The sequence below is a fragment of the bacterium genome (assembly GCA_021372615.1).
Lineage (GTDB): Bacteria > Armatimonadota > Zipacnadia > Zipacnadales > UBA11051 > JAJFUB01.
In genome coordinates, this window is record JAJFUB010000018.1 from 1 (window position 1) to 57671 (window position 57671).

50 protein-coding genes and 1 pseudogene (1 of these 51 running past the window's edge) are annotated in these 57671 nt (G+C 68.3%); 43 read left to right on the forward strand and 8 right to left on the reverse strand.

The features are described from left to right. Window positions 1-51 precede the first annotated feature (51 nt). The gene (locus LLH23_02255; protein ID MCE5237295.1) at window positions 52-675 is read right to left on the reverse strand and encodes a hypothetical protein; all 624 of its coding nucleotides are present in this window, start codon (window positions 673-675) and stop codon (window positions 52-54) included. Window positions 676-849: 174 nt separating this feature from the next. On the opposite strand from LLH23_02255, the gene LLH23_02260 reads away from it, so the two are divergent. Next, complete coding sequence (locus tag LLH23_02260) at window positions 850-1410, forward strand: hypothetical protein (GenBank protein ID MCE5237296.1); 561 nt, start codon at window positions 850-852, stop codon at window positions 1408-1410. A 100-nt stretch (window positions 1411-1510) separates the two neighbouring features. Here the strand turns inward: LLH23_02260 and LLH23_02265 are convergent, their stop codons facing one another. Continuing rightward, on the reverse strand, window positions 1511-2935 hold the full coding sequence (locus tag LLH23_02265; protein MCE5237297.1) for a neutral/alkaline non-lysosomal ceramidase N-terminal domain-containing protein: 1425 nt from the start codon (window positions 2933-2935) through the stop codon (window positions 1511-1513). Between the two features lie 1275 nt (window positions 2936-4210). Here LLH23_02265 and LLH23_02270 point away from each other — a divergent pair. The 36 genes and pseudogenes from LLH23_02270 (at window position 4211) to LLH23_02445 (ending at window position 41760) form a co-directional block, all read left to right on the forward strand. Continuing rightward, complete coding sequence (locus LLH23_02270) at window positions 4211-4981, forward strand: hypothetical protein (GenBank protein MCE5237298.1); 771 nt, start codon at window positions 4211-4213, stop codon at window positions 4979-4981. A 229-nt stretch (window positions 4982-5210) separates the two neighbouring features. Next, window positions 5211-6392 carry a Gfo/Idh/MocA family oxidoreductase gene (locus tag LLH23_02275; protein MCE5237299.1) on the forward strand — a complete coding sequence of 394 codons (1182 nt, stop codon included), beginning with the start codon at window positions 5211-5213 and terminating at the stop codon, window positions 6390-6392. 140 nt (window positions 6393-6532) lie between these two features. Then, window positions 6533-7516, forward strand: coding sequence for a sugar phosphate isomerase/epimerase (locus LLH23_02280; protein ID MCE5237300.1), 984 nt, complete (start codon window positions 6533-6535; stop codon window positions 7514-7516). 127 nt (window positions 7517-7643) lie between these two features. Next, complete coding sequence (locus LLH23_02285; GenBank protein MCE5237301.1) at window positions 7644-8000, forward strand: hypothetical protein; 357 nt, start codon at window positions 7644-7646, stop codon at window positions 7998-8000. A gap of 76 nt (window positions 8001-8076) precedes the next feature. Further along, window positions 8077-8502: an ATP-binding protein gene (locus tag LLH23_02290; protein ID MCE5237302.1), complete on the forward strand. Its 426-nt coding sequence runs from the start codon at window positions 8077-8079 to the stop codon at window positions 8500-8502. After that, window positions 8499-8840 carry a serine kinase gene (locus LLH23_02295; protein ID MCE5237303.1) on the forward strand — a complete coding sequence of 114 codons (342 nt, stop codon included), beginning with the start codon at window positions 8499-8501 and terminating at the stop codon, window positions 8838-8840. Before LLH23_02290 ends, LLH23_02295 begins: the two co-directional genes overlap by 4 nt. A 191-nt stretch (window positions 8841-9031) precedes the next feature. After that, window positions 9032-9247: pseudogene (locus LLH23_02300) on the forward strand (PHP domain-containing protein). A 643-nt stretch (window positions 9248-9890) separates the two neighbouring features. Next, a complete protein-coding gene (locus tag LLH23_02305) occupies window positions 9891-10436 on the forward strand; it encodes an ATP-binding protein (protein MCE5237304.1) in 546 nt (181 codons plus the stop codon). A 182-nt stretch (window positions 10437-10618) separates the two neighbouring features. Then, on the forward strand, window positions 10619-10993 hold the full coding sequence (locus tag LLH23_02310) for a (2Fe-2S) ferredoxin domain-containing protein (GenBank protein MCE5237305.1): 375 nt from the start codon (window positions 10619-10621) through the stop codon (window positions 10991-10993). Beyond that, entirely contained in the window at window positions 10994-11473 is a 480-nt protein-coding gene (locus LLH23_02315; GenBank protein MCE5237306.1) for an NAD(P)H-dependent oxidoreductase subunit E, read from the forward strand. 64 nt (window positions 11474-11537) lie between these two features. Beyond that, a complete protein-coding gene (nuoF, locus tag LLH23_02320; GenBank protein MCE5237307.1) occupies window positions 11538-14579 on the forward strand; it encodes an NADH-quinone oxidoreductase subunit NuoF in 3042 nt (1013 codons plus the stop codon). Window positions 14580-14759: 180 nt separating this feature from the next. After that, window positions 14760-16496: a [FeFe] hydrogenase, group A gene (locus LLH23_02325; GenBank protein ID MCE5237308.1), complete on the forward strand. Its 1737-nt coding sequence runs from the start codon at window positions 14760-14762 to the stop codon at window positions 16494-16496. A gap of 204 nt (window positions 16497-16700) precedes the next feature. Continuing rightward, on the forward strand, window positions 16701-17372 hold the full coding sequence (locus tag LLH23_02330; GenBank protein MCE5237309.1) for a DUF1559 domain-containing protein: 672 nt from the start codon (window positions 16701-16703) through the stop codon (window positions 17370-17372). A 447-nt stretch (window positions 17373-17819) separates the two neighbouring features. Beyond that, on the forward strand, window positions 17820-19505 hold the full coding sequence (locus LLH23_02335) for a hypothetical protein (protein ID MCE5237310.1): 1686 nt from the start codon (window positions 17820-17822) through the stop codon (window positions 19503-19505). Window positions 19506-19911: 406 nt separating this feature from the next. Then, window positions 19912-21282, forward strand: a complete 1371-nt coding sequence (locus tag LLH23_02340) for a phage portal protein (protein MCE5237311.1) — start codon at window positions 19912-19914, stop codon at window positions 21280-21282. A 258-nt stretch (window positions 21283-21540) separates the two neighbouring features. After that, window positions 21541-21993: an HK97 family phage prohead protease gene (locus tag LLH23_02345; GenBank protein MCE5237312.1), complete on the forward strand. Its 453-nt coding sequence runs from the start codon at window positions 21541-21543 to the stop codon at window positions 21991-21993. Beyond that, a complete protein-coding gene (locus LLH23_02350) occupies window positions 21990-22409 on the forward strand; it encodes a hypothetical protein (protein MCE5237313.1) in 420 nt (139 codons plus the stop codon). The genes LLH23_02345 and LLH23_02350 overlap by 4 nt, the downstream gene beginning before the upstream one ends. Next, window positions 22410-23351 (forward strand): phage major capsid protein, encoded by a 942-nt coding sequence (locus LLH23_02355; protein ID MCE5237314.1) that lies wholly within the window; start codon window positions 22410-22412, stop codon window positions 23349-23351. A 186-nt stretch (window positions 23352-23537) separates the two neighbouring features. Continuing rightward, window positions 23538-23921 (forward strand): hypothetical protein, encoded by a 384-nt coding sequence (locus LLH23_02360; GenBank protein ID MCE5237315.1) that lies wholly within the window; start codon window positions 23538-23540, stop codon window positions 23919-23921. Window positions 23922-24150: 229 nt separating this feature from the next. Further along, window positions 24151-27561: a LamG domain-containing protein gene (locus tag LLH23_02365; GenBank protein MCE5237316.1), complete on the forward strand. Its 3411-nt coding sequence runs from the start codon at window positions 24151-24153 to the stop codon at window positions 27559-27561. Continuing rightward, on the forward strand, window positions 27555-28208 hold the full coding sequence (locus LLH23_02370) for a hypothetical protein (protein MCE5237317.1): 654 nt from the start codon (window positions 27555-27557) through the stop codon (window positions 28206-28208). Before LLH23_02365 ends, LLH23_02370 begins: the two co-directional genes overlap by 7 nt. A 184-nt stretch (window positions 28209-28392) precedes the next feature. Beyond that, window positions 28393-28740 carry a hypothetical protein gene (locus LLH23_02375; protein ID MCE5237318.1) on the forward strand — a complete coding sequence of 116 codons (348 nt, stop codon included), beginning with the start codon at window positions 28393-28395 and terminating at the stop codon, window positions 28738-28740. Between the two features lie 281 nt (window positions 28741-29021). Next, window positions 29022-29705, forward strand: a complete 684-nt coding sequence (locus tag LLH23_02380; GenBank protein MCE5237319.1) for a hypothetical protein — start codon at window positions 29022-29024, stop codon at window positions 29703-29705. A 146-nt stretch (window positions 29706-29851) separates the two neighbouring features. Continuing rightward, window positions 29852-30754 carry a hypothetical protein gene (locus LLH23_02385; GenBank protein MCE5237320.1) on the forward strand — a complete coding sequence of 301 codons (903 nt, stop codon included), beginning with the start codon at window positions 29852-29854 and terminating at the stop codon, window positions 30752-30754. Window positions 30755-30929: 175 nt separating this feature from the next. Further along, on the forward strand, window positions 30930-31388 hold the full coding sequence (locus LLH23_02390; protein MCE5237321.1) for a hypothetical protein: 459 nt from the start codon (window positions 30930-30932) through the stop codon (window positions 31386-31388). Window positions 31389-31426: 38 nt separating this feature from the next. Beyond that, window positions 31427-31711, forward strand: a complete 285-nt coding sequence (locus LLH23_02395; protein MCE5237322.1) for a hypothetical protein — start codon at window positions 31427-31429, stop codon at window positions 31709-31711. Then, a complete protein-coding gene (locus LLH23_02400) occupies window positions 31708-32379 on the forward strand; it encodes a hypothetical protein (GenBank protein ID MCE5237323.1) in 672 nt (223 codons plus the stop codon). Before LLH23_02395 ends, LLH23_02400 begins: the two co-directional genes overlap by 4 nt. Window positions 32380-32671: 292 nt before the next feature. Continuing rightward, window positions 32672-35521 carry a hypothetical protein gene (locus LLH23_02405; GenBank protein MCE5237324.1) on the forward strand — a complete coding sequence of 950 codons (2850 nt, stop codon included), beginning with the start codon at window positions 32672-32674 and terminating at the stop codon, window positions 35519-35521. A 2-nt stretch (window positions 35522-35523) separates the two neighbouring features. Beyond that, window positions 35524-35832: a glycoside hydrolase gene (locus tag LLH23_02410; protein ID MCE5237325.1), complete on the forward strand. Its 309-nt coding sequence runs from the start codon at window positions 35524-35526 to the stop codon at window positions 35830-35832. Window positions 35833-36349: 517 nt separating this feature from the next. After that, complete coding sequence (locus tag LLH23_02415) at window positions 36350-38641, forward strand: hypothetical protein (GenBank protein ID MCE5237326.1); 2292 nt, start codon at window positions 36350-36352, stop codon at window positions 38639-38641. Between the two features lie 35 nt (window positions 38642-38676). Then, entirely contained in the window at window positions 38677-38904 is a 228-nt protein-coding gene (locus LLH23_02420) for a hypothetical protein (protein MCE5237327.1), read from the forward strand. A 116-nt stretch (window positions 38905-39020) separates the two neighbouring features. After that, window positions 39021-39722 (forward strand): hypothetical protein, encoded by a 702-nt coding sequence (locus LLH23_02425; GenBank protein ID MCE5237328.1) that lies wholly within the window; start codon window positions 39021-39023, stop codon window positions 39720-39722. Between the two features lie 98 nt (window positions 39723-39820). After that, entirely contained in the window at window positions 39821-40156 is a 336-nt protein-coding gene (locus tag LLH23_02430; GenBank protein MCE5237329.1) for a hypothetical protein, read from the forward strand. Next, on the forward strand, window positions 40146-40484 hold the full coding sequence (locus LLH23_02435) for a hypothetical protein (protein ID MCE5237330.1): 339 nt from the start codon (window positions 40146-40148) through the stop codon (window positions 40482-40484). Before LLH23_02430 ends, LLH23_02435 begins: the two co-directional genes overlap by 11 nt. 4 nt (window positions 40485-40488) lie before the next feature. Next, a complete protein-coding gene (locus tag LLH23_02440; GenBank protein ID MCE5237331.1) occupies window positions 40489-40782 on the forward strand; it encodes a hypothetical protein in 294 nt (97 codons plus the stop codon). A gap of 84 nt (window positions 40783-40866) precedes the next feature. Continuing rightward, a complete protein-coding gene (locus LLH23_02445) occupies window positions 40867-41760 on the forward strand; it encodes a peptidoglycan-binding protein (GenBank protein MCE5237332.1) in 894 nt (297 codons plus the stop codon). A gap of 123 nt (window positions 41761-41883) precedes the next feature. On the opposite strand, the gene LLH23_02450 is transcribed toward LLH23_02445, so the two are convergent. Further along, on the reverse strand, window positions 41884-42927 hold the full coding sequence (locus LLH23_02450) for a Gfo/Idh/MocA family oxidoreductase (GenBank protein MCE5237333.1): 1044 nt from the start codon (window positions 42925-42927) through the stop codon (window positions 41884-41886). Between the two features lie 199 nt (window positions 42928-43126). Here LLH23_02450 and LLH23_02455 point away from each other — a divergent pair, with 199 nt between their 5' ends. The 5 genes from LLH23_02455 (at window position 43127) to LLH23_02475 (ending at window position 50776) form a co-directional block, all read left to right on the forward strand. Continuing rightward, a complete protein-coding gene (locus LLH23_02455; protein ID MCE5237334.1) occupies window positions 43127-43900 on the forward strand; it encodes a class II aldolase/adducin family protein in 774 nt (257 codons plus the stop codon). Window positions 43901-44108: 208 nt separating this feature from the next. Beyond that, window positions 44109-45824: a zinc-binding dehydrogenase gene (locus LLH23_02460; protein MCE5237335.1), complete on the forward strand. Its 1716-nt coding sequence runs from the start codon at window positions 44109-44111 to the stop codon at window positions 45822-45824. A 166-nt stretch (window positions 45825-45990) separates the two neighbouring features. Next, a complete protein-coding gene (srlD, locus tag LLH23_02465; GenBank protein ID MCE5237336.1) occupies window positions 45991-46785 on the forward strand; it encodes a sorbitol-6-phosphate dehydrogenase in 795 nt (264 codons plus the stop codon). 261 nt (window positions 46786-47046) lie between these two features. After that, on the forward strand, window positions 47047-50253 hold the full coding sequence (locus tag LLH23_02470) for a hypothetical protein (protein ID MCE5237337.1): 3207 nt from the start codon (window positions 47047-47049) through the stop codon (window positions 50251-50253). 76 nt (window positions 50254-50329) lie between these two features. Further along, window positions 50330-50776: a copper amine oxidase N-terminal domain-containing protein gene (locus LLH23_02475; GenBank protein MCE5237338.1), complete on the forward strand. Its 447-nt coding sequence runs from the start codon at window positions 50330-50332 to the stop codon at window positions 50774-50776. 71 nt (window positions 50777-50847) lie between these two features. Here LLH23_02475 and LLH23_02480 read toward each other — a convergent pair whose 3' ends face one another. From LLH23_02480 to LLH23_02490, 3 genes are all read right to left on the reverse strand, one after another. Further along, entirely contained in the window at window positions 50848-51297 is a 450-nt protein-coding gene (locus LLH23_02480) for a hypothetical protein (protein ID MCE5237339.1), read from the reverse strand. Window positions 51298-51325: 28 nt separating this feature from the next. Further along, window positions 51326-52588 (reverse strand): hypothetical protein, encoded by a 1263-nt coding sequence (locus LLH23_02485; GenBank protein MCE5237340.1) that lies wholly within the window; start codon window positions 52586-52588, stop codon window positions 51326-51328. Window positions 52589-52769: 181 nt separating this feature from the next. After that, window positions 52770-53885, reverse strand: a complete 1116-nt coding sequence (locus LLH23_02490) for a hypothetical protein (GenBank protein MCE5237341.1) — start codon at window positions 53883-53885, stop codon at window positions 52770-52772. Window positions 53886-54073: 188 nt separating this feature from the next. Between LLH23_02490 and LLH23_02495 the strand changes: the two genes are divergently transcribed. Beyond that, on the forward strand, window positions 54074-55492 hold the full coding sequence (locus LLH23_02495) for a hypothetical protein (GenBank protein MCE5237342.1): 1419 nt from the start codon (window positions 54074-54076) through the stop codon (window positions 55490-55492). Between the two features lie 15 nt (window positions 55493-55507). Here LLH23_02495 and LLH23_02500 read toward each other — a convergent pair whose 3' ends face one another. After that, a complete protein-coding gene (locus tag LLH23_02500; GenBank protein ID MCE5237343.1) occupies window positions 55508-56890 on the reverse strand; it encodes a hypothetical protein in 1383 nt (460 codons plus the stop codon). 92 nt (window positions 56891-56982) lie between these two features. After that, window positions 56983-57671, reverse strand: partial view of a sugar transferase gene (locus tag LLH23_02505; GenBank protein MCE5237344.1) — the 3' portion only. Its footprint extends 703 nt past the window's final position; the window shows 689 of its 1392 coding nt (coding positions 704-1392); the start codon falls outside the window, past its right edge — the gene reads right to left on this strand; the stop codon is at window positions 56983-56985.

The following is a 57671-nucleotide window of genomic DNA, read 5'->3' on the forward strand; positions in this document are numbered from 1 at the left end:
TCCGCTTCTCGGCAACGTTCTACGAACGCTCGCCGACCGCGACCATGGGCCCTACTTATTGCCTTTGCCTTTGCCCTTGCCCAGGCCGAGCAGGCCGGTGGCGCTGGTGGCGCGGCCGCCCGCCTCGATCTGCGCCTGGCAGTTCGGACAGGTGCAGCGGCCTGTGTCGCCCGGGCCCGCGCACAAGTCCACGCCGCAGCGGCCGCATACCAGGATGGCGTGGCTGCCGCAGAAGGGACAGGCGTAGTCCTTGGCGGTCTGGAAGGCGCCCTGGACCTCGCCGACCGGGGCCGGCGGGACGCCGGCACTGGAGGCGGAGGTGGCGCCTGTGGAGGCGGAGGTGGCGCCGGTCGCGAGGGCGGCGTTTGCGGCGGCTCCGGCGTCCTTGTCGGGCACGGTCACGTCGCGGGTGACGAACAGGCCCGGCTTGTCCTCCACGTAGCGGACCAGGAAGGGACGGCCGGTGGAGGAGCAGAGGGTGCGGATCGTGATGCTGCTCTGCCCGGCGAGGAGCTGGTCGGCCGTGAGCGCCGGGAAGGCGCCGGCGGCGGGATCGTCGGCGACGTCGTCGAGCGTGAGCTCCAGCACCGGGGCGGTGTCGGGCGGCACCGGCGGCAGGGGCTCGTCGGCCAGATCCTCGGCGCTGATCTCCAGGATGTCGTCATCGTCGGGCACGGTCAGAGACTCCTCATGGCGCGTCCGGGGTGTCCGGGCCCCCGCCTGTTGCACCTGTGAGCATTATAGCACGGGGGCCACCGTCGGGACGGGAAGAAATGCTTGACATAGAGGCACATATACTATAGTACGTAGTACATATTGCTTGGCATAGTGAGATCTGAGGTGTATGGCATGAAGGTTCGCGCGCGCATGGTGTCCATGGCGGTTCTGGTCGGCCTGTCTGTTCTGGTGGCAGGCTGCGGCGGGTCGGGGGTATACGACGGCGGCGACGGCGGCCTGGTGGAGATCGGCCTGACGATGATCCTGCGCGTGCAGGATGCGGACGGCAACCCCATCGGCGATGCCCGCGTCTACGTGGATGGCGACCGGGACGACCTGTACACCGACCCCGAGTTCTGGGCGCTGGATGAGGCTTTCCCCGCGGCGTGGCAGGGCTTTGAGGCCAACTGGTTCAGCGACCGCTGGGCGCTCTATGGCGACGACACCACCCCCCGCGGCGGGCGCATCGAGCTCGTGGTGCGCAAGTTCGGCTGGACGGACGGCCTGACGATCGCAGTCATCCCCGACAGCCCCGACGAGCACTTCTGGGTGCGCGACACGATCACGTTGTACCCGTCGGGCAGCGGCGACGCAGACCCAACCCCGCAGTATGCCGAGGTTCTGGCCGCGCCACCGATGGAGACGGCGAGCACGAGCGAGACCAAGCGACAAATCCTGTTGCCCGGACAGTAGCTGTGGCCCGCCGCCGCGCAGTACCGTGGCGACAGTGCGCGGGCTGGAAAGCCCGCGGTCCATGCCGCGAGACGGCGCTGGAGGACCGCGGTCCATGCGGCTACAGCAGTGCCTCCAACGCCAGGAAGGCCGTCACCAGCTCCTCATGGATGTTGGCGTACGGCAACATGCCGATCATGAGGGGGACCATCTCCGCGGCGTAGCCGCCCCGGGCAGCACAGTCGCGGTCGGGGGCGTACCCGAGACCGTCGTTGGTCAGACCCATCACCAGAGGCAGCGGCGACTTCGCCCGCTGCCTCACGTCGTTCTTGATGGCCTGGAACATCTCAAACGGAGAGCCCAGCAGGGCCAGCGGCCCCAGGCGCAGGCCCTGAAGCTGGGTGGGCGGCTGGAGGCTCTCGCCGCGGTCCATGGCCGCCAGCAGCTTGCGGTAGGCCAGGGCGAAGACGCCGGCCATGCGGACTTGGCCGTCCTCGTCCGAGGCGCCGGGGGCGTGCAGGATGGCGTCTTGCTCGGCCAGGCGCGCGGCGATGTCGTCGCGAGTGAGGGCGCGGCGACTGAAGGTGACATCATGGAGCGCATAGCTCATGTCGCTGATGTCCAGCGGCTGCGCCTGGCGGAGGCCCTCCCGCACCGCGCGGGCGAAACGGGCGGCGATGACGTCCAGGGCCAGCAGGGACTCCTGCTCGGGCTTGTGGACGACGCAGGAGTTCACATCGCCCTGCGCGCCCTGCAGGAACAGACCCACGCTGCCGGCGTGCTCGCGCTCGAGGAGGTTCATCGCCACGCCGGCATAGTCGCCGTGGATGTAGCGCGTAGCGGCGCAGCAGACGACAGGGTGGCAGCCGAAGTAGGCGGCGAAGCCTAGCGGCGGCCCACCCCCCGACCCCCTCCCCGCGGGGGAGGGGGAGCACGACGACGGCGGCCTACCCCCGGCGCTACGCGCCGACCCCTCCCTGCAGGGAGGGGTAACGGCATCTGCCACCAGAACATGGCAGGTGGTGTCGGTCAGCTCGGGCTTGGCCGGCCGCCAGTCATCGCGGAGGACATCTTCCAGTGGCGGGGCGTCCTGGTCGTACTCGCGGTTCAGGCTCATGCCCTCGCAGGGCACCTCGGCGTGGGATAGCGTGGCCTCCTGCAGGTTCGCCAACGCCGCGATCCCGGCGGCGGCGATGCGCTGGGGCAGGACCTCGACGTACGGCACATCCAGCACGCCCCAGCCCTGCAGCCGCGCCGAGGTGTTCGGGCCGCTGTGGGTGTGGGTGGAGTGCACCATGATCGCCTCGGGCGGCAGGCCGGTCGCCTCGCCGATCAGCTCGCGGATGCGAGCGGTCGTGTCCTGCTCGACCAGGCACAGGTCGTTGCTGATGACAACGGCCCGCTTCTCCCCCACCTCCACGGCCATCGCGCGCGCCCAGAGGCGGTCACGGACGGCGATTGAGTGGCGGTTGATGAACGGGCCGAAGCCACAGAGTTCGACACCAACACGGGGCGTGAGGTCTGATTTGGCAAAGCCGAGGCGCATGGGAAGCTCCTGGGGGAGTGATGAGTGCGGAGTGACGGATGACGAATGGCAAGGCGACGGCGCTACCGCTCGCGGGGCTGCTTCGGCAGGCCAGGAGAGAGGACCTTTGTGCCCGGGCATGCGGATGTGCGGAAAGGCTGGATGCTTCGACGTGTTTGCTCTTGCAGTATATCGGTCATCGTGATACTATTTCCCAAACATTCTCCAAGGGGGGAGCATATGTCGAATCCACCGTCTGACCCACGCCCGTTGACCCCGCCGACAGAACCCGCTGAGCCACCACCTGACGTGCCGTCCATGGGTGCGCAGTTGCAGGCGCTTGCGTTGCGCTTTCTCGCGGTAGTGACTGGAGGCACCGCAGGCATCGCCACGTTGGCGGCCGGCTCCGGCTTCCTTGCGCACCAGGCACACCTGCAGATGTTGGGCGTCACGCCGTTTGCATTGTCCGCGAGAGGCTACTCGTGGATAGCCTTCAACTTCCTGACTGACTCGCTCTGGCTGGCTCTCGAGTCACTGAGGTCGCTGATGCCCCTGGTGCTGCTGGGCCTCGCTGTCGCGCTGCTCGCGATGGTGGTTCCCCACATCGTGCATACCGCATCTTCGTCCGGTCCCCGTGTGCTGCACTCGCCCTGGGCGACGCGTGTTCCGTACTTCGCTCTGATGCTGGCTCTGGTGCTGCTGAGTGCCTCCCTGGTGCAGCGGTCAGCGCGTCCGCTGAGTGAGCCAATCCCGACGGCGACCTCCGCCCAGCCTGACACGGACCATGTTCTGACCTGTTCGGACCTCCTCTGCTACATGAGCATATACGGGAAGCCGGGTGATGAGGACGCGCCGGTGCCGTCGTTCTGGCTGAGGGCGAGGGGCCTCGACGCAACGCAGATACGTTGGTGCTTGTTCCGGCGGTCCTCCTTTCTTCCCATCGCGCCGGGCGCAGGTGCTGAACGCACTGAGGTTCCGTCCGGGGCAGCGACGGAGCCAGGAGCACAGGTTGACGCCACCAGTGGCGGCGTACCGGCTACCCCAGCGCCCGTCGTCGCTGGCGGGTCACCGCCAGCTTCTGAGACCGCCGCCCAGGAGCCCCCAGAGGGGAGTGGCAAGCAGGTGACTCTGTGCGGCGGCGACCTTCTCGGAAGGCACTATGGTGACCTGGTCCTGGCCAATGTCCTTCTCCTGGGCGCCTTGGTGGGAGCACGCCGATGGCGGAAGGGCCTCGTTGGACAGCCAGCACCCAATGCCAGGAACTGGACCTATCACCTGTGTGACGTGGTCTTTGAGATGCCGGTACTGGTCATGCTGGTTCTGTCCCTGATCCTGCTGCCCCAGAACTACGGGGCCCTTGTCATGCCGCCCAGCTACACCATGCTTGAGATACCGGACGATCCGACGCTCCGGGGTGAGATCGGCGACAACGTGTATGAGGCATATCTGCTGTCCATCTCCCCGCAGGACGCCGATGAGTTGGTGCTCCTCAGTTTCCCGGTGACGCAGAACCCTCGATACGAAATGATCTGGATGATCCAGCGAGTCCCGGCCGAGAAGTTCCGCAACTTGAGGACCGTTGGGCGTAGTGACATCCTGGCGGAGGACCTCCCGGTGCAGCAACTCACTACCCGACTGGATGTCGCCAAAGCGTTGGCACGGCACTGCGTGGGGCGCTTTGGGGGGAAGCTGGCGGGGAGTACATATGAGGACGCCGTGACGTACCTGGCAGAGCAGATGGTGATAGCGCCAGCGGAAGTGCCGGGTTTCATGAGCGGACAGGACGTCCAGGTCACGGCTGCTGAGCTGCTCAGGTGGACGATCGTGGCGTCAGTGGCGGAGCCCAAGCGCGAGGAACTGCAGTCACTGATGGCCGAGAATGAGCCCAAAGCACTGCGCGATGCCCTCGAGCGCTTTGGCTGCAAGTACAACCTCTTTGCGAACTACCCGGAGGACAACGTGAAGGCCAGATTGCCTCTGGAGCGGCGCACAGCCTATCTCATGATGCGGCGCGTTGGGGCCATCCCCCAAGAGAGGCTCATCGCGGACATGGTGGCGGCGCTCTGAGCAGCTATCGGCACCGTATCAGGGCGAAGACACCGAACCGCAGCAGGAAGGCTGCGGTTCGATGTTTTGTGGGGGGCTCCGGCACACGAGCGGGGAAGAAGGGTATGGCGCCGGAGAAGGAGAAGGTGCCGTGTGAGGCCAATATGCCGTAGCAGGATAGGCGACGGCTGATGGCACAGCTCAATCCGAGCGTCGTGACGGCAGGGACTACACGAGGAGGGCACCCTCGATGGCAAAGCAGCTTCGTGTCGCACTGGTCGGGTACAACTTCATGGGCCGGGCGCATTCGAATGCCTGGCGGCAGGTCAAGTTCTACTTCCCCGAACTCAAGCTCGAACCCGTCATGGTCGCCCTGTGCGGGCGCAACAAGGCCAAGGTGGATGATGTCCGCGAGCGCTTCGGGTGGGCCGAGTCCGTCTATGACTATGATGAGCTGCTCGCGCGCGATGACATTGACCTCGTGGATGTCACCCCGCCCAACAACCAGCATGTCGAGATGATCGTCAAGGCCGCGGCCGCCGGGAAGCACATCCTGTGCGAAAAGCCCCTGGCCACCAACCTCGCCGACGCCAGGAAGGCCGTGGCGGCCGTCAAGAAGGCCGGCGTCACCCACATGCTCATGCACAACTACCGGCGGGCCCCGGCCATCGCGCTGGCCAAGGAGATGATCGCCGCCGGGGAACTGGGCGAGATCTACCACTGGCGGGCGCTGTATCTGCAGGACTGGCTGATGAGCCCCGACGTGCCCATGATGTGGCGGGTGCAGAAGAAGATCGCGGGCTCCGGCTCGCTGGGCGACCTCATGGCCCACAGCATTGACCTGGCCAACTGGCTGGTCGGCGACATTGACAGCGTGGCCTGCACGATGAAGACCTTCATCAAGAAGCGGCCGCAACTGGCCGATGTGGACGCGGGCCTGGGCGGCAAGGCCGACAAGGGCGCCAAGATGGGCACCGTGGACGTGGATGACGGCGTCATCACCCTGGCGCGGTTCAAGAACGGGGCGCTGGGCACCTTCGAGGCCACGCGCTTCGCGGCCGGGCGCAAGAACTACAACTGCTTCGAGGTCAACGGCTCCAAGGGGTCGCTGGTGTTCAACCTGGAGCGGATGAATGAGCTGGAGTACTACAACTGCGGCGACCCGGCCAAGGCCCAGGGCTTCCGCACCATCCAGGCGACGGCCGATGTCCATCCGTTCATGAGCTTCGGCAACGGCCCGCGGTACTGGCCGGTCGCGCACATCATCGGCTACGAGCACACCTTCATGAACGCGGTGTTCGACCTGGTGCAGGCGGTCGCGGCCAAGAAGCAGGTCACGCCGAACTTCGAGGACGGCCTGAAGACGCAGGCGGTGCTGGAGGCGTGTGAGGACGCGAGCAAGAAGGACGCGTGGGTGAAGGTGCCGAAGTAGAGGCGGGAGGCGGGGTACGGCGGTCGCGGTCGGTGACCGCTCCCACAGGATCCCGCTCCGTACGGCGGTCGCGGTCGGTGACCGCTCCCACGATGCCAGATGCCAGCAACTAACGCTCCTCTGAGAGGGAGGCTTGTGAGATGAAGATTGGTTCGCTTTCAGCCGCATGGAGTGCCCAGCCGCTCGAGGAAGTACTGGACTTCTTTGCCGGGGCCGGACTGCAGGCCATTGAGATCGGCTCGGGGGCGTATCCGGGTAACGCGCACTGCGACCCGGTCAAGCTCAATGCCGACCCCAAGGCGCTCAAGGCCTTCGTCAAGGCCATCGAGAGCCGCGGGCTGGTGCTGTCGGCGCTGAGCGTGCATGGCAACCCGCTGCACCCGAGCCAGAAGATCCAGCGCGAGCACCGCAAGGCGTTCCGCGAGACGGTCAAGCTGGCCGGGAGCATCGGGTGCAAGTGCGTCAACGGCTTCTCGGGCCTGCCCGGGGGCTGCGCCGAGGACAAGGTGCCCAACTGGGTCGTGGCGCCGTGGCCGGAAGACCACTTGAACGCCCTGACGTACCAGTGGGACTTGGCCGCGAAGTACTGGGCGAACGAGGCGAAGCTGCTGGAGAAGAACGACGTGTGCTTCTGCATCGAGATGCACCCGAACTTCCTGGTGTACAACCCCGAGACGCTCGTGAAGCTGCGCGAGGCAGCCGGCAGCGACCGGATCTGCGCGAACTTCGACCCGAGCCACCTGTTCTGGCAGGGAATCAACCCGTCGGACGCGATCCGGTGGCTGGGCGAGAAGGGCAAGGGCGCCCGCTCGTACTTCCAGCATGTGCATGCCAAGGACTCGCTGGTGTACGAGTGGAACGCGCGGGTCAACGGCGTGCTGGACACCAAGCCCTATGGCGATGAGATCAACCGCGGGTGGATCTTCCGCACGGTCGGCTACGGGCACGATGCCGGCGTGTGGAAGGACATGATCTCCACGTTGCGCATGGTCGGCTACGACGGCGTGTTGTCCATCGAGCACGAGGACAGCCTGATGTCGTCGAACGAGGGCTTCCTGAAGGCCATCGCGTTCCTGAAGGACGCGCTGATCTTCGAGGCGCCGACCGCGATGACGTGGGCGTGACGGCAGGGGTCAGGGATCAGAGGGCAGGAGTCAGGAACGACAACGGCGCACGGCAGACGGCTCGGCGAGGAGCTGCAGCGGGTCCAACCTCGCAAGAGGTCGGCACTCCCAGGCTACGGAGGAGGCTGTGAACCTCGAGAAGACGGTAGAGGTTCTGAAGGCCGAGACGGTCGTCGCTCCGTCGCGTGACGGGGCGGAGGTGGACGGCTGCTTCGCGGCTGACCTCATGAGCGACGTGCTGGCCTTCGCGCAGCCAGATTCCGTCCTGGTGACAGGCCTCACAACTGACCAAGCAGTGCGCACGGCCGCGATCAAGCACTTGATCGCGGTCGTTGTCATTGAGGGCAAGGAGGTGGGGAGCGACATGGTCGAGGCGGCGCGGGAGCAGGAGATGCCGCTGTTCCGCACCCACCTGTCCAAGTACGAGGCGTGCGGCCTACTCCTGCAGGCAGGGCTGCGACCATACCGGAAAGGCAGGGAGTAGGGATCAGGGGTCGGGGCGCCCGTCGCGGGTGTGCCCGCCCCGTTCCCGAGCCGCGGTGAGTGAGGATACGCAGCCTGTGGCGCACTACGAGTTCCCGATCCTGGGCCGCGCGTACTTCCTGGGCGGCCGGGCCTCGACCTCAGTCAAGCAGGCGCTGGTCCGGCACGGGGTCGGCGAGGAGACCGTGCAGCGGGTGTGCGTGGCGTGCTATGAGGCGGAGATGAACGTGGTGCTGCACGCGCGTTCGGGGTATGTGGCCGTGGACCTGTTCCCCGACCGCGTGGTGCTGCAGATCCTGGACCAGGGGCCGGGGATCGAGGACGTGGCGTTGGCGATGACGCCGGGGTGGTCGTCGGCCTCCGAAGAGGCCCGGGCACTCGGGTTCGGCGCGGGCATGGGGCTGCCGAACATCAAGGCGCAGGCGGACGCGATGGAGATCGAGAGCGAGCCAGGGCAGGGCGTGAAGATGCGCCTGGTGTTTGAAATGAGGGCGAACCCGTGAGCGTGACCGTGTCCGCAGTGATCGAGCGGCTGGGCCTGCAGGCGGCGGGGGGCGCCGACAATACCGAGACCGAAGTCACCGGCGCGCAGGTGTGCGACCTGCTGAGCCACGTCATGGCCCAGGGACGCGCGGGGCAAGTCTGGATCACGATCCAGACCCACGCCAACATCATCGCCGTGGCGGCGCTGGCCAAGCTGGCGGCGGTGATCGTGGCCGGCGGTTTCGCGCCCGAGGAAGAGACGATCATGCGGGCCGAGGAGGAGGGCATTGCGCTGCTGCTGTCGCGGGAGAAGGCGTACACGCTGGCGGGGCAGTTGTATGAGATGGGAGTGAGGTGAGGGGCGGGGGTTGGGGATTGGGCATTGGGGATTGGGGACGGCGGAGGCAACGGCTCGGATCTGCCTCACCCCCGGCGGCGGGGCCCGCCGCACACGTGAGACCGCAAGCGGTCTCGGCGGCACCCGCCGCCTGAGTGTTGCCCTACATGCCCGGCCTTCACCAATGCCCAGTACCCAATGCCCAATCCCTAATGCCCAACACCTCCCTAGACCTGCATATCCATTCGGCGCTGTCACCGTGCGCTGACGAGGCGATGCGGCCACCAGCGGTGCTGCTGACAGCGGAGCGGCGGGGGCTGGACGTGGTGGGGATCGTGGACCACTCAACGGGGCGGAACGGGTGGGCGTTTCTGACGGCGGCGGCGGCGTTTGAGGTGCAGGTGCTGGCGGGCCTGGAGATCGAGAGCAGTGAGGGCGTGCACCTGCTGGCGCTGTTCGATGGTCGCGAGGCGTTGGAGGATTTCGACGGGCTGGTGGCGCAACATCTGCCCGGCGGGTTGAACCGGCCGGAGGTGCTGGGGCCGCAACTACTGCTAGATGAGTGGGGCGAAGTGATCGGGGAGGAGCAGCGGCTGCTCATCACGGCGGTGGACCTGGGGCTGGAGCGGCTGGTGGCCATGATCGCCGATCATGGGGGGCTGAGCATCGCTGCTCACGTGGACCGGAATGCGAACGGGCTCCTGCCGACGCTGGGGTTCGTGCCGCCGAAGCTGCAGGTGGACCTACTGGAAGTGTCGTGGCGCATGACGCCGGCGGAGGCGCGGCGGCGGTGGCCGGAACTGGAGGCGTGGCCGCTGATCCGTAGCTCGGATGCGCATGTGCTGGAGGAGATCGGGCAGGGGAGCACGGTGGTGGAGGGGGGAGGCAAAGGCGACGGCTCCTCACCCCTACCCCTCTCCCTCGCGCGCGGTGAGGCTGCGCGCTCCGGAGAGGGGAACGGCAACGGCAAAGGCAACGGCAGCGACAACGGCTTGCCGGCTGGAAGCCGGCGCTCCTACGGCCTGCGGCAGTGGGTAGGGGAACTGGCGGAGGCGGTGCGGGTGAGCGAGGATGCGTGAGCTGGCCCTGCACCTGTTGGATATCGCGCGGAACTCGATCGAGGCCGGGGCGACGGCGCTGGAGCTCGAGGTGTGTGAGGAGCCGGCGGCCGATGAGTTGACATTCCGCGTGCGGGACAATGGGCGGGGGATGGACGCGGAAGCCCTGCGGCGAGCGACCGATCCTTTTTTTTCAACTCGCACGACGAGGAAGCAGGGATTGGGTCTCTCGTTGTTGAAGGAAGCCTGCGAGCGGAGCGAGGGGGGGCTCGAGGTGGAGTCGGCGCCAGGGGTCGGAACTACGGTGCGCGGGCGGATGCGCCTGTCGCATTTGGATCGGCCGCCGCTGGGGAAGATGGGGGGCGTGATCCAGGCGCTGGCATGTGAGGGGGAGCGGGTGAGCTTGCGGTACCGGCACGTGGTGGGGGGCCGGGAGTTCGTGCTGGATACCGAGGCAGTACGCCGGGAGCTAGGCGGGGGGAGGGTGGATGACCCGGCGGTGCTATGCTGGATTGAGCGGAGTGTAGAGGAGGGACTGACCGCGCTACACTCGGTTTGAGACGGCAGGCGGTGGGGTCGGCAACAGGCGTGAAAGTCGTGGATCAGCGACTGTGACCGTGCTCGCAGAAGGGTGTATGCGAGCCGGGAGCAGTCGCTACGGTTGGTGGTGTAGCCACTTGTGACTTTTTTCACAATCTCAATCAGTTTGCATCGCACCGTATCGGAAGGAGGCAGTACCAGGTGAAAACGCGTCAAGACCTGCAGGCTCTGCGTGAGAAAGCCAGAGCGGCCCTGGCTGTCCGAGACAGCCAGGGCGGGGCACGGGTGGTTATCGCCATGGGCACGTGCGGGATCGGGGCCGGGGCCCGAGAGGTGCTGGGAGCGCTGCTGGACGAGCTGTCCTTGCGGGGCCTGAGCGAGGTGACGGTGTCCCAGACAGGCTGCAAGGGGCTGTGCGACCAGGAGCCGCTGGTGGAGGTGCACATGCCGGGGATGCCGTCGGTGAGCTACGGGCGGGTGACGCCGCAGATCATGCGGCGGATCGTGGCCGAGCAGATCGTGAATGGTCAGGTGGTATCGGAGTATGCCATCGCGACCGGAACGGAGGCGGGTTAGATGGCTGCGGCCGAGAACATCTGTTGCGAGACCTTCGGCAAGATTGACGAGATCATCGCCCGCAAGGGGAGCACCCCGGACAGCCTGATCGAGGTGCTGCACGGGGTGCAGGAGGAGCTGGGCTACCTACCCCAGGCGGTGCAGGAGTATGTGGCCGGGAAGCTGGGGCTGGCCGTGGGGGCCGTGGAAGGGGTCATCACCTTCTACAGCTTCTTCACGACCGTGCCGCGCGGGCGGCACAGCATCAAGGTCTGCCAGGGCACGGCCTGCTATGTGCGCGGCGGCAAGCGGGTGCTGGAGGCGGTGGCGAAGCACTGCGGGTGCGGCGTGGGCGAGACCTCCGAGGACATGCGCTACAGCCTGGACGTGGTGCGCTGCGTCGGGGCGTGCGGGCTGTCACCGGTGATGACGGTCGGCGAGGACATCTACGAGCGGGTCAAGCCGACGAAGGTCACGGACATTCTGAACAAGTACGAGTGAGGTGGGGGTTAGGCATTGGGGATTGGGCTTTGGGGCTTTGGGATCGGCAATCAGGAGGATACAGATGCCTGCGTTTAGATCACATGTGCTGGTGTGCGCCGGGGCCGGTTGCGTCTCGTCGGGGTCACAAGCCGTGGCGGACGCGCTGGAACAGGCGATTGTCGAGAGCGGCCTGAGCGGAGAGATCAAGGTCATCCGCACGGGCTGCATGGGATCGTGCGACCTGGGGCCGGTGGCCGTGGTGTATCCCGAGGGCGTCTTCTATCAGAAGCTGACGCCGGACGACTGCGCGGTGCTCGTCGAGGAGCACCTGCTGAAGGGGCGACCGGTGGAGCGGCTGATGTACATGCCGACCGAGGAGTACAAGCCGGCGCTAAGCATGGACGAGATCCCCTTCTTCTCGCTACAGCAGAAGGTCGTGCTGCGCAACTGCGGCGAGATTGACCCGGGGAACATCGAGGAATACATCGCGCGCGACGGCTACGAGGCGCTGGCCAAGGCGCTGACCGAGATGACGCCGCAGCAGGTCATCGAGGAGGTCAAGCAGTCGGGCCTGCGCGGGCGCGGGGGCGGCGGCTTCCCGACGGGGCTGAAGTGGGAGCTGACCGCCAAGAGCGCAGAGACGCCCAAGTACGTGGTGTGCAATGCGGACGAGGGCGACCCGGGCGCGTTCATGGACCGGAGCGTGCTGGAGGGCGACCCGCACAGCGTCATCGAGGCGATGACCATCGCGGGCTACGCCATCGGGGCGAACAAGGGCTATGTGTACGTGCGGGCGGAGTACCCGCTGGCCATCGCGCGGCTGGGCATGGCGCTGGAACAGGCGCGGCAGTTGGGCCTGCTGGGGCAGAACGTCTTCGGGTCGGAGCACAGCTTCGACATCGAGATGCGCATGGGCGCCGGGGCGTTCGTGTGCGGCGAGGAGACGGCGCTGATGGCCTCCATCGAGGGCCGGCGCGGCGAGCCGCGGCCCCGTCCCCCCTTCCCCGCCCAGAAGGGCCTCTACAACAAGCCCACGCTGCTCAACAACGTGGAGACGTACGCGAACATCGCGCCGATCATCCTCCACGGCGGGCAGTGGCTGGCGAGCATCGGCACCGAGAAGAGCAAGGGGACGAAGGTGTTCGCGCTGGCCGGGCATGTGAACAACACGGGCCTGGTGGAGGTGCCCATGGGCACGCCGCTGGGCACGATCATCTACGAGATCGGCGGCGGCATCCGCAACGGGCGGAAGTTCAAGGCGGCGCAGTCGGGCGGGCCGTCGGGCGGGTGCATCCCCAAGGAGCACCTGAACACGCCGGTGGATTACGAGAGCCTCAAGGAGCTGGGCTCGATCATGGGCTCCGGCGGCCTGATCGTGATGGATGACACGACGTGCATGGTGGACCTGGCGCGGTTCTTCCTGGAGTTCGTGCAGGACGAATCGTGCGGCAAGTGCCCGCCGTGCCGCATCGGGACCAAGCGGATGCTGGAGATTCTCGAGCGCATCTGCGCCGGGCAGGGGCGGGAAGGCGACATCGAGCTGCTCATCGAGCTGGGCGAGCAGATCAAGCTGACCAGCCTGTGCGGCCTGGGGCAGACAGCGCCGAACCCGGTGCTGAGCACCATCCGGTACTTCCGCGATGAGTATGAGGAGCACATCCGCGACAAGCACTGCCGCGCGGGAGTGTGCACCGAGATGATGAAGGCGCCGTGCGAACACGCCTGCCCGGCCGGGGTGGATGTGCCGGCGTACGTGGCGCTGATCGCCGAGGGGCGCTTCGACGAGGCCTACGACGTGATCCGCGACACGAACCCCTTCCCGTCGGTGTGCGGGCGGGTGTGCACGGCGTACTGCGAGCTGCAGTGCCGGCGGGGGCAACTGGATGACCCGGTGGCCATCCGGCTGCTGAAGCGGGCAGCGGCGGACCACCACACGCGGCCGTGGCAGCCGCCCCTGGAGCCGCAGCGGCACCAGCGGGTGGCCATCGTGGGAGGAGGCCCGGCGGGGCTGACGGCGGCGGCGGACCTGGTGCGCAAGGGGTACGAGGTGACGGTGTTCGAGAAGGAGGCGCTGCCGGGCGGGATGATGATGCTCGGAATCCCCGAATACCGCCTGCCCCAGGATGTGCTGCAGCAGGAGATCCAGGAGATCGTGAACCTGGGCGTGGAGCTGAAGACCGGGGTGAGCTTCGGACGGGACATCACGCTGCAGAGCCTATCTGACGACGGATACGGGGCGATCCTGCTGGCGGTCGGATGCCAGGAGGGCATGCCCCTGGAGGCGCCCGGCAGCGAGGCTGAGGGCGTCATGGACGCAGTCAAGTTCCTGCGGGACGTGAACCTGCAACGCCCGCCGGCGATCGGCAAGCGGGTGGCGGTGATCGGGGGCGGAGACACGGCCATCGACTCGGCGCGGTCGGCGCTGCGGTTGGGGGCCGACGAAGTGCACCTGGTGTACCGGCGGACCGAGGAGGAGATGCCGGCCCATGCGGCCGAGATCGCCGAGGCGCGGCATGAGGGAGTGCAGTTCCACTTCCTGGCAGCGCCCAAGGAGGTCACGGTCGAGGACGGCAAGGTGGTCGGGATGGTGTGCCAGCAGATGCGGCTGGGCGACTTCGACCGCAGTGGCCGGCGGCGGCCCGAGCCCGTAGAGGGCGCGGACTTCGCGCTGGAGGTGGACACGATCATCCCGGCCATCGGCCAGAAGATCACCACCGACTGCCTGTGCGTGGAGGCGTCGCGCGGGAAGCTGTGCGCCGACCCGCGGACCCTGGTGACCAACCTGCCGCACGTGTTCGCGGCGGGCGACGCGACCGACGGGCCGATGACCGTCGTGGACGCGATCGCGGACGGGCACAAGGCGGCCCGGGCCATCCACAGCTTCCTGTCCGGCGAGCCGCTGCCGGAGCCGAAGCGGCGAGCCAAGACGAAGGTGATGGCCGAGGCGATGGCGGCGCTGGAGGAGGCGACGGAGGAGGAGCCCGCGGCGGAGCCGCAGCGTGTGTCGGATGCCTACCGGCGCTCAGGGTTCTGCGAGGTGGAGCTGGGGTACTCGATGCCGGTGGCGTGCCGAGAGGCGTCGCGGTGCCTGCACTGCGACTTCGTGATGGTGGAGGAGGAGTAGGTGGCAAGTGGGGCGCGACGGTCGCGGTCGGTGACCGACATCTGCCTCACCCCCGGCCCCTCTCCTTCGCGCTCGATACGGCTGAGCGCTCAGGAGAGGGGGGAGCGACGTGGAACGGCCCCGCCCACTGCGGCACCTCAGCCGAGCGCCGGCGGGGAGAAAGGCAAAGGAGACTGATCCATGTCAGGATTGAGCATAACGATCAACGGTCAGGCCGTGCAGGCAGAGCCCGGGATGACCGTGTTGCAGGCAGCCAAGGGCGCCGGGCTGAAGATCCCGACGCTGTGCCACCACCCGGACCTGCCGCCGATGGGGGCGTGCCGGGTGTGCCTGGTCGAGATCGAGGGCGAGCGCGCACTGCAGCCCTCGTGCACGTACCCGGTGCGGGAGGGGATGGTCATTCAGACCCACTCGCCGACGGTGCGGCAGGCGCGGCGTACGGTGGTGGAGCTGCTGCTGTCGGACCACCCGTCGGACTGCACGGCGTGCGCGCGCAACAAGAACTGCGAACTACAGTCGCTGGCGGAGGAGTTGGGGATTCGCGAGGTGCGAGTGAAGGCGCCGGCGCCAGGCCACGCGGTGGATGACTCGAGTCTGGCCGTGGTGCGCGACCCGGACAAGTGCATCCTGTGCCGGCGGTGCCTGCAGACGTGCGACCAGATCCAGGGCGTGTCGGGGCTGCGCATCAAGGGCCGCGGGTATGATAGCGTGGTCGGGGCGCCGTTCGATACGCCGCTGGGCCACGCGCTGTGCGTGAACTGCGGGCAGTGCATCAACCGGTGCCCGACCGGGGCGCTGACAGAGAAGACGCAGATCCCCGAGGTCTGGGCGGCGCTGGAAGACCCGACCACGTTCACCGTGGTGCAGACGGCGCCGGCCGTGCGCATCGCGCTGGGCGAGGCGCTGGGGATGCCGGTGGGCGAGATCGTGACCGGGAAGATGACCTCGGCGCTGCGGCTGCTCGGGTTTGACCGAGTGTTCGACACGGACTTCACGGCCGATCTGACCATTATGGAAGAAGGCTTCGAGCTGATCAAGCGGGTGAAGGAGGGCGGGGTGCTGCCGCAGCTCACCTCGTGCAGCCCGGGCTGGATCAAGTTCATCGAGCACTTCTACCCGGAACTGCTGCCGAACGTGTCGAGCTGCAAGTCGCCGCAGCAGATGTTCGGCGCCCTGGCCAAGACGTATTTCGCCGAGCAGGCGGGTGTGGACGCGGCGAAGATGAAGGTCGTGTCCATCATGCCATGTGTGGCCAAGAAGTTCGAGGCCGCCCGACCGGAGATGTGCGACTCGGGCTACCAGGACGTGGACTATGTGCTGACCACCCGCGAGTTGGCGCAAATGATCAAGGAGAAGGGCATCGAGTTCGCGGCGCTGCCGGAGAGCGACTACGACGACCCGCTGGGCGAGTCCACCGGGGCGGCGGTGATCTTCGGGGCGACCGGGGGCGTGATGGAGGCGGCGCTGCGTACGGCGTACGAGGTGCTCACCGGCGAGAAGCTGGAGGATGTCAACATCGAGGCGGTGCGCGGGATGGAGGGCGTCCGCGAGGCGACGGTGATGGTCGGCGACCTGCCGGTGAAGGCGGCAGTGGCGCACGGGCTGTCCAACGCGGCGCAGGTGCTCGACAAGATCGTGGCGGGTGAAGCGGACTACCACTTCATCGAGATCATGTGCTGCCCGGGCGGGTGCCTGGGCGGGGGCGGGCAGCCGATCCCCACGTCCCCGGAGATCCGGAAGCAACGGGCGGCGGCGATCTACCAGGCGGACCGTGACCTGCCCATCCGGCGCTCGCACGAGAACCCGTCCATCAAGGCGATCTATGAGAAGTTCCTGGGTGAGCCGCTGAGCCACAAGTCGCACCACCTGCTGCACACGGAGTATACGCCGCGGACGCGGGAGGCGGTGCAGGAGTAGAAACCAGGGTTCAGGGGTCAGGGGTCAGGTATCAGAGCAACGGCGAGGATTGGGTGAGGGGGCGCGCTACGCGAGTGGCGCGCCCCCCTTTGTGTGTGCGGGAGCAGGAAAAGCGGATGAGGATAGCGAAAGGCTGCAATAGCAGTGAACCAGACGACCGGTCCAGTGAGGGGTACGCCCCCCACCATCCAAGGAGGAGTTGCCATGAGCAGGCGTGGGTTCACACTGATTGAGTTGCTGGTGGTCATAGCTATCATCGCAATCCTGGCGTCCATCCTCTTCCCAGTGTTCGCGCGGGCGCGGGAGAAGGCGCGGCAGACGGCATGCGTGTCGAACATCAAGCAGCTCGGCATGGCGTGCGCGATGTATACTCAGGACTACGATGAACTGATGCCAACGGAGGACTACGACATCAACAGCAACGGGGACGGCAACGAGGTAGGGATTGACGCGAGCTGGCGCGGCGTGATCATGCCGTACTGCAAGAATGCCCAACTCTTCCAGTGCCCCAGCTACCGGCCCTCGCCCGGGACGTATGGCCTGTTCGACGGCCGCATCAATGACAAGGGGCAGGTCGGCGGCTACGCCATCAATGACGCGCACCAGGACTCGGGCTCGCCAACCCCGCCAGAGGCCCAGGCCCTGGGCTCGGTCGAGGACGCCTCTTCGTGCATCTTCCTGGTAGAGGGCAACGGCAGCGAGGCCGAGATCATGCCGAACGCGAACGAGCATGTGACCCTCAACATTGCGTCGCTGCGGCGACACAACGACGGCGCCAACTACGCCTTCGTGGATGGTCACGCCAAGTGGCTGAAGCAGACGGTCGTGTGCAAGGCGTCCGGGGACTGCCTGCTGAGCATGGAGATCGAGCCGTAAGTAGACAGAGAGACAGGACACGCAGCGCCGGAGGAGAGATCCTCCGGCGCTTTCGTTTCCCGAGGGGGCGGGCGGGGCAACGGCGGCCCACCCCCTGGCCCCCTCCCCGCGGGGGAGGGGGGGAAGGCCAACGGCGACCCACCCCCTGCCCCCTCCGGAGACGCTGCGCGTCTCACGGGGAGGGGGAACGGCAGACGGCACCCGCCGCCTGCCCCCTCCCCGCAGGAGAGGGGAACGGCAACGGCGGACGGCAGTCAGGGAGGTGGAGGATTCTTTGTGAAACTTCGTTCACAAATGCTAGTTCTGGGGTTTTGCTGTACCTGCGATTATGGAGAGACGAATCAACACACACGCCGGGGACCTGTGATGGAGCATGTGGATGAAGCGCGCACCAGAGCTGAACATGGGGGGCGGCACCGGAGGGTCTATGACGAGTGGCCGGTCGGGGTGCGGAGGTTCACGCAGGAGCGGCAGTACCTGGGGCTCGGCGACGAAGTGTACCCCCGCATCCTTGATACGCTGAGCCGCATCTTCCACGGGAAGTATGAGGAAGCAGCGCTGTGCTGGGGGATTGGATCGGGGAAGTCGTTCCTGTGCTCGCTGGCGCTGCTGTACATGGTGTACCGCACGCTGTGTCTGCGGGACCCGCAGCAGTACTACGGCCTGGCCGAGGGGAGCCCGATCCATATCGTGACGGTCGGGCCCACGGCACGCGTGGCCGAGAAGGCGATCTATGGCCAGATCCGCGGCATGGTGTCGCGGTCGCCGTGGTTCGCCGACAAGTACCCGGCCGACACCCGGACACGCCGCGAACTGCACTTCCCCAAGCATGTGGAGGTGCTGCCCGGGAACTCCAGCGACCTGTTCCCGCTGGGGCTCAATGTGCTGTGTGCGACCATGGACGAGGCAGCCTTCTTCGTCGAGACCCAGAGCGGCGGGCAGGAGGCAGCCGAAGAGGTGTACCTCGCACTGCAGCGGCGCATCAAGTCGCGGTTCGGTAGCCGGGGGCTCGTGCTAATCGCGTCCTCCCCACGGCACGGCGAGGACTTCATCATGCAGAAGCTGGCCGAGGCTGAGACGAACCCGACCGTCTTCGCGTCGCGCAAGGCCACCTGGGAAGTCAAGCCCGGCTTCAGCGGAGAGACGTGCGTCGAGGGCGGCCTGGAGGTGCCTGTGGAGCTGGCCGGGGAGTTCCGGCGCAACCCGCAGAAAGCGCGCCGTGACCTGGCCGCCCAGCCCGGAGCGGCGTACCAGCCGTTCTTTGTGGACATGGGGGCGCTGGAGGCGGCGTGCGGTGGGGCGCGGGACGGCGACGGCAACGGCGTCCCACCCCCTGCCCCCTCCGCACGGGGGAGGGGGAACGTCAACGAGAACGTCAACGTCAACGGCGACGGCGTCCTCACCCCTACCCCTCTCCCTCGCCCGCCTTCGCCCTCCGGGCTACGGCAGGCTCCGGAGAGGGGAACGGCTGACGACAACGGCGGCCTACCCCGTCAGCGCTGCGCGCTGACACCCCTCCCTGGTAGGGAGGGGAAGGGCAACGGCGTGGAGGTGCGGCATCCGTTTGCGGAGGAGGGGAGGCTGGCGGATTGGTTCCGGCCTGATGATGCGGTGCCGCGCTATGTCCATATAGACCTGGGCCTCAAGAAGGACGCCTGCGGCATGGCCATGGCCAAGGTAGTCAGCGAGGGCGGGCAGCCTGTCGCGGTGGTCGAGCTGATGCTGCAACTAACGGCACCGGCGGGCGGTGAAGTGAACCTCGCCACGCCACGGGAAATCGTGCTCGCTCTGCGCCGGCGAGGGTTCCCCATCGGCCAGGTGAGCTACGACGGATGGCAGAGCGCCGATAGCCTGCAGATCCTGCGCCGACACGGCGTGCGCGCGGTGACCGTGTCCGTGGACCGCGACCTGGGAGCGTATGAGACGCTCAAGGAGCTGGCCAATGACGGGCGGCTGCGCATGTACCCCTTCAAGCCGTTCCTGGAGGAGTGCCGTCGGCTCGAACTGATCCAGGGGACCAAGGTGGATCACCCGGCCCATGGGTCCAAGGATGTGGCCGACGCGGTGGCCGGGGCGGTGAGCGAGGCGGTGAAGGCCTGGGGGGGGACGGATGTGAGGGGGAGGATCGTGTGAAGGAGGAGGCCGACCCTCACCCCCGGCCGCTCTCCCAGAGGGAGAGGGGAGCAGACGGCGGGGGTTGAAACCCCCGCCTGACGGGGAGGCGTCCCTCCGGGACGCCGGGACGGCAACGGCAACGGCGTCCTCACCCCTACCCCTCTCCCTCGGCCCGCTGCGCGGGCCTCCGGAGAGGGGAACGGCAACGACGGCCTACCCCAGCCCTGCGGGCCACCCCTCCCTGAAGGGAGGGGGGAACGGCAACGACGGTGACGACGGCGGTGTACGGGCGGCTCGGAAGCGAGGCGCTCTGTTCGGTTCTGGTGGGACGATGTGATGCTCTGACGGGGTCAGCCCCCCAGAGGACCGGATGCAGCCGGTCTTCCGGGGACGGACCCCACCCCGTACAGGTGGAGGCGAGGCAATGTCGGATCTCGTGAAGGCGCAGGTTGTGGGGACGGACGGCAGAGGCGTGAGCAAGCAGTTGCCCGACTCGCCCTGGCATGAGGCCTACGCACGGGGGGAAGTGGTGGAGCCCCCGTATGATCTGGAAGCGCTGGCAGCGCTGTATGAGACGAACTCGACCCACAAGGCGTGCGTGGACGCCAAGACCATCAACATCGTGGGGCTCGGGTACCGGTTCGTGCCCGTCGGGGGCGAGCGTGAGGCCGACAGCGGCAACCTGGCGCTGCTGCAGCACCTGTTCGACAACTCCAACCCCGAGATGACCTTCACCGAGGTGCTGCGGGCCGTGTGGACCGATGTGGAGTGCCTCGGGAATGGGTACCTGGAGTTGACCCGCAACAGCCGGGGGCAGATTGACGGGATGTACCACGTGCCCGGGACGACGGTGCGGGTGCTGGCCGACCGATCCGGGTTCGTGCAGGTGCGCGACGGGAGGAAGCGGGTCTTCCGGAATGTGGGTGGAGAGCCGGTCGCGGTCGGTGACCGCTCCCACAACAGCACACAGGACGGGGGCGACGGGGGGCGGGGGGCGACTGCCAGCCTGGCAGATCATAGCGGGCGGGGTACGAGCGCCGCCCTGGCAGACCACAGTGGGCGGGGTACAAGCCCCCGCCCTACAGGGGACGCGGGCGAACAGAATGAGGTGCTGCACTTCATGAAGTACACGCCGCAGTCCTCGTACTACGGGGTGCCCGACATCATCCCGGCGGTGTCCGCAGTGGCCGGCGATAAGGCGGCGCGCGAGTACAACATTGACTTCTTCAGCCACAACGCAGTGCCCCGGATGGCGATCATCGTCGAAGGGGGCGAGCTGTCCGAGGGCGTGGTGACGCAACTCAAGCACTTCATGGAGAGTGAGATCAAAGGGCATGGGCACAAGACGCTGGTGCTCGAGGTGCCCGGCGGCGGCGCCAACGTGAGGCTCGAGAAGCTCACCGTCGGAGGCTGCGAGGATGCGGCGTTCCTGGAGTACCGTCGGGCCAACCGGGATGAGGTGCTGCTGGTGCACCGCGTCCCGCCCAGCAAAGTGACCGTGGTCGAGAACGCCAACCTGGCCAACAGCAATGACCAGGACAAGACCTTCCGCGAGCAAGTCGTGCGGCCGGAACAGCGGCGGATCGAGTACCGGTTGAACCGGCTGGTGCGCGAGCAGCTCGGGATCGGGGACTGGGCCTTCCAGTTCAGGGAGATGGACCTGTCCGAGGCGCGCGAGGAGGCCGAGGTGGCTGCCATCTATGCCGGGATCGGAGTGCTGAGCGCGGAGGAAATCCGGGGGCGGCTCGGGATGGTGGCGTCGCCTGTGGCCCAGGCCGTCAGCGCTGGGCGGTGAGGGGCGGGGGGCAAGGGCGGGGGTTGAAACCCCCGCCTGACGGGGAAGCGTCCCTCCGGGACGCGGACGGAGGACGGCAACGGCGGCCCACCCCCTGCCCCCTCCCCACAGGGGAGGGGGAACGGCAACGGCAACGGCAGCAACGACGACCTACCCCCTGCCCCCTCCCTACAGGGAGGGGGGACGGCAACGACAACGGCGAACGGCGGTGGCGCGCAGGCGAGCTGAGAGACATTGGCGGGCTTGGAAGGTGATGGAGTGGCGGACGAGACGACCGCGGCGGAGTGGCAGTTCGAGGGCGTCGCGTCCAGCACCAGGCTGGACCGGCAACGGGAGAAGATCAGTAAGGGGGCGCTGCGACAGGTAGCGCAGAGAGGGCCCGTGGACCTGGTCGCGGCGCATAACGAGCGAGAGGTTGTGGTCGGCAGAATCGAGACGTGTGAGGTCGAGGGGGAGCTGCTGCGGGTCCGCGGGCGGCTGCGCGTGGACGCGCCCGAGGCCCGGGAGCTGCGACAACGGCTCGCGCGGGGCGAGAGGCTGGGGCTCAGCCTGGGCGGCAAAGTGAGCCGGGCCCACTGGGGCTGGGACAGCAATACCGAGGGACCCGTCCGGCATCTGGATGAGGTGGCCGTCGAGCATGTGGCGGTGTGCCGAGCGGAGCAAGCCGTGAACCCGGATGTGCGAGTACGACTAGTTGAGGGTGAGCAGTGAACGGTGTGGTGCGCCGGATAGCCGAGAAGCTGCGGTGGGCGTGGCGGAGGCGACGAGGTGAGGACAAACGAGGGGACGACCTGGCCGAACGGCTCGGACAGATCGAGGAGAAGCTGAGGGAGATCGAGGCGAGCATGCAAGCCGATGGCGGAGGCGCGACAGTGACGACGGGCAGCCAGCAGGCGCAGGAAGAGCGGGGACCGGAGGTGTGGGAGGCGGCGGGGACGACGCCCCGGCCGCTGGTGGAGCGCACCGCAGTGCTGGCGAAGGCACAGCGGGCCGGAGACATCGTCCTGGCGGGCGATGAGGACGTGGCAGACGAGACGATGGTCGAGGTCAGGCCCGGAATGCCCCAGGGGCTACCGGGACAGCAGGCGCGGCGGAAGGCGGCGCGATTCTGGGAAGGGGTGCTGTGAATGAGTGTCGAGGAGATGCTGCAGAAGGCCATTGACACGACGGATCTGGCGGCCGGTGGGCTGCTGGGGCCGGAGCAGTCGCGGAAGTTCACCGACTTGGTCATTGACCAGTCGGTGATGCTGCAGGAGGCGCGCGTGGTGCGGATGCGGTCGGCAGTGACCGAGATCGACCGCATCGCCACCGCCGGCCGGGTGAGCCAGCTCAAGAGCGAGGGCGTGGCGCCGAGCACGCTGGCCGAGCCCGCGTTCTCGAAGGTGACGCTGACGGCGGTGGATATCATCACCCCGTTCGAGCTGACCTTCGAGGCGCTCGAGGACAACGTCGCAGGCGGGAACCTGGAGGATACGGTGATCCGGGTCATGGCCAAGCAGACGGCGACGGACCTGGAGGAGCTGGCGATCAAGGGCGACGTCACGTCGGGCGACACGTTCCTGGCGGGCATGAACGGCTGGCGCGTGCTGGCTGACGGCGGCCACGTGGAGGACCTGGCGGGCGCGACGCTGGACAAGGGCGCGCTGAGCGCGATGTTCCGGGCATTGCCCGACAAGTACAAGCGCAACTACGGGGACCTGCGCTTCTACTTCGCGCCGACAGTGACCCAGGACTGGCATGACACGTTCGCCGACCGCGGCACCAGCGCGGGCGACAAGGCGCTGCTGGGCGCCCAGGTGCCGCCGTACATGGGCGTGCCGCTGGTGACCGTGCCGACCATCCCCACGAACCTGGCCGGGGTGAGCGGGACCACGGGCACGAACCTGAGCTACGGGTTCCTGACCCCGCGCGACAACCTGATCTTCGGCATCCACCGGGAGATCCGCATCGACAAGGACCGCGACGTGCTGCGCGGTGTGAACATCTACGCGATCACCACCCGTGTGGCCGTGGAGTTCGAGAATGACGATGCGGTGGTGCTGGCGGTGAATGTCGGGAAGACGGCGTAGGGGCGGGAGAGGGAGAGGGCGGGGGTTGGCCCCCCCGGGAAGCGGGGCGGCAACGGCGGCCCACCCCCTGGCCCCCTCCGGAGACGCTGCGCGTCTCGCAGGGAGGGGGAACGGCAACGGCGACGACAAGGGCGGGGCCTGCGGCTCGTTCTGGGCCGCAGGCCTCTGCATGAGTGGAGATGCGTGATGAGACGGAAGCGATGGGCAGGACTGATTGCGGCAGTGTTGGTGCTGAGCTGTAGCGTCGGGCTGGCTGAGGATCTGGTGCTGTCGGTAGGGGCGGTTGGTGGGATCGCGCCGGATGGTGTGGTGGGGCCTGAGCTGTCGCTGCGGCTCCTGCCGCTGAAGGGCAGCACGACAGGACAGGGAACGCCATATCTGTGGCTCGATGTGGCGGCGACGACTGACGACTTCTCGCAGTGGGGCGTGATGACAGGACTGAGCGCGGACCTCGCGGCGGTGAGCAGTCTGACAGCCGGGATCGCACAGCGAGGCGGGTTCGGACGGGACTGGACGCGCGAGGTGTGGGTGCTGTATGTCAGCCGGAGCTTCTCGTCGCTGTTTGAGTAGTACCGGCTTGCGGGAGTTCGCGTCACAAGGGCGGTGGGTGTCGCGGCGAGGACGCGCAGCGGTCTCCGAGCGGCGGCCCCACCGCTGGTCGTGGGGCCCGTCGCACACGACGCGACACCCACGACCTGTCACCGTTAGCATGCGAACCTAGTCAAGTCGGCACCAGGCCGGTGGCGAGGCGAGTCGGGACGAGCGGACGGACCGAGCTTGAGCGGAGGATCAGTCGAACATGCGTAAGCAATTCCTGTATCTGGATAAGGCAGGCTTCTACTACAACGCGCCGGGCAACATCAGCATGGGCTCGGGAGCGAAGGGGAGCGTGTTCTTCTGGTACCATCCGGCGCCGTGGAACGACGGCAACCAGCCGGTCTGGGAGGCCACGTTCGACAGCAGCAACTACCTGCGGTGTGGCTTTACGGGCAACTCGCGCTTCAGCTTCGTGAGCTGCTCGAACGGCGTATGGTACGCCGCACACTGGAACGACTTCTTTGTGAAGGACTACCAGCGCTGGCTGCCAGTGCTGTGCACGTGGGACTTCACCACGGCCGGCGCCGGACAGCTGCGGCTGTATCTGGACGGCCAGGAAGCGCCGACGCAGTCGAACACCGCCGAGGCGCCCCTCGGCGAGGCTCTGCGGCTGTACCTGGGGGCGCGGTCGGACACCACGGCGGTGGGACTGGACGGGTACCTGGACAACATCGCGATATGGGACGGGGTCATGACGGCGACCCAGTACGCGGCGCTGACCCGGGGCGCTGCCACGTACGCCGAGCGGCAAGCGGCGCGACGACGCCTGCCCCGACAGAGCGACGGGAATGGGACGCTGACTTTCCTGGCACCGTTCGACGGGACGTTCGCGGCGCAGATCGCCGGGGGCGACCCGCAGGCGTACTGGATGGTGGGGGCCAGCGACTACCACCACTTCGCGCGGCTGGATGACGGCTCGCGGAGCCGGGGTCGGCGGCAGATGTTCCGGTTTGGCATCCCGCGTCACGATGATTCGGATGACGACCGGGTGCCGCTGCGCGCGGTGCTGGGGCTGCTGCGCGACCAGGGCGCGTCGCAGTACACGACGCTCGTGGACCAGGCGACGCACTCGGAGATCAACGTCAGCCAGTACAAGGCGATCTCGGGCTATGGGCAGGGCGTGGGATGGCTGCGCTCGGCCATAGACCCCGGTGACCTGCCGTACCCGACGACGGTGCGCATGCGCGTGAACCTGCCGGATGCGACGAACCCCAAGAACACGAGGATCTGCCTGGGCCCGCTGACGTACATCAGCGGCGGGATGCACGGGAACAACTTCACGACCTGGGGCACGGGCGAGAGCTTCATGGTCGTCGCCGACGCCGGGAACACCGCGGGGACGATCAAGACGAGCCTGAGCGCCCGGACGGATGGATACTGGGCGGCGGCCGAGATCTCCATGCAGACGGGGGCGTGCGCCGGCTGCCGGCTGAAGGTGAGCGGGTACACGGCGAGCACCGGAGTGCTGACGCTGTCGGGGACGTTGCCGGCCACGCCGGCGGCGGGCGATGTGGGCGTGGTGGACTTCCGGGGCCGGCTGGTGCCGACCGGCAATCCGTGCGATGAGACCCAGAGCATGGAGGCGTGGCTGTGGGAGGAGTATGGGGAGGACAGGCCGTGGATCGAGCTGGAGGCGGTGTACGGGGCGACCAGCGGCTTTGGGATGGCGCGCTACCAGCGGGGCCGGTCCACATGGATGAACCTGACGCGAGCGAACGGCGGCCTGCAGGGCGCGTACCTGATGATGGGGCGGAACGCCTGGGAGACGCCGGAGAGCTTCAGCTGCAACATCCTGATCGAGAGCCTGGCCATTGACGGGCCGGGCAGCTACCAGGTGATGTCGCCGGAGACGACGCGTTCGGGGCGGGGGTTCGAGCTGGCGGACCACTTCCTGCTGCGCGACATGGGCAACGGGCATAGCTGCCGGGTGTGGCGGGCGGAGAACTGCGGGTGGAACAGTGCGGCCCCCACCGTGAACGCCGACGCGAGCACGGCGGTCGCGGACCTGCAAGTCGCAGGGACGTGGCGGGAGGAGGCCTTCTTCCACAGCGCAGTGCGGACAGGCGAGGGGACCGACGCGGTCGTGGCGGTGGTCAGAGGTACGAGTTCTGAGGGGATTGACCGGCTGGGATACGTGCGAGGGCAGTGGAATGCGTCCACCCAGCGCATCACCTGGCAAGACGAGACACCGCCGACGGGCAAGAGCAACCCGTTCCTGGACATGAGCCTCCTGCGGCCGTGGGAAAACCGTGACTCTACCTGGGGCCTGGAGGGCGACCCCGGGCTGGCGCGGATCTTCAGCAACGCGGGGAGCGAATGGGCGCTGCTGCTGGGCGGGAACGAGGACAACCCGGATCATTACTATGTGCGGGCATATCACGGCGCTCCGGACCGCTGGAGCTTTGACCCGCAGCAGCACTGGTGGCCTGAGAACCCGGTGGTGCCGGGGTTCGGGGGCGTGGACATGATGCCGCCGAGCGGCGGTGGGGTGAACTGCTTCGGCAACCGGGACGCGGAATGGATGGTGCTGCAGAACCCGTACGCGCGGGACGCGAGCCGGCGCTTCGCGGCCTACGCCCGGTTCAAGACGATCCTGCCGCTGACGGGGATGATCGGGGGCAACCGGCGCCCGTTGGCGGGGTGGACCAGCCCAGACCTGAAGAGCTTCTTCCTGCTGCCCCATGGCAACAGCCTGTCGCCGCTGGGGATCGGCGAGGGGTTCACGATGTGCCCCTATGCCGTGAGCGATGACGTGATCGCGATGGTGGTGCAGTTCTACGGCGGCGTGGATCGGCTGTGGGCGTCGGATGATGACCGGCACTTCCAGCAGGTGATCTACAGCTTCATGCCCGACAGCAACCCGCTGGACGTGTTCCGGCTGGGCGACAGGCGGATCTACTACTCTGCTACCTCCGGCAGCGTCTTCAACCTAGCGTACCAGGACTACAACCGCGAGACGTTCTACCAGCTCAGCTCGGGGCAGGTAAGCGGGACCCTGGAGACAGCAGCGCTGGTCAAGCCGGCGGACGGATGGGGCGGCCTGATCGTGAACGTCGCGCCGCAGCAGGGCGCAGTGCGGGTCGAGGTGCTGAACGCCCTGACGGACGAGGTGGTCGCGGGGTTCGGCACCGAGGACTGCGACAGCCTGACGGACGGCGTGGAGCGCCAGGTGACGTGGGGCACGCTGGCGCTGTCGGAGCTGACGACCGAGGCGGTGCGCCTGCGGTTCGTGCTGACGCGGAGCAGCGCCGATGATACCTCGCCGCAGCTGTTCAGTTGGCAGATCGGGGAGGCGGAGGGCATTGCGGCGCCCCAGGTCAGCAGCCTGCAGGTGGAGGGTAAGGCGAACCCCACGGGGATCCTGGACGACACGCCAACGCTGAGCTGGAGCTATGCGGATGCGCAGGGGTACGCGCAGGCCGCCTACCAGGTGCTGGTGGCATCCAGCCAGGGCAGTCTGGACCTGAACGAGGGCGACCTGTGGGATAGCGGTGTGGTGGCGGGGCCGGCGACGTCGGTGGTGTATGCCGGCACGGCGCTGGGCGATGAGGCGATGTACTTCTGGAAGGTGCGGGTGCAGAACTCCGAAGGGGTGTGGTCCGAGGAATGGTAGCACAGGGCGTATTCACGACCGGCAACCTGAGTTCGTACTGTACGGCCGAGGACGTGGTCCGGGTCCTGACGGGCTATGATCTCGAGCCGCTCGGCGGCGAGGAGGAGCTGGTAGCCCGCGTGGCCGAGCTGCTCCCCCTGACGCACGGGATGGTGGACAGCAGCGCCGGGCGGGACTTCCGCTGGCACGCGGACCAGACGATCGTTGTGGACGGGAACGGGATGGATCGGCTCCTGCTGACCGAGGCCGCGGTGGCCCTGCCGGTGCAGGTGCGGGCGCTGCGCGTGGAAGGCACGACGCTCGAGGCGGAGGCCTACCACGCGTATCCCGAGACGGGGCTGCTGAGGCTCAAGCCACAAGCGACGCCGACACGGTTCCCCGCGGGCGTGCAGAATGTGGCGGTGGACCTGGACTGGGGGTTCGAGCAGACGCCCACGGAGATCGCGCTGGCCCAGGCGAAGCTGACCGCGGCGGAGCTGCTGGCGGAGCTGAGCGGCGAGGGCGGCGCCGTGCGGGAGACGCGGATCGGGGACTACACGGTGCGGTACGCCGAGGAGGGTCGGTACGGCGCGGCGGTCCGGCGGCTGTGCGCCGAGGCGATGGAGTTGCTGCGGCGGTACCGGGTGGTGCGCGTGGCGGCGGTGTAGACGAGGGCGGGGGTTGAAACCCCCGCCTGTCGGAAGCGTCCCTCCGGGATGCTGACGGAGGACGGCGACGGCAACGGCGTCCTCACCCCTACCCCTCTCCCGCGCTACGCGCCGGAGAGGGGAACGACTGCAGCAGCGGCGGGCTACGGAGAGGGGAACGCCAACGGCGGAAGGGACTGCGAGTATGGAGGATGTGAATCTGAGGATGGTGCTCAGTCAGGCGGCGTATGTGGACCGGGCCGAGACCGCTATCGGGACTGGACTTGATCCGCTCAGCCCGCGGTATGCCAGAGACGCTGCGGCGCTGCCCGCGCTCGTACAGCCGCTGCGCGGGGACCTCGTGGTGACCGTGGCCGGGAAGCTGCCCGAGGCGACCCATGTGGTGTACCTCGAAGGCGGAGTGCAGCTCAGGCCGGGCGATGTGCTGGCCGTGGCGGAGGGTGCGTCGGAGAGGAAGTATGAGGTGCTGGACGTGGAGGATGAGGGAGGACAGGGGCACCATCTGCGGGTGGTCGTGAGGAGCAGGGGGTAGGACGGCGGCCCACCCCCTGCCCCCTCCCCGCAGGGGAGGGGGAACGGCTAATGGCGGCCTCGCCCGGCAGCGGAACGCGGGGGTTCAAGCCCCCGCCTGTCAGAAGCGTCCCTCCGGGACGCAGGACGGCGACGGCGGCCTACCCCGGCCCTGCGGGCTACCCCTCCCTGAAGGGAGGGGTAAAGGCAACGGCGGCTCAGCCTCTGGCCCCCCTCCGGAGACGCTGCGCGTCTCACAGGGAGGGGGGACGGCATGGCACACGATAGCATGCGGAGGGACGTATGGGACTGGACATGTATCATCACAACGAGATCGCGCGGGCGCTGCGGATGCTGGTGCAGGGGGCGTCGGGGCTGACCGCGGATGCTGACGGCAGCGACCTAGTGAACATCGAGGCCAGCCCGCTCTTCGAGGTGGGGGCGGCGGTACGGTTAGTGGATGACCACGGCGTGATCGAGAACCACACGGTGGCGGAGAGGCTGTCGGGGCTTCAGGTGCGGCTGGAGGCGCCCGTGGCGGGGGCGTTCACCGTGGCGGCCGGGGCGCGGCTGCAGCTCGCCACCGGGGCCGGAGCAGGGCTGAAGTGGGTAGCGCAGGGGCGCCCGGAACTGATGCCGCGGGCGCAGGCCATGCAGTTGCCGGCGGTGGTCGTCGAGCCGGTGTCGCTGGAGCAGCCGCCGCAGGCCGGGACGAACCGGACCTATCAGCAGGACTACACCTTCCACCTCTACTACATCCGCAAGATCGCGGAGGGGGAGCAGGCGAGTGTGGAGCTGCAAGACGAACTCGCCGACCTGTTCAACCTGGTGATGGCCGACCCGTACCTGGGCGAGACGTGCTGGCATGCGCAGGTGACCGGGGTGCAGATGCGGCCCCCGGAGGAGGAGAAGCTGCGGGCAGTCGCGCCCGGCGTGCAGGCGGTGCGGATGGAGGTCGTGGCGCGGCGGTCGGAGGTGTGGGGGTGAGGCAGGGGCGAGGGTCGAGGGGCGAGGGTCAAGGGTAACGGCGACGGCGGAGGCGACGGCAGGGGCGACGGGGACTGACACGGAGAGAGGCGATCTGCGGATCGGCTCTCTTCGCACTTCTGGTAGACGGCAAGGTGGTGCGGACAATGGCAGTGGCACTGGCCCAGGAGGGCGCTTTCGGGTTTGGCTTGCAGACGCAACAGGGGACGGCTGTCGCGCCCAGTGTGTGGCTGCCGCTCATGGGCGGCGGCAACCGGGGCGAGACGCTCAAATGGCACAAGAACTACGTGACGCTGGACATGGCGGACACGAACGACTTCGAGAGCCGGTACTTCAGCGTGGGCGAGTGGGTGGAGGGGCAGATCACCGTGCCCATGGTGCCCGGGTCGCTGACGGCCCTGCTGTCCTGGATCCAGGACCGAGACCAGGACAACCAGGGGAAGTGGGCGTCGCTGGTCGTGGACTGCGTGAATGAGGTCAAGCAGGTGACCGATGCCAAGGTGCGGCGGGTGACGCTGGACATGCTCAAGGGGCAGCCCGTGACCTGCACGCTCGACGTCGTGGCGCTCAAGATGCAGAGCGGGGCGGCGGCAGCGGTGACCATGCCGACGGCGGCGCCGTATCTGTACCGCGAGGCGATGGTGCAGATCGGCGATACCGGCGGCACGCTGGCGGAGGACGTGTCCTGCGAACAGATCCGCATCGTGATCGAGAACATGGTCGAGCCGCCGGCAGAGGGGCTGCGGCTGGTCAGCGGCGTCAACCCCCGGCACCTGTATAACCTCAGCGGCGTGCGGTGCCGCGGGGCCATCAGCCGCGACTTCGCGGACACGACGCTCTACGCCGACTTCGCGGCCGGGCAGGAGGCGGCGCTGCGGCTCGACCTGACCCGCGGGGCCAGCACCGCGAGCATCTCCCTCCCGCGCGTGCTGTACACCGAGAGCGACCTGGGGCTGCCCGGCTCGCACGAGCAGCGGATCGTCGAGACAGTGCAGTTCCTGGCACTCGGCAGTACGGATGGGCTGACGGCGCCGGTGGTGTTGGCCTAGCGGTCACCCCCGGCTCTGCCTGGTGGCGGGGAGGGTCGGCGGTTGAAGCCCCCGCCTGTGGGAAGCGTCCCTCCGGGACGCGGGACGGCAACGGCGTCCTACCCCCTGCCCCCTCCCTGAAGGGAGGGGGAACGGCAACGGCATGCGGGATGCGGAAGGGTGGCGGTGGAGGGTGATGAGTTGGGCGGCGTGGGGTGACGGGGTTGAGGAGGCGGTGGTGGTGGAGGCGTCTGTTGAGATCAGCGGGTGGGCGCGGAAGCCCTGGTTGAGGCTGCGGGCCCTGACTGAGGCGGAGGCGCTGGAACGAGAGAGCCTGGGGCTGGCGGAGGAGTATGAGCTGGTGAGCGGGGGCCTGCAGGAGCCCGCGGTGCGCGTGCGGCGGACGTATGACCTGCTCGTGATGGCTGAGTACGACTACGAGCACTGCGTCCTGGAGTTCTGCCTGCCGGAGCTGCAACGGGATGGGAGCGTGGCCGAACGGTGGATGGGGCGGGACGCTGAGCCCGGTGAGAAGGCGGCGTTCCTGGGACGGATGCAGCCGGCGATGGCGGAGTGGGTGCGCACCGAGATCGAGCGCGTGAACCATAGGCAGCCGGCGCAACGGGCGGCCATGGAGCTGGCGAAAAAAAACTGAGGGGCCTCGCCCGCCAGGAGCATGGAACGGCGGCGGGGTTGGCGGAGGTGCTGGAGGGTGAGCTGCCGGCCCCGACCGTGCGTGTGCACGAGGGGGTGGACTTCACCGACGCCCGGGAGGCGGCGGCGCTGCTGGGGACGGAGAAGCCAGTGGCTGTGCGCGTGCCGGCGTGGGCGCTGATGACGGTGGCGGTGCTGCGCGAGCTGTGGAGGCATGAGGTGACGGGGCAGTTGCCCGGAGGCAGGGCGTGCACGGAGCAGCCGGCGTGGAAGGTGGCGCTGTGGGAAGCGTACTGGCAGGCAAGGGGAGTGAGGCTGAGGTGAGAGTACAGGCCACGATCAGTCCCCGCGCGCCGGCCCTGATGCTGCCCCGGTGGCTGCCGACTGGGGTCCGTGAGGCGCGCAGTGAGGCGGAGGCAGCGGCGGCGGAGGAGAGTGCGGAGGCGATCCAGGTCGCTGACGCACGGCCGAGGGCGGCGGGGGAGGGGGCGGCAGTGGGACGAGGGGCGCCAGGGAAGGCTCTCGCCCCGGGCAGTGTGGCCGAGAGGCTCACCCCCGGAGAAGGCGCCCCTCTCCCCCACTCCCGGGCGTGGCAAACGAGGCGGCGGGAGCTGACGGAGCTGCGCGAGAGGCTGCGGGCGCGGGCGATGCGGCGAGCGGCGGAGCCAGGCGGGCAGCGCGGGGTCGTCAGGCGCGGTGAGGCGGACGAGGATGGGCGGAGTCTGGAAGGGCACGCTGTGCCGGACGTGGCGGCGGCGGCGTCCGTCGCGCCGCCGCCGAGCGCTGATGACGGCGGCCGCAGCGTGGCCGGAGGCTACGGCCATGGGGTGGCGGAGCGACGGCAGGTGACGCCGCTCGAGCCTGGAGGGCTCAGTGTGGCTGAGCGGGCTGCGGCAGGCGCGGCGACCTGCGGCGGGCGTGAGGCAGCGGCGGCGATGCGGCGGGCTGTGTTTGACCACGATGGGGATGTGCGGCTGGAGCTGAGTCGGTAGCGGGGTGGTGGTAGTAGGCGGCAGGCGAGGCGGGCAGGCGGGGTGGAGCCCCGTCCCGGCGCAGTCGGCGCGAGCGGCGCGGGAGGGGTCGGGGGTTGAAACCCCCGCCTATGGGAAGCGTCCCTCCGGGACGCGGACGGCGACGGCGACGGCAACAGCGACGGCGGCCTACCCCGGCCCTGCGGGCCACCCCTCCCTGAAGGGAGGGGTAGAGGCAACGGCTGCCTACCCCCTCCCTGAAGGGAGGGGGGAACGGCAACGACGGGAGCTTGTGAGAGGCGGTGGCGATGGCATGGCACCTGAGGGGCCCGGGCAGTGGGAGCAGGAAGTGGTGCGGCTGGGATCGGCGCAGGGCGTGACGGTGCTCCGAGACTTCACCACGGCCGGGCAGGTCACGTTCACCACGGCGGGGGGGGGCATCGCGGCGACCGTGTACAAGGCGCGGACGCCGGATGTGACGCTGGAGAACGTCGCGGTCTATCTCGTGCAGAAGCTGGCGGATGACTGGCAGACGGGGCAGCCGTATGCACTCGTCGAGCAGTATGTGGTGATGGTGGATGACCCGTACTGGGGTCGGTGCATTCAGCCGGCGGGATTCGCAGCGGCGCCGCTGAGCCAGACGTTCGTGATGGGGTACCGCGTCAAGGGGCGCATTCTGCAGGACGGGGAGGCCGTGGCGGAGGCCAACGTGAGCCTGGAGGGGGTGTGCGCCGGAGGCGGCGGTGAGGCGGTCTTCTGGGACAGCCAGGAGTTCAATGAGCTGATCTGGTCAGATACGCTCGCGACGTACGTGGAGGGGTCCACTGTCCATGCGCCGATCATGACGGATGCGGAGGGACGGTGGTCGTTCATCTGCCCCAAGGGCCACGGGGCAATCTACCAACGCGAGGGCGACCGGCGCGATGGTACGCCGGAGACGGCGGCGGAGGCATTGCCCCGGCAGCTCACGAGGCTGTCGGCAGTGTACCACGGGCGGCGCGCGGAGCTGACCGAAGAGGTGGAAGCGGTCATTGACGTGCTGAGTGGCAAGCTGAACGTCAGTGGCGAGCCGGGGGCATGGGTGAAGGTCGGGGCGCTCGATGAGGATGGCGAGGGGTACCCGATCCCCGAGGGGGGCAGCGTGCTGGTCGAGGGGCTGCCCGCCGGGGAACATGCGGTGGTGCAGTTCAAGCTGGCCGACGGGTGGGACTCGTCGTGGGGGTGCGCGCGGCAGGTCCTCGAGGTGGTCGAAGGCGCGACGGCCAGCGTGGCGATGGGGGCCATGCAGCAGTATGACCCCGGTGGTAACACGATCGCCGGGCGGGTGTATGAGCGACCAGGGGTGCCGGCCGCCGGCATCGCGATCGTGCCGATCAACTTCGAGACGATGGAAGTGCTGGACCCGATCGCCAGCACGGACGGCGGGGGGTACTGGGAGGTCGAGATCCCCGAGGAGGGCCTGGGGGGCGACCCGTGGGTGTATGACGGGACGTGGGGGTGTGTGCCACTGATCGGCTTCCCGTACTCGGATGTGGTGCTGGGGGCGAGGGCGTACAGCGGGTTCGCCGAGATCTACAAGCCGGAGGCGTGGCGGAAAGGGACGCGCGGTCACGCGAACTTCCAGTATGTGCCAGAGGGCGTGTGGGTCCAGGACAACGAGACGAACGAGGTGTTCGCCACCGAGGAGGCGGCGCACGGGGGGTACGTCACCACCGAGACGTTGCCGAAGTTCAAGTTCGTGGGCGATGTGAACGCGCTGCTGACGTCGGGGCCGCAACTGCGGGAGTATAGCCTGCGGACGAACGGCGAGGTGCTGCTGCCCGAGTTCACGCTGCGGTCGCAGAACTTCGAGGGGTATGAGACGCTGGCCGGGCAATACCGGGCGGCGGGGTTCTACCCGGAGATCAAGTTCCTGATCGGCGGGAAGGTCCACGGGGGCGTGGTGACGGGGTGCCAGGCGGAGATTGGCCTGACGCTGCCGGAGGCGTACCGAATCGGGCTGGAGTTCGGGGAGCATGAGTGGTTCACCCAGGTGACGGCAGTGTCCGGGGGGCGGCGGGCATGCTTCGCCGACCTGCTGTGCCCGTATTGCGGGGGGCCCACGTGGCGGGACCCGGACGCCAATGGCTATGTGCGCGGGTTCTGCTGGCAGTGCGCGCAGATGTTCGGGACCGGGGAGGCCATGGACGGGCGGACGCATTTCCAGACGCCGACGCTGGCGCCCGGGGTCGGGAAGACGCTGCAAGGCCTGTGTGTGCCGAGGAACGGGGGGAGCCGGGCGTACCCGGTCAACTACCACTGGCGGCCCGACCTGTATGACGAGAACGACAACTACCTGGTGCAGAGCGGCACCGGGCAGACGACCAATGCGCCACGGTGGTTCGCCAGGCATGTGAGTGAAGTTGGCGATGGGCTGGGGTTCGGGCGGCTCGATACGAGCCTCTCCCCTGCCTTCACCGCCGGGCATGACCTGGAGTGGTTCGGAGCGCTGCCGGAAGTGGATCGTGACCTGGGGGTCACGCAGATGAAGCTGGTCTTCGCCGCGGGATACACCCAGGCCGAGGACGTCACCGTTGAGTTGGTCTGCCGGCTGCTGGCCGGGGGGACGGAGACCGTGCGGGTCGCCATCCCGGCAGGGACGGCGGGGCCCAGCGAGAGCCAGGCGATCAGTGACGTGGTGCGGATCAAGAAGGTCGGGAAGTGGACGGCCGAGCGGCGGGGGGCGCCGTACACGGGGTCGGGGCTGTATGTGGCCGTGACGGAGGCCCGAGTGGTCGAGCCGGCCGGGGCGACGTGTGAGTTCGTCATCGTCAACGATGCGCCGCTGCTGGCCAGCGCAGATGGGGTGCCCGTGGAGAGACAACGGGCTACGCCAGCGGCGCTGCAACTGGGGGCCAGCGGCGCGAGCGGGCCGCACCTGATGGATGACGCCGTGGGGCAGGTGTTCCTGTTCTACGCGCGCGAGGGTGAGGTGTGGATGCGCCGGCGAGCGGGACTGCCCGCCGCGTGGCGTGGGGCGGTGCAGGTGACGAGCGACGGGGACAACTCGGAGCCGTGCGCGGAGAAGGATGACGCGGGGCGGCTACGGCTGCTGTGGCAGCATGGCGGCGACGTGCGCAATGCCGTGTCGGTGGATGACGGCGCGAGCTGGGTGGAGGTCTGAGGATGGCGACCATAGCCGGCCTGACGTACCCCACGATGGTCGAGCACAACGGGGTCATGTATGTGACCGGGTACCGCGAGGGCGGGGTGTATGTACGGCGGACCGCGGACGGCGGGGTGACGTGGCTGAAGTTCAGCGACGGAGCGGAAGAGCGGCTGGTGTGCGCGCCGGCGGATGAGGCACGGGCGGGGCTGGTCAAGATGGAGAGCCAGGGGCGGCGCCTGATGGCCGCGGTGTCGGTGGCGCCGGATATCGCCATCTATGTGAGTGCGGATGATGGGGAGACGTGGGGGTTCGAGGCGACGGTGTGAGGGCCCTCACCCCCTGGCCCCCTCTCCCAGGGGGAGAGGGGGGAAAGGCGAACGGCGGGAGCGGGATGCCATGGCACAGCGTGCAGAGGACTCTTGACGCGACTCCGCCCGTCTTCGCCCTGTGGCTACTACGGCGGAGCGCGGGGGTTGAAACCCCCGCCTGTCGGAAGCGTCCCTCCGGGACGCGGGACGGCAACGGCAACGACAACGGCGTCCTCACCCCTACCCCTCTCCCTCGCCCGCCTTCGCCCTGCGGGCTACGGCGGCGGAGCGCGGGGGTTGAGACCCCCGCCTGTCGGAAGCGTCCCTCCGGGACGCGGGACGACAACGGCAACGACAACGGCGTCCTCACCCCTACCCCTCTCCCTCGCCCGCCTTCGCCCTGCGGGCTACGGCGGGCTCCGGAGAGGGGAACGGCAACGACGGCCTACCCCGGCCCTGCGGGCCACCCCTCCCTGAAGGGAGGGGAACGGCAGGCGGTGACGATGGACTGCGGTGACGAGGATTGGAGGGGCTTGTGAGTTCACGAGTGCATCCCATAGCGCGGTTGCGGGTGTATGAGGCCGGGGCGGAGCCGCGGGTGCGGTATGACGGCTTCGGTCAGTATGATGTGGCCGGGGAAGTGATGCAGAACGCCGAGACGCTCGTCAGCCCGGTGGACCCCGTGGCCCTCGGGCTGTGGGAAGGCATGGGCTATCCGGCGCTGCTGCCGTCCGCGCTCCATGTGCCCGCCGAGGGCATCAACAGCGTGATCTGTCGGCCCTTCGCCGACACGTCGCAGAGCATCGGCCTGGGGCACTTCGACACGGTGGGGGGCACGTGGGAGGCGCTGCGCGGACTGGGGCTCAACCAGGAAGTCAAGCTGTACCAGTCCGACGGCACGAGCAACATGACCACCGGGCTGGTGAGCCGGTTTGCCTTGCCGCGCAACCCCATCTTCGCCGTGTCGCTCTACCGGGCCGAGCCCGGGCCCGACCATGACTGGTCGCAGCCACCATACACGGAGATCCACTTCGGGGTGAATGGCAACGACGAGTGGGCGATCCTGCTGCCGTACACGCAGAGCCTGGAGGTGCTGCGACGCACGCAGGCGGGATGGCGGGTGGTGCCCAGCCGGCGGACCAGCGCACCGCTGGGGCTGACGGAAGGCCATGCGCGCGGGCAGCGGCTGGTGCTGTGGGTGGCGGTGCTGCGCAACAAGCTGGCGCTGTCCACGGATGGGTTCCAGCGGCATGTGTGGACCTATGAAGACAGCGAGCCGGCCGTGGTGAAGAGCGGGAAGCTGACCGTGTGGCACAACGCCGGACAGTGGGCCGTGTCGCTGCTGCCGGCCAAGATGGCGCCGGCGGTGGTCTACAGCCCGCCGATTGAGACGGGGTTCCTGACCCGGGCGTCGAGCGGAGCAGTGCTGGTCGAGGGGCGGATGATGCCGGTGCTCGATGACGACCTGCAGATCCTGGCCACGCCCCTCATCATTGATGACAGTGGGACGCGAGCGGGGCTGAGCGAAACGCAGCGGTCGTGGAAGGTGCAGATCAACCCGTTCCGGTACCGGCAAGAGGCGGTGGGGGTGGACCCGGACACCGAGGAGACGGTGGACTTCGAGACGTGGCTGTCGCCGGAGTGGCTGTCGGCGCAAGTGGCCCAGGCGGCAGAACTGAGCGCCGGCGAGGAGCCCGTGTATCAAGACCTATCGGCCGATGCGCTGGCCGTGGAGGGGGAACACGCGGCAGACAAGGTGACCGCGAAGTACCGAGTGGCGCTGGACAACCAACAGGGGCAGCACAGCACGCTGCAGGAGAACCGGCGGACCAGCCTAGCGCTCGGGTGGCGGATGAGTGACGGAACGGAGGCGCTGGCGGGGATCGTGGACGGGCACCTGGTGGAGCCGCCGGTGCGGATGGCCGCCGGCGGGATGAGCGAAGCGGTCATCAACGTGCTGGACCCGATGCTGCGCCTGCGGGACGAGAAGGCCGATGGCCGCACGCCAGTGTTCGACGGGTGGCTGGTGCGCGAGGTGTTCCGGTGGGTGCTGGGGCGGTGCGGTGTGCCCGAGAGCGAGCAGGACCTGGAGGACACCGGGACCGTGCTGAGCACCGGCACGGTGGAGGAGCCAGCCTGGCAGGTGGAGCCTGGGCGGTCGTGGGCGGAGTTCCTCGAGCAGGTGGCTGAGTTCGACTACGGCGCCGCGATCCACTTCGATGAGGTCGGCGCGTTCCGCAAGACCTGCGGGTACTGCCGGCAGAAGCGCACCGCCGCCAATGTGACGACCCATGACGGGACGCTGACCGGGGCGTGCGACAATCAGGTGCGTTGGGAGCTGTACACGCGCGCGCAGGCCGCGCCCCAGAGCCAGGCGCCGGGCGAGGTGCTCGGTCTGCGGCGGACCCGGCGAAGCCTGGCGCCCGAGGAGTACGCCAACTACGTCGTGGTGTGCGGCGTGGACGAGGACGGGCGGCCAGTGCGCGCCACGGCGTTCGACGCGGCGTCGCTCTATGACCCGCAGTCCGAGCGGTATGTCGGCTGGCGGAAGATGGATGTGACGACCGTGCCGGGGTACATGACGCCGGCGGAGGTCAACCGTCTGGCGCTCGACCGCCTGCAGGAGCTGGGCACGCGGCCCGAGCACGTGACCGTCGTGACGCCGCTGCTGCCGGAAGTGCGGATCGGCCAAGTCATGCGGATCCACGGCGGCGAGACCGTGGGCGTCGCCGGAGAGCTGTACCGGGTGCAGGCGGTGCGGCATGAGGTGCGGCGGCGACCGCATGAGGTGGCGGTGACGACGTTGGAGGGGCGCTGGCTGGGGTGAGAAGGCAGTGCAGAACGCTGAACGATGAATGATGAATGGGGTGGTGGGTGATGGAGCTGGTGCAGATCGTGCGGCGGGTGGTGGACCGGCAGGTGCGGCCGGCGCTGGGCGGCGGGGCGACGACCGCCAGTGGGCGCGCTGCGGGCGCGGCCAAGGGGGGAGGGAACCGCTTCCTGATGCGGGTGGCGGCAGACGGGGCGGTGCTGAGGCGAGCGGTGTATGGGCGAGGGCGGTACGGGGTGGAGCGGTACCTGTCGGGGTAGCGGCAGGTGAACGGCGGAGGCAACGGCGGGCGGGCTGGGAAGCCCGCGGTCCCAGTAACGACATGCGGCGTGCCGGCGGGAAGCCGGCGTGCCTACGGCACACGGCGAGGTGAGCCATGGCGGGAACGACAGAGCATTACGGGTTGGCGGTCGGTGTAGTGACCGATGACATTGTGGAGCCGGACCACCACAACCGGGTGGCGGCGACGCTGGACCGCGTGCTGGGCGGGGCGCTCAGAAGCCTGGTCGCCGACGGGGCGTACAGCGGGTGGCTGCTCAACACGTCAGGCGCGGTGACGGCGGGCGAGGGGCTGGTCGCGGGGTGCTGGTGCAAGACCACCGCCGACGCGGCCATTACCGGCCTGACGAGCGGGGCCACGAACCATGTGTTCGCCCGGAGCAACAGCGGGTCGGCGCCGGATGGGACGGTGGACTTCGCGGCGCAGTTGTCCGCGGAGAAGCCAGCCGGTGCGGTGTACCTGGGGACGGCCGAGGTGGACTCGGGCGGCGTGGTGACGGCCGTGGACAATGCGGCGGCCGGCGTGGACCGGAACTGCCTGAGGCTGGAGATCGGCCAGGCGGCCGGCAGCGGGACCGTCGCCAGTGTGCCGGCGGCGGGGACGTTCAGCGTTGAGATCACCCATGCGCTGAGTCTGCTGGTGCCCGGGGCCATCGCGTTCAGCTCGCAGAGCGCGAACTTCACCTGGGAGCTGCAGGAGACGTGGCGGGGCGATGGGTTCAAGGTGAGCGGCACGAACAACGGGGCCGAGGCCGCGGACCTCGTGTACGCGTGGACGAGGCGAGGGCTGGTGGGGTAGCGAAGGCGAGTGGGGCGGGGGCAGTCGGGGGTTGAACCCCCCGCCTGGGGGGAAGCGTCCCTCCGGGACGCCGGGGGGAGGGCGGCGGGAGGTGAGAGATGGCCGAGATGACGCGACTGTGGGAGCAAGTGGGGCCTGAGGTGCGGAGCTTCCTGTGGCTGACGCTGGCAGGGGTGCTCGGGGCGCTGGCGACCGTGGCGCTGGAGCGCAGGCCGATCGTGCCGCCACGGGTGCGACGCGGGGCGCTGCACCTGGGGTTCGCCGGCACATGCATCATCTCGCTGGTGGCGGCGCATGCGGTGGATCACAGTTTCAGCACGGCGCTGGTGGCGGCGGTGTGCGGCGGGGCGACCCTGCGGCGACTGAAGGCACAGATTGATCGGGGCTTTGAGCGGGAGCACCGGCGACTGGACGGTGAGGGCGATGGGACATGAGGCGCTCACGGCACTGGTGCCCGGGGCGGCGGAGGCGCTGCTGGTGGGGCTGGGCCTGGCCGTGTGGGCGAGGCTGCGGCAGCTCGGCGTCGGCGGCGTGTATCAGGTGACGGCGGCTGCCATCGTCACGGACGCCGTGAGCCAGACATGGCAGTTGTGGCTGCGACTGGGCCGGCCGGCCGGGGTAGTGTGGCTGCTGCACACCGCGGTGTGCGCCTTGCTGCTGTATGTGCTGTACCGGCTAGGGTACCTGCTGGCGCGCAGGCGGCGGATGTGTCCGCCGGTGGCGCTGATCGAGGAGCAAGTGCTGGCGGAAGAAGGAGGCTAGGCGAGTGGCTGAGATGGTGAAGGAGTGGTTGGTGCAGGTGGTCGTGCCGGGGCTGGGCGCGGCGCTGCTGGTGGCGGTGATCTCGTTCGTGCGGCAATACGCGGCGCAACTGAAGGACGAGAAGATGCGCCAGGCGCTGCTGGCGCTGGTGCAGGCCGCCGAACAGCTCTATGGCGCAGGCAAGGGCGAGGCGAAGCGGCGGTTCGTGCGCGAGAAGATGAAGCAGAAGGGCCTGGAGGACCTGGGGCGTGAGGAGCTGGAGGCGGCGGTGTACAAGCTGAAGGCGGAAGGCAGTTAGGAGTTAGGGGTTAGGAGTTGGGAGTGAAGGCGGGGCCGCTGCCGAGAGGTGGCGGCCCCGTATTGTTGGTTCCGGAGGATGAGGATGATACGGCTTGAGGGGCTGTCGCTGGTGGTCGAGGCGTTCCTGCGCGACCAGGGCTTCCGCGTGGACAGCGAGGCGGCGGGGTCGGCGCAGATCGTCGGGATTCGGGGAGCGCGGATCGTGCGCGCGGCAGACGGGGAGGTCCAGGGCCTCAGCATCCTTCCGAGCCCGACGGCCATCACCGATCGCTATGATGACGCCATCTTCGTGTGTGGCCGCAAGGCCGGCGGCGAGCGCTACGCAGATGTGTTCCAGGCATCGCTGCAACCCGGCCGGGCGAGCTTCGCCCTGGCGCACTACCGGAACCGGGGCTGTCCCATCGTGCAGCCGGGGCAGTACCAGTATGGCAGAGGCCTGCACAACCCGCCCAGCGGTCAGTCCTACCCGGCGCTGCGGCAGCGGGCCGCCATCGTCGTCGTGCGCGACTACGACCAGGATGCGCTGCAGGAGGCGACCGACCGGTGGGACTACCCGGCCAGCGGGCTGAACATCCACGCCGGCGGCGCGTCCGAGAGCGTGGGGCGCTGGTCAGAGGGCTGCCAGGTGATCCGGGGGGGACGCGGTGCCGGGAGTCCCTGGAGCCGGTTCCGCCGCCTCGTCTACGAGGTCGCGGCACCCCAGAGCGTGTTCCACTATGCGCTGGTGGACGGCGAGTTCTTCGGCAAGTGGTTTGACGCGGGGGGCGCATCGCGGAGCGATGCGGGCACGCGGAGAGCGGTGCGGCGGCTGTGGTTCGGGTCGCACGGGGAGCGTGTGGCGGAGCTGCAGGAGCGGCTGGTGAAGCTCGGGCACTACCATGCCGGCGGCGTGGACGGGGAGTTCGGCGTGAAGACCCACATGGCGGTACGGCGGTGGCAGGCGGCGGAGGGGAAGGCAGTGACGGGAGTCGTTTGAGGGTCAAGGGTCGAGGGTCTGGGGTGAAGGGTAGCGGCAACGGCAACGACAACGGCGCAGCCCCACCGTGAGGGACTGCGCCGTTACCCTAGACCCTATACCCCAGACCCTTCACCCTTTCCCCTACTCCACCTTCACCGCGCAGCCGGTGCGGGCCGATTCATAGCAGGCGTCGATGACCTTGTGGCTCCAGATGCCGTCTTCGCCCGGGATCGGCACGGGCGTATCGTTGGCGATGGCATCGCAGAAGGCCTGGACGTGGGCCTGGTACATGTTCGTCACTGCCGGCTCGATGATCTGCTCGCCGGTCTCCTCGCGCTTCTGGCCCGCGTCGTACCCCCTGTCGCCCTGCTCCACCACGGCGTGCAACTGCCCCGCTGAGCTCTGGCCGATGGTGCCGAAGGCGTAGACGCTACCCTTGGAGCCGTAGACTTCCAGGGCGTTGCGCGCCGCCGCGTCCGGGACGTTGAAGAGCGCGTCCACCACCCCGATGGCCCCGTTCTCGAACTGCAGCATCGCCACCGCCGTGTCCTCGGTCGCGTAGTCCTGGACGAGGTTCCCGGTGTAGCACTTCACCTCGCGCACCCGGCCGAAGAACTGCTCCAGCAGGTCCACGCAGTGGTTCCCCATGTCAATGAAGCTGCCGCCGCCGCCCAGCTCGGGGTCCTGACGGAAGGCGCCGGGGATGGGCGGATACCAGCAGGTCAGCTCGGCGCGGCCCATGACCAGCGTGCCCAGGTCGCCGGCATCCACCATCTGCTTGAGCGCCAGGTGGCAGGCGTGGAAGCGCATCATGAAGTTGATGCCCAGCTTCACGCCGCGGGAAGCGCACTCCTCGACGATCTCCTCACACTGCGGCAGCGTCAGCGCCAAGGGCTTCTCGCACAGTACGTGCTTGCCGGCCTCGGCAGCGGCCATGACCTGGCTATAGTGCAGATGGGTCGGGGTGGCGATGTAGACCGCTTGCACGTTGGGGTCGTTGAGCAGGTCGTACTCGCTGGTGTAGACCGCCTTGACGCCGTGCCTCTCGGCGACCGCCTTGACCCGATCTTCGGCGACATCCTGGACGGCGACGAGGGTGGCGTCGGGGCAGGGCATGATGCCCTCGGGTATGGTGCGGCGATCGGCGATGCCACCGGCTCCGATGACTCCCCAGTTGATGGACATGGTTGGATACCTCGCTCACATGACGTAACGACTGCAGCAGAAAGGAACTATTCGGCACGTTCCAGCGGTTTCCCTGCAGGGGGCGGATGTGTATAATGGGCAGGTTTGCCGGGCGGTGAGGGGGAAGGGAACGGCGAACGGCTTGCCGGCTGGAAGCCGGCGCTCCTACGACAACGGCAATGGCGAAAGGCAGACGACGATGATTGATCGGAAAGAACGGTTGGCGGAACTGGTGGCCATGTCGCGGGCGCTCGGACATCCGGCGGCCGACTGTGCCATGATGGGCGAGGGCAATACCTCCACGTGCGCCGGCGAGGGCACCTTCTGGGTCAAAGCCAGCGGGTTCCAACTGCCCTGCATTGACGAGGATGGCTTCACCGAGTGCCGCTTCGACAAGGTGCTGGAGTTGCTCGAGGCTGACGACATCTCCAACGAGAACGTCAAGCGCGTCCTGGCCGCCTCGCAGGTCAACCCCGAGGCGCCGCGGCCGTCGGTCGAGACGATCCTGCACGCCCTGCTGCTCCGCCTGCCCGGTATCGAGTTCGTCGCCCACACCCACCCGACGGCCGTCAACTCGATCCTGTGCGCCAAGAACGGCAAGGAAGCGTTCGCCGGCCGGATCTTCCCCGATGAGATCGTGTGCTGCGGGCCCAGGTACCTGTGGATCCCCTTCACCGACCCGGGCGCACCGCTGGCGCGGGCCGTCAACCAGGCCGTGCGGCAGTTCATCGAGGACAACGGGATGCCGCCCAAGGTCATCCTGATGCAGAACCATGGCTGCATAAGCCTGGGGCCGACGCGGGCCAGCGTCGAGAACGCCACGTTCATGCTCGTGAAGACGGCGCGGGTCATCCTGGGCACGTACGCCCTGGGCGGCCCGAACTTCATGAGCGAGGAACTCGTGGACTACATCTACGCCCGGCCGGATGAGAAGTACCGCGAGGCGCTGCTCGAGGCGATCAAGAAGGGGTAGGTCGTCGCGGTCGGTGACCACTCCCGCAGGGCGGCGCCCGGAGGCCGCTTCTTCCCAGTAGGGCAGGCGGCCTCGCCTGCCTACCCGTCCCGCGCGGGCGGGGCCGCCCGCGCTACGCCGGGGGCGGCAGGAGTTGACTAATACTTGCGGCGGGGGCCATGTCTGCCTGAGGCAGACGCCCCGCCCTGATCGAGAGAGGCTGATTGGCATGTCCAAGTTCTCTGATTTCCGCACGGGCGAGGGCCCGCTCAACGAGTTCCAGCAGGTCTGGCACCTGTATGGCCAGGGCCTCGACAAGCTGCAGCAGGACCCGCAGACGATGCCCTCCTACGGGCCGGATGAGCTGCTGGCGCGCATTGATGCCTGCGGCCTGTGTTTCTCGGATGTCAAGGTCATCCGGCAGGGCGGCGCGCACCCGCGGCTGTTTAGCCGCGACCTGGAGCATGACCCGGTCATCCTCGGGCACGAAGTGGCCCTGACGATCGTCGGCGTGGGCGCGAACATGGCGGACCAGTACGCGATCGGCCAGCGCTTCGTCGTGCAGGCCGAGATCTACTACCAGGGCAAGAACCTGGCGTTCGGGTATATGCTGCCGGGCGGACTCGAGCAGTATGTCACGCTGTCCAATGAGGTCCTGCGCGGCGACGACGGGTGCTACCTGATCCCCGTGCACGCCGACACGGGCTATGCCGAGGCGGCGCTGGCCGAGCCGTGGGCCTGCGTGGTGCGGGCCTATCGCGATACCCGGCGCAAGAGCCTCAAGCCCGGCGGGAAGGCCTGGGTCATCGGCACCGCCGAGGGTGAGAAGCTGAGCTATGGGATGAGCGATTTGGACACGTCCGCGCTGCCGGCGGAGATCGTGCTGACCAATTGCCCGGCGTCCTTCGCCCAGACCATCAAGACCATTGCCAGCGTCACGAGCATCAAGGTCACGACCGCTGACGGCGCGGACCTGCCGGCCATCGCCGCGGCGCAGGCCCCCGACGGCTTTGACGAGATCTTCGTCCTGGGCGCGGACGTCGCGGTCGTCCAGGCAGTGGCCCCGTTGCTGGGCAAGGAGGGCGTGATGACCCTCGTCACCGAGGGCGCCCTCGACCAGATGATCGAGATTGACGTGGGCCGCGTGCACTATGACGCGCTGCAGTATGCGGCGACGAGCCCGGGCCGGCCGCTGGGCGGCTACAAGGCGCCGCGTCCGCTGAAGCTGCAGCAGGACGGCCAGTGCTGGATCTGCGGGGCTGGCGGGCCGATGGGCCAGATGCACGTGCAGCTCGCCATCGAGGCCTCCGATGGGCCGCGCACAGTCGTATGCACGGACATTGACACCGAGCGCCTCAGCCGCATCCCCATCCGCTTTGGCGAAGCTGCCCAGCGACGCGGCTGCAAGCTCGTGCTGCTCAACCCCAAGGAACTCGGCGACCAGTTTGAGGCCGAGCTGAACAAGATCGCGCCTGAGGGCTTCGACGATGTGGTCTGCCTGGTGCCTGTCCCGGCGATCATCAGCCAGTGCAGCCGCTTCGTGGGCAAGCGCGGGGTCTACAACATCTTCGCCGGCGTCGGCCGCGGCACGATGGCCCAGATGGACATGAACAAGGTCATCGCCAACAACGCTCGCTGGTTCGGGTCCAGCGGCTCGTTCATTGACGACCTGAAGATGACCCTGACGCTGGCCGAAAAGGGCGAGTTGTCGCCCAACATGGCCGTGGCGGCGGTCGGTGGGATCGAGGCCGTGCAGGACGGCCTGACCGCCGTGTCCGAGAGCGCCATGCCTGGTAAGATCGTCATCTACCCGCACATCGCGCACCTCCCGCTGACGACGCTGCCGCAGTTGCATCAGAAGATGCCGGCCGTGGCCGCGAAGCTGGGCCCCGACGACACATGGACCCGCGAAGCGGAGGAGGCGTTGCTGGAGGAGTTGCTGTAGGGATTGCTGGTTGTGCGGTCGGAAGCGGGAAGCGATGGCGCTGTTCGCTGCGGGCACGACGTGGGAGCGGTCACCGACCGCGACCGGCCCGGACGGCTGTCGCGGTGGGTGACCGCTCCCACAGCACACATTGCGGCAAGATGATCGCTGGAGCGTGGAGATAGAGATGTCTGAACCGAAACTAGCAGGGAAGTTCGCACTCGTCACCGGTGGCGCGCAGGGCCTGGGGGCGGCGCTGTCGGAGCGTTTGGCCAAAGAGGGCGCGAATGTGGCCGTCCTCGACCTCAACGGCGAGGGCGCGCAGGCAGTAGCCACGAAGCTGGCAGCCGACTACGGCGTCAAGACGCTCGGGGTCGGCTGCGACATCACTGACGAGGCCAGCGTGGCGGCGGCGTTCGAGCAAGTCAGGAGTGCGTTCGGCCGCCTCGACCTGTGCATCAGCAATGCCGGGATCCTCATCTCGGGGCCGATCGCGGACTTCGATGTCGCCAAGTGGCACAAGGTCGTCGAGGTCAACCTCGTCGGCTACATGATCATTGCCAAGTACACGGCGCAGATCATGATCCCGCAGGGCTCTGGCGTCATCGTGCAGATCAACAGCAAGTCGGGCAAGAAGGGCAGCAACAAGAACAGCGCATACGCCGCCAGCAAGTTCGGCGGCATCGGCCTGACCCAGTCGCTGGCCCTGGAACTGGCCGAGTATGGCATCCGCGTGAACGCCCTGTGCCCGGGCAACCTGCTGGACTCGCCGCTGTGGCAGGACAGCCTGTACGAGCAGTACGCCAAGCGCTGGGGCCTCACCGTCGAGGAAGTGCGCCAGAAGTACGTGGATCAGGTGCCGCTCAGGCGCGGGTGTGTGTACGAGGATGTCGCCAACGCGATGGTCTTCCTGTGCCTGGACGACAGCTCGTACATCACCGGCCAGGCGCTGAACGTGGACGGCGGGCAGACGATGCATTGACGGCAGGGGTCAGGTGACGGGGAACAGGGGACAGGAACGGCAACGACAAGGCGCCCGGCGATGAGCCGGGCGCTTTCGTTTGTGGGAGGAGGGTGGGAGGGGGGAGGCGAAGGCTGATCAGGTGTGGGAGATGCGGCGATTGCTGGCGCTATTCAACGCAGATTCTGCGGCGAATAGCTGTTCATGCGGCGAATAGGGGCGTTATTCACCGCAAGAGACGCGGCGAAGGGCTTCTGAGCTACAACCCACGGGAGGGCGGTCATGAGAAGCTGCGCTTGTCTGTTGGCGGTCATGCTGGCGGTGGGGGCCCTGGCGGCGCCGGGGGCGAAGCCCATCGGTAACGAGGTGTGGATCAACCACCTGCTGCCGCTGCCCAAGCAGGTCAAGATCGAGGGGGTCGTGACGGTGCGAGCCGCGGCCGTGGCTGTCCGCACGGCGGCCAATGCCACGGATGTGGAGCTGCAGGCAGCGAAGGAGGTCGAGGCGGCGCTCGCGGGCGCTCCGCCGATCTCTCCTGCGAGCGCGGGCGCCACGTCCGCGCCGCCCCCTGCCCCTCCGGCGGCCGGCGGGGGAACGGCTGCGGCCGGGCCCGGGAAGGTGAAGCCTCAGTTCGAGATCACCCTGGGCCGGTGTGATGAGAAGGGACGCCTCGAGGGCAAGGTCATCCCGGAGGCCGCGACCCTCGCCAAGAAGCCCAACTCCGACCAGGCGTACTGCATCGTGCCCGCCGGGAAGGGCAGGCTGGTCATCACGGCGCTGAACCCCAAGGGGCTGTACTACGGAGCGCTGACGGTGGGGCAGCTAGTGACGGCGGGCCGGATGATATCCGGCCCCTCCACTGTCACCCTTCCCCTGGTGCGCGTGGTGGACTGGCCGGACTTGTCCGAGCGCGGCGTGTGGGGCGGCTATGCCGTCCCCGACCTGGAATGGATGGCCGCCCAGAAGCTCAACCTCATCGAGAACCACTCGACCCTCACGCTCGATGCCGACGGCAAGGGGGTGGCGACGTTCGACCCCGAGGTGGTGACGCGCGGGCGGCTGCGGGCGATGAAGATCGTGCCCATCATCACCCACATGGACCAGATGCAGGGCAGCGGCATGTTCACCCGCTACCCGGAACTCAAGGGCGTCGGGCCCAAGACGCAACTGGTGCCCTCGCTGCAGACCGCGTGCTGGTCCCAGCCGCTGGCGGTCAAGATCCTTGGCGACTGGGCCACCGACCTGGCGCGCAACCCCGACATCACCGACCTGTGCATCTGGCTGAGCGAGGACCCGGGGTACTGCGAGTGCGACAAGTGCAAGCAGAGCAACCAGTTCGTGCTGGAGACGCAGGCCTGCATCGCGGCGTGGCAGGCGGCCCAGCAGGTCAACCCCAGGCTGAAGCTGCGCATCCTGCTCACCCAGGGCACCTACAGGGACAATGACAAGGTCCTGGCCGCCGTCCCCCCCGACGTCTACGTCAGCTACTATGACGGTGGGCGGACCTATGACTCCTCGCGCGACCCGATGATCTACCCGCTGCTGGAGGACTACGCCAAGCAGGGCCGCTGGCTCGGCGTATACCCGCAGATCACCGCCTCGTGGCGCATCGTCTGCCCCTTCAGCTCCCCGCAGTTCATGCGCTCCCGCATGACTGAGTTCGTGGACAAGAAGCTGTCGTGCCTGTGCGGGTATGCCACGCCGAGCATGCGGTTGTGGGACTTCAACTCCGCGGCCGCGGCCGAGTGGGGCTGGAACGCCCACGGCCGCGATGAGCGGCAGATGGCAGTGGCCTGGGCCACGACGCGGGGGCTGTCCGACCCGCAGAAGGCGGCGGACTGGGCCATGGCGCTCGGCGACGTGAGTTGGGATGTGTACGGCTCGCGGGTGCCCTATGGCGCGTTCTTCGGCGAAGCCGGGAACATGATCAAGAACCGCGCCAGGCCGGTGCTGGGCAAGGGCATGTACCGGTACTTCGACTCCGAGCAGAAGCTGACGCAGAGCCTGGCGGCGTGTGAGAAGGCCGGACAGCTTGCGGCGGCGCTGCAGTCGCCGGCCATCACGGCCGAGACGCAGGCCGTGACCGGGTATGTGAAGATGCTCGACCAACTGTACCGCATGGGCACGTTCATCACGCGCGCGACGCCGCCGACCGACGCCGAGCGCCTGGTCCTGCAGCAGGACCTGATGGCCTTCGCGGAGAGTGGCGAGAGCGTGAAAGCGGGCCTGCGGGCGTGGGCGGAGGCGTGCCTGCCCGGCCGGGCCATCGGCGGGCGCCTTACCGATACGCTCGACATCACCGACAAGACCGTTGCGACTGTCAGCGAGGCACTGGCGCCCTTCGGGGTGCGCAACCCGGTGTTGCCGTACCTGCGCAAGCGCGTCGGGGGCTGGCAGGACGACGACTTCGAGGCCAAGCAGCGGCTCACCAAGAGGTGGGACGTGACACCGTACATCCAGGGGCCGGGGGAGTACCGCCTCGATCTCGTTCACGAGAGGGGCTGGCACGGGATCAGCGGGTACTCGGTAGCGTTGGCCACGGCGGCGGGGCCCGTCACAGGGATGTTACCAGACGGCGTCAACGTGACAACCACCGTCTTTACCGTTGTCGCGAAGGATGAGCACACCAGCTCCATCGGCTACACGCCGCGCGACCCGGTGTATGTGCTGAAGCTGCCGACCTATGACCCGCAGGCGAAGTACTTCATCGTGGCGGACATCCAGGGCGTGAAGTCCAGCGACAAGCCACCGGAACGGCGCGGCTGCCAGGGGAACGCGAACCTGTGGCGGGTCCGACAGCCGGACGAGAAGATCGAGATGCCACCGCTGCTGCCGATGTCCGACGGCGAGAAGGCGCGCTACGGCGGCCCGCAGTTCGGCAAGAGCGGGCTGCGCGTGGGCGTCGCCCAGGGCGGCTATGGGTCAGAGAGCCTCCTCCAGGCGGCACAGGCCCTCAGCGGCGTGGACGCCCAGCCGGTGTGGCTGATCTCGGACAAGAACCTGCAGAACTGCCAGGTGCTGATCGTGACGCAGCCGCGCGCGGGCACGGCGATCAGCGAGGAGGCGGCCAAGGCGCTGGGACGCTTCGTGGAGCGAGGCGGCGGCCTGATCGCCACCCATGACGCGGTCGGCTATCGGCAGTGCCCGGTGGCCTTGCCGCAGGTAGCCAGGGGCATCCGGCACGTGCGCGTGGAGCAATGGGCGATGCAGGGAAGTCATCCGGTGTGCGCGGGCTTCACCGTCGGCCAGGGAGGCCGACAGAGCTACTACGACGCCATCGTGCTGGAGCCCGGGGCGGGGGCGACGGTCGTCGGCGTGGTCGGGGAGGAGAGCAGCCCGGTCATCGTCTGTGGCGAGGTCGGCAAGGGGCGCGCGGTGCTGTGCGGGCTGGGCCTGGCCTTTACGGCGACGGACGACGCGGACTGTGCGCCGACGGCCGACGAGGCACGACTGCTGGGCAACATGATCCACTGGTGCGGGCGGCAGTAAGGCCGCTGCGACGACACAGGTGTAGCCGGCGAGTAGGGAGCAGGACTGCGCAACCACATTCCGGGAGGTGTTAGTGATGGGACGCAGGCTGGTGTTGCTGATGGCCGTCCTGGTGGTCACGAGCAGTATGGCGATGGCCCAGGAGTGGATTCAGAACCCCGCGGGTTACATGGAGATCTCCATCCAGCGGGTGGAGGAGGGATCGCGCCTGCTGATCCAGATGCGTCCCATCTTCGAGGCGCTCGACTGGGTCGTGGACTGGGCGGCCGGCAGCCAGACGATCACCGCCACCCACCAGAGCGGCCAGTACCGCATGACCATGCAGATTGACAACCATCTGGTGCTCGTTAATGGCGAGCAGTTCAACCTCGACGTGCCGCCGCGCCTGATCTACGGCAGCACCTTTGTGCCGCTGCGCTTCGTGGCCGAGGTGACCGACTGCCAGGTAGACTACATGGTGAGTGATGTGAAGATCACCGGGCAGGACGGGACGGTGCTGGTGGTGCACCTGATTGAGGACTGACGCGATACGAGGGGACGAACGCACTACGAACGCCCGGCTGATGCAGCCGGGCGTTCGCGTTCGGGAGGAGACTACTTACTGCGGCTGCCCTGGGTGCCTGCCTTGCCGCCCGCTCCGCCCGGCCGCATGCGGCTGTGCATGGCGGCCTGCTCGGTCTGCCACCTCTTCCACGCCGTCTTCTGCGCGGCGGTCAGCACGTTGGGGATGCGAGCGTCCAGGGTGCTCTTCACGTAGTCAAGCGTCTTGGCCGCGCTCTGGAAGTCCCGCTTCTCACGGGCGGTCTTCAGAGCGGTGTTGCGGGTCTTGTAGGCCCAGGCGTAGCTGGGCTTGAGCTTGGCGATCTGCGCGGCGCTGAGGTTGACCTCAAAGCACAGCGCCGTCCACGACTGCTCGACGTACATCATCGAGCCCATCATGCCTCGTCCCCCGCCGCCCGGTCCCTTGCCGCCGGGTGGCTGGGCGAAAGCCACCCCTGCCAAAGCAGACGCCGCCAGCACAGCGACGATGAGTCGCGTTCTCATTTCGAAACTCCTCCTGTGTTGCAAGACCTCATCGGTATGACGCGGGTCGGGTTACCGCCATTCCCCCTCCCGCGGGGAGCCGCGGGGTCGCCCGCTCCAGCTCCAGGTACAGTAGCGCCACCATCGCCAGGCTGACGAGATCGGTCAGGCCGCCGATGAGATGCCCGATGATGCTGGCGCCCATGGGAGCCTCGAACGGCGAGAGCGTGGCGTGGAGGGCCTGCAGGGGGAAGAGGATGAGTAGGGCGCGGAGGGCGAAAACCAGCAGATCGGGAGCGTGCGCCCGAAGCAGTTGCCAGTGGCGCCGTAGCGCGCACGTGATGTCGGCGCGGTCGCGCAGGATGATCCAGGGCACGAAGAGCAGGGCGAGCTGCAGCAGCACCGGCAAATGCCATAGCAGCCCGGCGCTCCCCGCGAGGGAGTCACTGCGCACGGGAAGGGCGCCCTGAAGCAGCGACCACGCCAGGGCCGGGGCGACGAGGACGAGGGCCAGGAACCCCGTGAGGGGTATGAGGCACGCCATGGTCCCGCGGAGGGCCAACCCCAGCGACAGGTGGCGCCGCCCCTGGGCGACTTGCAGCAAGACGTGCCACAACGGCCCGTACAGCGGGATACACGCCAGCATGGTCAGCGCGTGCACCAGGGGTGGCAGCCACCCGGGGAACCCCTGGCCCTGCAGGCGCACGAGCACGGCCATCAGGGCCAGCGGAACCAGCAGGTAAGCCAGCGCAAGGCGTGGCTGCAGCACGTTGGCCCGGCCCAGCCAGTCAGGACGATGCCAGACCAGGGAGGCGAGGCACAGGAGCACGAGGGTGGTGAACAGCAGTTGCGAGTAGCCGCCCCACAGGTCAGCGCGCAGGGAGTTGGGGCCGGGTACGCTGTCGTCGAGTGCCTGTCCCGGTAGCCTGCCGTGGAGGGTGCGGAACTGCTCCCAGCCGTCCCTGAGCAGCACCCCTACCGGCCTCTCCTCGAAGCGGAAGCCGCCGAGGCGACGCTGTGCCATGTCGGGTCGGTGGGGCCGGGAGTCGTGCGCCGGGGCTCCGAGCTGGCGCATGAGTGCGGGCCGCTGGAAGCCCCAGTAGACCACCCCCGAGAGCAGCCAGAAGCCCAGCAGCGGAAGCATGAACTGGCGCGCGCGGGCCAGTTTGCCGATGGCCTGCACGAAGAGGAGGGCCGGGTGGCGCAGCGGCGAGAGGCGCCTGCCGCCGGACCGCGCCTGGTCCCATTCGGCGAGATACCACAGGAGGATCGCAACGGCGGCCAGCGCGAGCCATGGTCCGGGGCCGGGCACAGGCTCTCCCCCCTTCGGGGCGATAGTAGTGAGACTGTGTTCACTTGCAGTGTAGACTGCGCCGGGCGGCGGGCAAGGCAGCGCCAGCGGCGCGAAGCTGCCTTGCCCGGTCGCGGGGCCCCGCCCGCCTGCGCGCTGCGCGCTACGGCGGGCACCCCGCGACTCTCCTACTGCTGCCCTCTCAGCCTCTCCGCGCCTCCCACGGCTCGGGCTCGGGGATGCCGAACATCGCGCGCTTCTCGCGCAGGTAGTACAGATAGTCCTCGTAGGTCACGTCGGGCGGGCAGCGGTGGTCGCAGTGCGGGATGAGGCCGCCCTCGTTCACCAGCGGCTCCAGGCGGCGCAGCTCGGTGTCAATGGCCTCCTGGCCCGCGGCCATGGCGCGCTTGTTGACCCCGCCCATCATCGGGCAGTCCTTGCCGTAGAGGCGGCGGATCGCCAGCGGGTCGCTGCCGCCGGCCACCTCGACCGGGAACATCACGTTCACGCCGCCCTCGAGCCAGCAGGGCAGTACGTCCATGATGTTGCCGTCGCAGTCCACGTAGAACAGGTCGCAGCCCGACTGGCGCACGAAGTCGGTGATGCGCTTGTAGCGCGGGGTGAGGAACTCGCGGAACATCTTGGGGCTGATGATGCAGCCGTGGTTGAAGCAGATGTCTTCCCAGAAGGCGCCGGCGTCAATCCGGACCTCGCGGACGGCGCGCTCGAGGACCTTGAGGACCAGGTTGGTGTGGGTCTCAACCATGTCCTCGATCAGGTCGGGCTGGTCCAGGCACATCATGGCGATGTTCTCGAAGCCGACCCAGTTGCGGAAGGTGCCGAAGAGCGAGCCGAGGCCGACGACGACGGGGCAGTCGGAGGCATTGAGCTGGGGGACGATCTCGTCCCAGTTGTCCGGGTAGCGGCCCGGCGTGTCGGGGTCCATGCGCTCCTTGAAGCGCTTCCAGCTGTCCCAGTCCTTGATGGGGAACTCCAGGTAGCGCGGGATGGACGAGTGGCCGTCCTTGAAGGTGATCTTCTTCACCCCGTCGGCGTCCTGGCTGATGATGTGCTCGTCGGTCTCTTCCAGAACCTGTCCGCCCTGGAAGCCGGGGAGCAGTCCGACATTCACCGGCACGCCACGGCGCGGGGCAAAGCCGAAGAAGCGGTCAGCGATACCGTTGTTATTGATCTCGCGGGGGAGGCCCTGTTCATGCCAGACGGGGAAGGTCTCCTCCCAGTAGCCGAATTCCTCGTCGGGGACGTGATCCACAGGCTGGAAATGCAGGGCGTTCAGCCAACGTTCGCGATGGGTCATGGCAGTGTAGGTTCCTCTTCGCCGGGTTGTGGACGCTGGTTCGCTGTCCGTGCGACAGGCACCTGCCGGGATCGGGGGCTACGGAGGACCGCAGCGGAGTTGTGCGGAAATGCCATATGTAACCCTGGCGTCGCCGGAGGCTCATCGCCATCCACGTATGTCACACTAGCTACTGGAAGCAGCGTCCCGTGTTAGGCCTGTTGTGCCTGGCGGCATGGGCCGGCAGCGCGAGCGGCGGGCCGGCGCAGGCGCGCTGGGCGGTGGAGGGCGCGGAACTGGCGCCCATCCACGCCAGCTTCCACGTCCACACCCAGTGGGGCGCCTGGCGGCACGGGGAGGGACAGGTGGACACCGTGGACCACGGACAGTGCGAGACCCCTGACCGCGTGCGGGTCCGGGCGGCGGCCACCGGTTTGCAGCTCATCGCCTTCACCGACCACTGCTTTCAGCTAGACCCGTGGGAGTGGGGGCTGCGGCCGTGGAATGCGGTCCGGCTGCCGCACCCGGAAGCGGATTGGCGCAGGCTCACTATCCTGGGCAACAGCGGCGGCGAGAGCAACCCCGACCAGTGCCTCGCCCTGGCGGGCTTCGAGTGGACACCCGGGGCAGACTGGTGGGACATCGCCAACCTGCGCTGGGGACATGGCAGAGTCGGGCACATCAACGTCTTCTATCCCGATCTGGGCGCGGACGACATCGGCAACGACGCGAAGGCCAGGACCCACCCGGTGCTGTACGGGCGACGGGTGAACTCCGGCAGCAAGGCCTTCGCTCGCGAGGCGCCCATGGCGGCCGTGGACTGCCCGGACCTCAAGTCCCTGTATGCTCGCCTGCGGGAGCAGGTGAAGCGCGGCAGCAAGCCGTTGGCGCAGTTCAACCACCCCGTGACGAGGCTGGGCGGCGGACAGCGCAGCCGCTCGGTCGAGGCGTTCCCCGGTCACTTCAATGACTTCGCCTTCGACCCTCAGCTCGTGGACTGCTTCGTGCTGCTGGAGATCGCGACGACCACCGCACGCAAGCTCGGCACCAAGCGCATCGTCTGGTGCGACATGCTGGACAATGAACCGGCGTACCAGCGAGCGCTGGCGGCCGGGTGGCGCCTGGGGCCCGCGATCGGGGTGGACAACGACGACGAGCGATTGGCTGCGGCCGCCTCGTCCTACACCGGGGTGTGGCTGCCCCCAGGCCCCTTCACCCTTGCCGACGTGGCGGCGGCGCTGCGGCAGCGCCGCGTGTTCGCGACCGAGATCCCCGGCCTGGCAGTGACCCTCCAGGCCACGGACGGTAGCGGCAAGGTCACGCCCATGGGGGGAGAAGCCCAGGCGCCGCAGGAGGGCAAGCTGCAGCTGCAGGCGGACTTCCTGATGGAGGACGGCAGTGCCGTCCCGACGCTCCTGTACGTGCGGGTCGTCGAGGTGCGGTCCAGCGGCGACAGCGCCGTGACCGACACACAGGTGGAGGACGGCCGGGCCACCGCCGAGGTCACCCCCGGCGCGCACACCCGCTGCTACTACGTGCGCGCGGCGTGCGCACCCGCAGACCACGGCCCGGAGCGGGGCCTCATCTCGGCGCCGATCTGGGTCAGGAGGCCGGCTCCCCGTCGGTAGGGCGCGTGCCTTCCCCTAAGCCCACAATTCCCCGATCATCTCCAGCAGCCGGTCCACCAGCACCTGCCCGCCGATGGGCCCCACGGGCCCGTCCACGACCTCGGCCCCATAGCTGCGCGAGGCGAGGGCGCGCGCGGTGGGCAGATAGCCGCCGGAGCGGGGCCCGGCCACCTCCGAGAGCTGGACGACGAAGGTCTGTGTGGCCGGGCTGCGCGCCTTGATCCTCTGGCCATGGTCCAGGAACAGTTCGAACGGGCACGTGCACATGGCGATGTCGCCCAGGCGCAGGACGTGCACCCGCACGGCGTAGGTGGGCTCGGCGTCCTGGCTCATGTAGCGATCCATGACGCGGCGGTTGCGGTTCAGCATCATCATCCGGGTCGAAACCTGGGCCAGGTTGTCGGGGTCCACCTCGCGCTGTTCGTGCTCAGCGTGCTGCTGGGCGGCTTCCTCGTACTGGGCCCGCGTCACGCGCCGGACGGGCAGATCGAGCGTCCGCGTCACGTGCGCGAAGGGCGGGTCCTGCTGGACATCCGCAGCGACCAGGGGCAGCACGTCATCCACGGCGTTGGCGATGCGCCGGCCGATCTCCTGGCGCTCCGTCAGCCCGCGCCGCTGCAGCATCAGCTTCTCCGCCGGTTTGTTGAGTAGCAGGTGGGGCGACTGGTCGCCGGCGGCGGCACACTGGGGGAGGACGAAGAAGTCGCTGCCGTGCCGCTGCCATAGCTCTTCGCGCACCTCGTGCCAGAAGTCGGCCGAGACGTACAGGGCGCCCTCGGTCTCCTGCGACGGGCAGGCGAGGTTCACGAGGACGCCCGTCGGCTTGCCGGTGGAGTCCCACGTATAGAGCAAGTCTACCCCGTGGTCTTCGTAGCCCTCGATGCACTCAAAGTCGGGCACGGCGGTCTGGCCGTACATCTTGGAGAAGCCGCCGGCGTAGTGCGCGCGGCGGTTGTGGCCGACGACAGCCTGTCCGTAGCCCCAGCTCACGCCGCCGGGCGCCCGACCTTCCCAGGCGCGGACCGCGGCGTCCGCCATGCCTTCGATCAGCAACTGGGCGTACTCGGTGGGCGTCATGGCCCCGGCCGGAGGCGGCGGGTAGATGCCCTCGGTGACGCACGAGGCGGTATGGGCGTGCGTCGCACTGGCGGTAACGCACTCCGGATCGAGGCCCGGCAGGCGCTCGGCCAGCTTCGCCCGCACGCCGCTGATGATGTGCGCGGGGACGCTGACCGAATCGATGGAGAGGATGATGGCCTGACCGTCCTGGCTCTCCAACGCCAGGGCCGTGGCCCGCAGCGGGTCGTTGACATGAGTGGAGATGCGCGAGTGAAACTGCCCGTGCAGGATCACGGGCCTGTCCGGTGTGACGTCTGCCATGGCCCAACCGATGTGCATGTGCGTGCTCCCTGGTGCTTGTGTGAACGGCGGCCTACCCCCCAGCCCCCTCCCTAAAGGGAGGGGGAACGGCAACGGCAGACGGCGACGGCTCAGTACGCGCCCTTGCCCAGGATCACGATGGGGAGGGTGCGCAAGAAAATGGCCAGGTCCAGCAGCAGCGACTGGTTGCGGATGTAGTAGAAGTCGTACTCGATGTTGTCGCGCAAGGGCAAGTCCTTGCGGCCCAGGATCTGCCACAGGCCCGTCAGGCCCGGCAGGGCTTCCAGGCGGCGGCGCTGCCAGGGCTCGTACTGGCTCACCAGAAAGGGCATCTCCGGCCGCGGGCCAACGATGCTCATGTCGCCCTTGAGGACGTTGAGCAACTGCGGCAGCTCATCCAGGCTGTACCGCCGCAGCCACCGACCCACCGAAGTGATGCGCTCATCGTCGGGCGTGTCGGGCGAGGGCGCATAGGCGTCGGTGTCCGAGCGCATGGTGCGGAACTTGTACATCGTGAACTCCCGGCCGTGCAGGCCCACCCGCTGCTGCAGGAAGAGTGCCGAGGCGCCGGTCTGGCGGCGGATGGCCAGCGCAATGCCGAGCAGGAGCGGCCCCGTCAGGACGAGCAGGATCGCGGCGCCCAGGACGTCGCACAGGCGCTTGGCGGTCTGCTGCACCGGGCCGAAGGCGCGCCGCCGCATCTCCAGAACCGGCAGGTCGGCCGGCCCGGCCAGCTCAGTGGCGGCGGTCAGCACCTGCAGCGGCCCGGCGATGATGAGGAAGTCCACATGCGCGACGT

Coding starts and splice junctions, on each gene's coding strand:
- LLH23_02260 (MCE5237296.1), top strand. CDS start 850: ATGAAGGTTCGCGCGCGCATGGTGTCCATGGCGGTTCTGGTCGGCCTG.
- LLH23_02265 (MCE5237297.1), bottom strand. CDS start 2,935: ATGCGCCTCGGCTTTGCCAAATCAGACCTCACGCCCCGTGTTGGTGTC.
- LLH23_02270 (MCE5237298.1), top strand. CDS start 4,211: ATGCCGGTACTGGTCATGCTGGTTCTGTCCCTGATCCTGCTGCCCCAG.
- LLH23_02275 (MCE5237299.1), top strand. CDS start 5,211: ATGGCAAAGCAGCTTCGTGTCGCACTGGTCGGGTACAACTTCATGGGC.
- LLH23_02280 (MCE5237300.1), top strand. CDS start 6,533: ATGAAGATTGGTTCGCTTTCAGCCGCATGGAGTGCCCAGCCGCTCGAG.
- LLH23_02305 (MCE5237304.1), top strand. CDS start 9,891: ATGCGTGAGCTGGCCCTGCACCTGTTGGATATCGCGCGGAACTCGATC.
- LLH23_02315 (MCE5237306.1), top strand. CDS start 10,994: ATGGCTGCGGCCGAGAACATCTGTTGCGAGACCTTCGGCAAGATTGAC.
- nuoF (MCE5237307.1), top strand. CDS start 11,538: ATGCCTGCGTTTAGATCACATGTGCTGGTGTGCGCCGGGGCCGGTTGC.
- LLH23_02325 (MCE5237308.1), top strand. CDS start 14,760: ATGTCAGGATTGAGCATAACGATCAACGGTCAGGCCGTGCAGGCAGAG.
- LLH23_02330 (MCE5237309.1), top strand. CDS start 16,701: ATGAGCAGGCGTGGGTTCACACTGATTGAGTTGCTGGTGGTCATAGCT.
- LLH23_02340 (MCE5237311.1), top strand. CDS start 19,912: ATGTCGGATCTCGTGAAGGCGCAGGTTGTGGGGACGGACGGCAGAGGC.
- LLH23_02355 (MCE5237314.1), top strand. CDS start 22,410: ATGAGTGTCGAGGAGATGCTGCAGAAGGCCATTGACACGACGGATCTG.
- LLH23_02360 (MCE5237315.1), top strand. CDS start 23,538: ATGAGACGGAAGCGATGGGCAGGACTGATTGCGGCAGTGTTGGTGCTG.
- LLH23_02365 (MCE5237316.1), top strand. CDS start 24,151: ATGCGTAAGCAATTCCTGTATCTGGATAAGGCAGGCTTCTACTACAAC.
- LLH23_02370 (MCE5237317.1), top strand. CDS start 27,555: ATGGTAGCACAGGGCGTATTCACGACCGGCAACCTGAGTTCGTACTGT.
- LLH23_02375 (MCE5237318.1), top strand. CDS start 28,393: ATGGAGGATGTGAATCTGAGGATGGTGCTCAGTCAGGCGGCGTATGTG.
- LLH23_02380 (MCE5237319.1), top strand. CDS start 29,022: ATGGGACTGGACATGTATCATCACAACGAGATCGCGCGGGCGCTGCGG.
- LLH23_02385 (MCE5237320.1), top strand. CDS start 29,852: ATGGCAGTGGCACTGGCCCAGGAGGGCGCTTTCGGGTTTGGCTTGCAG.
- LLH23_02390 (MCE5237321.1), top strand. CDS start 30,930: ATGAGTTGGGCGGCGTGGGGTGACGGGGTTGAGGAGGCGGTGGTGGTG.
- LLH23_02405 (MCE5237324.1), top strand. CDS start 32,672: ATGGCACCTGAGGGGCCCGGGCAGTGGGAGCAGGAAGTGGTGCGGCTG.
- LLH23_02410 (MCE5237325.1), top strand. CDS start 35,524: ATGGCGACCATAGCCGGCCTGACGTACCCCACGATGGTCGAGCACAAC.
- LLH23_02420 (MCE5237327.1), top strand. CDS start 38,677: ATGGGGTGGTGGGTGATGGAGCTGGTGCAGATCGTGCGGCGGGTGGTG.
- LLH23_02425 (MCE5237328.1), top strand. CDS start 39,021: ATGGCGGGAACGACAGAGCATTACGGGTTGGCGGTCGGTGTAGTGACC.
- LLH23_02430 (MCE5237329.1), top strand. CDS start 39,821: ATGGCCGAGATGACGCGACTGTGGGAGCAAGTGGGGCCTGAGGTGCGG.
- LLH23_02435 (MCE5237330.1), top strand. CDS start 40,146: ATGGGACATGAGGCGCTCACGGCACTGGTGCCCGGGGCGGCGGAGGCG.
- LLH23_02445 (MCE5237332.1), top strand. CDS start 40,867: ATGATACGGCTTGAGGGGCTGTCGCTGGTGGTCGAGGCGTTCCTGCGC.
- LLH23_02450 (MCE5237333.1), bottom strand. CDS start 42,927: ATGTCCATCAACTGGGGAGTCATCGGAGCCGGTGGCATCGCCGATCGC.
- LLH23_02455 (MCE5237334.1), top strand. CDS start 43,127: ATGATTGATCGGAAAGAACGGTTGGCGGAACTGGTGGCCATGTCGCGG.
- LLH23_02460 (MCE5237335.1), top strand. CDS start 44,109: ATGTCCAAGTTCTCTGATTTCCGCACGGGCGAGGGCCCGCTCAACGAG.
- srlD (MCE5237336.1), top strand. CDS start 45,991: ATGTCTGAACCGAAACTAGCAGGGAAGTTCGCACTCGTCACCGGTGGC.
- LLH23_02470 (MCE5237337.1), top strand. CDS start 47,047: ATGAGAAGCTGCGCTTGTCTGTTGGCGGTCATGCTGGCGGTGGGGGCC.
- LLH23_02475 (MCE5237338.1), top strand. CDS start 50,330: ATGGGACGCAGGCTGGTGTTGCTGATGGCCGTCCTGGTGGTCACGAGC.
- LLH23_02480 (MCE5237339.1), bottom strand. CDS start 51,297: ATGAGAACGCGACTCATCGTCGCTGTGCTGGCGGCGTCTGCTTTGGCA.
- LLH23_02490 (MCE5237341.1), bottom strand. CDS start 53,885: ATGACCCATCGCGAACGTTGGCTGAACGCCCTGCATTTCCAGCCTGTG.
- LLH23_02500 (MCE5237343.1), bottom strand. CDS start 56,890: ATGCACATCGGTTGGGCCATGGCAGACGTCACACCGGACAGGCCCGTG.